Source organism: uncultured Deefgea sp. (assembly GCF_947072475.1).
Lineage (GTDB): Bacteria > Pseudomonadota > Gammaproteobacteria > Burkholderiales > Chitinibacteraceae > Deefgea.
This window is the reverse complement of the sequence record NZ_CAMTIA010000011.1, coordinates 1-57,671: the sequence shown is the minus strand read 5'-3', so window position 1 is coordinate 57,671 and position 57,671 is coordinate 1. Positions and strand designations below refer to the sequence as shown.

56 protein-coding genes (1 of these 56 running past the window's edge) are annotated in these 57,671 nt (G+C 48.8%); 24 read left to right on the top strand and 32 right to left on the bottom strand.

Features of this window, described 5'->3' with window-relative positions; translation table 11 throughout:
* Together dnaQ and rnhA are read right to left on the bottom strand one after the other, a co-directional pair.
* Window positions 1-221: the beginning of a DNA polymerase III subunit epsilon gene (gene dnaQ / locus Q0V82_RS05940; RefSeq protein ID WP_297573533.1), read on the bottom strand. The gene continues 526 nt to the left of window position 1, outside the view; only the first 221 of its 747 coding nucleotides appear in the window; its start codon is at window positions 219-221; its stop codon lies beyond the left edge, outside the window.
* A 435-nt stretch (window positions 222-656) separates the two neighbouring features.
* Window positions 657-1,088 carry a ribonuclease HI gene (rnhA, locus tag Q0V82_RS05935; RefSeq protein ID WP_297573530.1) on the bottom strand — a complete coding sequence of 144 codons (432 nt, stop codon included), beginning with the start codon at window positions 1,086-1,088 and terminating at the stop codon, window positions 657-659.
* A 27-nt stretch (window positions 1,089-1,115) separates the two neighbouring features.
* Here rnhA and Q0V82_RS05930 point away from each other — a divergent pair, with 27 nt between their 5' ends.
* A complete protein-coding gene (locus Q0V82_RS05930) occupies window positions 1,116-1,409 on the top strand; it encodes a hypothetical protein (protein ID WP_297573528.1) in 294 nt (97 codons plus the stop codon).
* Window positions 1,410-1,500: 91 nt separating this feature from the next.
* On the opposite strand, the gene Q0V82_RS05925 is transcribed toward Q0V82_RS05930, so the two are convergent.
* Window positions 1,501-2,235 carry a class I SAM-dependent methyltransferase gene (locus Q0V82_RS05925; protein ID WP_297573526.1) on the bottom strand — a complete coding sequence of 245 codons (735 nt, stop codon included), beginning with the start codon at window positions 2,233-2,235 and terminating at the stop codon, window positions 1,501-1,503.
* A 32-nt stretch (window positions 2,236-2,267) separates the two neighbouring features.
* Between Q0V82_RS05925 and gloB the strand changes: the two genes are divergently transcribed.
* The 9 genes from gloB to Q0V82_RS05880 all read left to right on the top strand — a co-directional run bounded on the left by gloB (window position 2,268) and on the right by Q0V82_RS05880 (window position 12,004).
* Entirely contained in the window at window positions 2,268-3,017 is a 750-nt protein-coding gene (gene gloB, locus Q0V82_RS05920; RefSeq protein WP_297573523.1) for a hydroxyacylglutathione hydrolase, read from the top strand.
* 83 nt (window positions 3,018-3,100) lie between these two features.
* Entirely contained in the window at window positions 3,101-4,672 is a 1,572-nt protein-coding gene (locus Q0V82_RS05915) for a LysM peptidoglycan-binding domain-containing protein (RefSeq protein WP_297573520.1), read from the top strand.
* Between the two features lie 130 nt (window positions 4,673-4,802).
* Window positions 4,803-5,201, top strand: coding sequence for a hypothetical protein (locus tag Q0V82_RS05910; RefSeq protein WP_297573517.1), 399 nt, complete (start codon window positions 4,803-4,805; stop codon window positions 5,199-5,201).
* 116 nt (window positions 5,202-5,317) lie between these two features.
* The gene (locus tag Q0V82_RS05905) at window positions 5,318-6,106 is read left to right on the top strand and encodes a molybdopterin-synthase adenylyltransferase MoeB (RefSeq protein WP_297573514.1); all 789 of its coding nucleotides are present in this window, start codon (window positions 5,318-5,320) and stop codon (window positions 6,104-6,106) included.
* Window positions 6,103-7,128: a substrate-binding domain-containing protein gene (locus Q0V82_RS05900; protein ID WP_297573511.1), complete on the top strand. Its 1,026-nt coding sequence runs from the start codon at window positions 6,103-6,105 to the stop codon at window positions 7,126-7,128. Before Q0V82_RS05905 ends, Q0V82_RS05900 begins: the two co-directional genes overlap by 4 nt.
* Before the next feature lie 224 nt (window positions 7,129-7,352).
* Complete coding sequence (gene gntK / locus Q0V82_RS05895) at window positions 7,353-7,868, top strand: gluconokinase (RefSeq protein ID WP_297573508.1); 516 nt, start codon at window positions 7,353-7,355, stop codon at window positions 7,866-7,868.
* Between the two features lie 2 nt (window positions 7,869-7,870).
* Window positions 7,871-9,214, top strand: a complete 1,344-nt coding sequence (gene gntU, locus Q0V82_RS05890; protein ID WP_297573506.1) for a gluconate transporter — start codon at window positions 7,871-7,873, stop codon at window positions 9,212-9,214.
* 180 nt (window positions 9,215-9,394) lie between these two features.
* Window positions 9,395-9,868, top strand: coding sequence for a molybdopterin-dependent oxidoreductase (locus Q0V82_RS05885; RefSeq protein ID WP_297573504.1), 474 nt, complete (start codon window positions 9,395-9,397; stop codon window positions 9,866-9,868).
* A gap of 3 nt (window positions 9,869-9,871) precedes the next feature.
* Complete coding sequence (locus Q0V82_RS05880) at window positions 9,872-12,004, top strand: ATP-binding protein (protein WP_297573501.1); 2,133 nt, start codon at window positions 9,872-9,874, stop codon at window positions 12,002-12,004.
* On the opposite strand, the gene Q0V82_RS05875 is transcribed toward Q0V82_RS05880, so the two are convergent.
* The 5 genes from Q0V82_RS05875 to Q0V82_RS05855 form a co-directional block, all read right to left on the bottom strand.
* A complete protein-coding gene (locus tag Q0V82_RS05875) occupies window positions 11,994-12,494 on the bottom strand; it encodes a GNAT family N-acetyltransferase (RefSeq protein ID WP_297573498.1) in 501 nt (166 codons plus the stop codon). The genes Q0V82_RS05880 and Q0V82_RS05875 overlap by 11 nt on opposite strands.
* A 138-nt stretch (window positions 12,495-12,632) precedes the next feature.
* Window positions 12,633-13,109, bottom strand: coding sequence for a YHS domain-containing (seleno)protein (locus tag Q0V82_RS05870; protein ID WP_297573495.1), 477 nt, complete (start codon window positions 13,107-13,109; stop codon window positions 12,633-12,635).
* Between the two features lie 139 nt (window positions 13,110-13,248).
* Window positions 13,249-14,040 carry an ABC-2 family transporter protein gene (locus Q0V82_RS05865; protein ID WP_297573493.1) on the bottom strand — a complete coding sequence of 264 codons (792 nt, stop codon included), beginning with the start codon at window positions 14,038-14,040 and terminating at the stop codon, window positions 13,249-13,251.
* A 228-nt stretch (window positions 14,041-14,268) separates the two neighbouring features.
* Complete coding sequence (locus Q0V82_RS05860) at window positions 14,269-15,057, bottom strand: ABC-2 family transporter protein (protein WP_297573491.1); 789 nt, start codon at window positions 15,055-15,057, stop codon at window positions 14,269-14,271.
* Complete coding sequence (locus Q0V82_RS05855; protein ID WP_297573489.1) at window positions 15,051-16,055, bottom strand: ATP-binding cassette domain-containing protein; 1,005 nt, start codon at window positions 16,053-16,055, stop codon at window positions 15,051-15,053. Before Q0V82_RS05855 ends, Q0V82_RS05860 begins: the two co-directional genes overlap by 7 nt.
* A gap of 401 nt (window positions 16,056-16,456) precedes the next feature.
* On the opposite strand from Q0V82_RS05855, the gene Q0V82_RS05850 reads away from it, so the two are divergent.
* Window positions 16,457-17,356, top strand: coding sequence for an AraC family transcriptional regulator (locus tag Q0V82_RS05850; RefSeq protein WP_297573486.1), 900 nt, complete (start codon window positions 16,457-16,459; stop codon window positions 17,354-17,356).
* A gap of 344 nt (window positions 17,357-17,700) precedes the next feature.
* Here Q0V82_RS05850 and Q0V82_RS05845 read toward each other — a convergent pair whose 3' ends face one another.
* On the bottom strand, window positions 17,701-18,474 hold the full coding sequence (locus Q0V82_RS05845) for a TatD family hydrolase (protein WP_297573484.1): 774 nt from the start codon (window positions 18,472-18,474) through the stop codon (window positions 17,701-17,703).
* A 280-nt stretch (window positions 18,475-18,754) separates the two neighbouring features.
* On the opposite strand from Q0V82_RS05845, the gene Q0V82_RS05840 reads away from it, so the two are divergent.
* The 4 genes from Q0V82_RS05840 (at window position 18,755) to Q0V82_RS05825 (ending at window position 24,246) form a co-directional block, all read left to right on the top strand.
* Window positions 18,755-20,371 carry a methyl-accepting chemotaxis protein gene (locus tag Q0V82_RS05840; protein ID WP_297573481.1) on the top strand — a complete coding sequence of 539 codons (1,617 nt, stop codon included), beginning with the start codon at window positions 18,755-18,757 and terminating at the stop codon, window positions 20,369-20,371.
* Between the two features lie 368 nt (window positions 20,372-20,739).
* Window positions 20,740-22,353 (top strand): methyl-accepting chemotaxis protein, encoded by a 1,614-nt coding sequence (locus Q0V82_RS05835; RefSeq protein ID WP_297573477.1) that lies wholly within the window; start codon window positions 20,740-20,742, stop codon window positions 22,351-22,353.
* Window positions 22,354-22,724: 371 nt separating this feature from the next.
* Window positions 22,725-23,705, top strand: a complete 981-nt coding sequence (locus Q0V82_RS05830) for a TerC family protein (protein ID WP_297573474.1) — start codon at window positions 22,725-22,727, stop codon at window positions 23,703-23,705.
* A 130-nt stretch (window positions 23,706-23,835) separates the two neighbouring features.
* Entirely contained in the window at window positions 23,836-24,246 is a 411-nt protein-coding gene (locus Q0V82_RS05825) for a globin family protein (protein ID WP_297573471.1), read from the top strand.
* Here the strand turns inward: Q0V82_RS05825 and Q0V82_RS05820 are convergent.
* A complete protein-coding gene (locus Q0V82_RS05820; protein WP_297573468.1) occupies window positions 24,243-25,301 on the bottom strand; it encodes a DUF475 domain-containing protein in 1,059 nt (352 codons plus the stop codon). The two genes, Q0V82_RS05825 and Q0V82_RS05820, sit on opposite strands and share 4 nt — an antisense overlap.
* Before the next feature lie 219 nt (window positions 25,302-25,520).
* On the opposite strand from Q0V82_RS05820, the gene Q0V82_RS05815 reads away from it, so the two are divergent.
* From Q0V82_RS05815 to Q0V82_RS05805, 3 genes are all read left to right on the top strand, one after another.
* On the top strand, window positions 25,521-26,381 hold the full coding sequence (locus Q0V82_RS05815; protein WP_297573465.1) for a PIG-L deacetylase family protein: 861 nt from the start codon (window positions 25,521-25,523) through the stop codon (window positions 26,379-26,381).
* A gap of 68 nt (window positions 26,382-26,449) precedes the next feature.
* Window positions 26,450-26,788 carry a DUF1622 domain-containing protein gene (locus tag Q0V82_RS05810; protein ID WP_297573461.1) on the top strand — a complete coding sequence of 113 codons (339 nt, stop codon included), beginning with the start codon at window positions 26,450-26,452 and terminating at the stop codon, window positions 26,786-26,788.
* Between the two features lie 214 nt (window positions 26,789-27,002).
* Entirely contained in the window at window positions 27,003-27,170 is a 168-nt protein-coding gene (locus tag Q0V82_RS05805; RefSeq protein WP_297573458.1) for a hypothetical protein, read from the top strand.
* Window positions 27,171-27,174: 4 nt separating this feature from the next.
* Here Q0V82_RS05805 and Q0V82_RS05800 read toward each other — a convergent pair whose 3' ends face one another.
* From Q0V82_RS05800 to coaD, 3 genes are all read right to left on the bottom strand, one after another.
* Window positions 27,175-28,614: an exonuclease domain-containing protein gene (locus Q0V82_RS05800; protein ID WP_297573455.1), complete on the bottom strand. Its 1,440-nt coding sequence runs from the start codon at window positions 28,612-28,614 to the stop codon at window positions 27,175-27,177.
* Between the two features lie 144 nt (window positions 28,615-28,758).
* The gene (locus Q0V82_RS05795; protein ID WP_297573452.1) at window positions 28,759-29,697 is read right to left on the bottom strand and encodes a class I SAM-dependent methyltransferase; all 939 of its coding nucleotides are present in this window, start codon (window positions 29,695-29,697) and stop codon (window positions 28,759-28,761) included.
* A gap of 87 nt (window positions 29,698-29,784) precedes the next feature.
* Entirely contained in the window at window positions 29,785-30,270 is a 486-nt protein-coding gene (coaD, locus tag Q0V82_RS05790) for a pantetheine-phosphate adenylyltransferase (protein ID WP_226764825.1), read from the bottom strand.
* Window positions 30,271-30,514: 244 nt separating this feature from the next.
* Between coaD and Q0V82_RS05785 the strand changes: the two genes are divergently transcribed.
* Complete coding sequence (locus Q0V82_RS05785) at window positions 30,515-31,669, top strand: ABC transporter substrate-binding protein (RefSeq protein ID WP_297573448.1); 1,155 nt, start codon at window positions 30,515-30,517, stop codon at window positions 31,667-31,669.
* A 65-nt stretch (window positions 31,670-31,734) separates the two neighbouring features.
* On the opposite strand, the gene dnaJ is transcribed toward Q0V82_RS05785, so the two are convergent.
* The 3 genes from dnaJ to grpE all read right to left on the bottom strand — a co-directional run bounded on the left by dnaJ (window position 31,735) and on the right by grpE (window position 35,523).
* Window positions 31,735-32,859, bottom strand: a complete 1,125-nt coding sequence (gene dnaJ / locus Q0V82_RS05780) for a molecular chaperone DnaJ (protein ID WP_297573445.1) — start codon at window positions 32,857-32,859, stop codon at window positions 31,735-31,737.
* 72 nt (window positions 32,860-32,931) lie between these two features.
* Window positions 32,932-34,845 (bottom strand): molecular chaperone DnaK, encoded by a 1,914-nt coding sequence (dnaK, locus tag Q0V82_RS05775; RefSeq protein ID WP_297573442.1) that lies wholly within the window; start codon window positions 34,843-34,845, stop codon window positions 32,932-32,934.
* Window positions 34,846-34,971: 126 nt separating this feature from the next.
* The gene (gene grpE / locus Q0V82_RS05770) at window positions 34,972-35,523 is read right to left on the bottom strand and encodes a nucleotide exchange factor GrpE (protein WP_297573440.1); all 552 of its coding nucleotides are present in this window, start codon (window positions 35,521-35,523) and stop codon (window positions 34,972-34,974) included.
* A 370-nt stretch (window positions 35,524-35,893) separates the two neighbouring features.
* Between grpE and aceA the strand changes: the two genes are divergently transcribed.
* From aceA to Q0V82_RS05755, 3 genes are all read left to right on the top strand, one after another.
* A complete protein-coding gene (gene aceA / locus Q0V82_RS05765; protein WP_297573437.1) occupies window positions 35,894-37,174 on the top strand; it encodes an isocitrate lyase in 1,281 nt (426 codons plus the stop codon).
* A gap of 99 nt (window positions 37,175-37,273) precedes the next feature.
* Entirely contained in the window at window positions 37,274-38,845 is a 1,572-nt protein-coding gene (gene aceB, locus Q0V82_RS05760) for a malate synthase A (RefSeq protein ID WP_297573435.1), read from the top strand.
* Between the two features lie 129 nt (window positions 38,846-38,974).
* Window positions 38,975-39,598, top strand: coding sequence for a glutathione S-transferase N-terminal domain-containing protein (locus tag Q0V82_RS05755; RefSeq protein ID WP_297573432.1), 624 nt, complete (start codon window positions 38,975-38,977; stop codon window positions 39,596-39,598).
* Between the two features lie 133 nt (window positions 39,599-39,731).
* Here the strand turns inward: Q0V82_RS05755 and Q0V82_RS05750 are convergent, their stop codons facing one another.
* From Q0V82_RS05750 to Q0V82_RS05720, 7 genes are all read right to left on the bottom strand, one after another.
* The gene (locus Q0V82_RS05750) at window positions 39,732-40,820 is read right to left on the bottom strand and encodes an ABC transporter ATP-binding protein (RefSeq protein WP_297573429.1); all 1,089 of its coding nucleotides are present in this window, start codon (window positions 40,818-40,820) and stop codon (window positions 39,732-39,734) included.
* A 43-nt stretch (window positions 40,821-40,863) separates the two neighbouring features.
* Window positions 40,864-41,718: a carbohydrate ABC transporter permease gene (locus Q0V82_RS05745; RefSeq protein WP_221021368.1), complete on the bottom strand. Its 855-nt coding sequence runs from the start codon at window positions 41,716-41,718 to the stop codon at window positions 40,864-40,866.
* A 162-nt stretch (window positions 41,719-41,880) separates the two neighbouring features.
* Window positions 41,881-42,780 (bottom strand): carbohydrate ABC transporter permease, encoded by a 900-nt coding sequence (locus tag Q0V82_RS05740; protein WP_297573424.1) that lies wholly within the window; start codon window positions 42,778-42,780, stop codon window positions 41,881-41,883.
* A 92-nt stretch (window positions 42,781-42,872) separates the two neighbouring features.
* Window positions 42,873-44,117, bottom strand: a complete 1,245-nt coding sequence (locus tag Q0V82_RS05735; protein WP_297573422.1) for an ABC transporter substrate-binding protein — start codon at window positions 44,115-44,117, stop codon at window positions 42,873-42,875.
* Between the two features lie 199 nt (window positions 44,118-44,316).
* Window positions 44,317-44,967 carry a response regulator transcription factor gene (locus Q0V82_RS05730; protein ID WP_297573419.1) on the bottom strand — a complete coding sequence of 217 codons (651 nt, stop codon included), beginning with the start codon at window positions 44,965-44,967 and terminating at the stop codon, window positions 44,317-44,319.
* Complete coding sequence (locus tag Q0V82_RS05725; RefSeq protein WP_297573417.1) at window positions 44,964-47,261, bottom strand: PAS domain S-box protein; 2,298 nt, start codon at window positions 47,259-47,261, stop codon at window positions 44,964-44,966. The genes Q0V82_RS05730 and Q0V82_RS05725 overlap by 4 nt, the downstream gene beginning before the upstream one ends.
* A gap of 115 nt (window positions 47,262-47,376) precedes the next feature.
* Window positions 47,377-48,831 (bottom strand): aminoacyl-histidine dipeptidase, encoded by a 1,455-nt coding sequence (locus tag Q0V82_RS05720; RefSeq protein WP_297573415.1) that lies wholly within the window; start codon window positions 48,829-48,831, stop codon window positions 47,377-47,379.
* Between the two features lie 381 nt (window positions 48,832-49,212).
* Between Q0V82_RS05720 and rquA the strand changes: the two genes are divergently transcribed.
* A complete protein-coding gene (rquA, locus tag Q0V82_RS05715; RefSeq protein ID WP_297573414.1) occupies window positions 49,213-49,920 on the top strand; it encodes a rhodoquinone biosynthesis methyltransferase RquA in 708 nt (235 codons plus the stop codon).
* Window positions 49,921-50,277: 357 nt separating this feature from the next.
* Here rquA and Q0V82_RS05710 read toward each other — a convergent pair whose 3' ends face one another.
* On the bottom strand, window positions 50,278-51,594 hold the full coding sequence (locus tag Q0V82_RS05710) for a hemolysin family protein (protein WP_297573413.1): 1,317 nt from the start codon (window positions 51,592-51,594) through the stop codon (window positions 50,278-50,280).
* Between the two features lie 275 nt (window positions 51,595-51,869).
* Here Q0V82_RS05710 and Q0V82_RS05705 point away from each other — a divergent pair, with 275 nt between their 5' ends.
* Entirely contained in the window at window positions 51,870-52,673 is an 804-nt protein-coding gene (locus tag Q0V82_RS05705) for a pseudouridine synthase (protein WP_297573412.1), read from the top strand.
* Between the two features lie 52 nt (window positions 52,674-52,725).
* Here Q0V82_RS05705 and Q0V82_RS05700 read toward each other — a convergent pair whose 3' ends face one another.
* The 8 genes from Q0V82_RS05700 to tmk all read right to left on the bottom strand — a co-directional run bounded on the left by Q0V82_RS05700 (window position 52,726) and on the right by tmk (window position 57,451).
* Window positions 52,726-52,959 carry a TIGR02450 family Trp-rich protein gene (locus tag Q0V82_RS05700; RefSeq protein ID WP_297573410.1) on the bottom strand — a complete coding sequence of 78 codons (234 nt, stop codon included), beginning with the start codon at window positions 52,957-52,959 and terminating at the stop codon, window positions 52,726-52,728.
* A gap of 31 nt (window positions 52,960-52,990) precedes the next feature.
* A complete protein-coding gene (locus Q0V82_RS05695; RefSeq protein ID WP_297573408.1) occupies window positions 52,991-53,407 on the bottom strand; it encodes an HIT family protein in 417 nt (138 codons plus the stop codon).
* Window positions 53,407-53,781: a DUF2237 family protein gene (locus Q0V82_RS05690; protein WP_297573406.1), complete on the bottom strand. Its 375-nt coding sequence runs from the start codon at window positions 53,779-53,781 to the stop codon at window positions 53,407-53,409. Before Q0V82_RS05690 ends, Q0V82_RS05695 begins: the two co-directional genes overlap by 1 nt.
* Window positions 53,782-53,800: 19 nt before the next feature.
* Window positions 53,801-54,577, bottom strand: a complete 777-nt coding sequence (locus tag Q0V82_RS05685; RefSeq protein WP_297573404.1) for an MBL fold metallo-hydrolase — start codon at window positions 54,575-54,577, stop codon at window positions 53,801-53,803.
* Window positions 54,574-55,353, bottom strand: a complete 780-nt coding sequence (locus tag Q0V82_RS05680) for a TatD family hydrolase (protein WP_297573600.1) — start codon at window positions 55,351-55,353, stop codon at window positions 54,574-54,576. The genes Q0V82_RS05685 and Q0V82_RS05680 overlap by 4 nt, the downstream gene beginning before the upstream one ends.
* A 64-nt stretch (window positions 55,354-55,417) precedes the next feature.
* Window positions 55,418-55,786, bottom strand: coding sequence for a PilZ domain-containing protein (locus Q0V82_RS05675; protein ID WP_221021382.1), 369 nt, complete (start codon window positions 55,784-55,786; stop codon window positions 55,418-55,420).
* Window positions 55,783-56,820: a DNA polymerase III subunit delta' gene (holB, locus tag Q0V82_RS05670; RefSeq protein ID WP_297573598.1), complete on the bottom strand. Its 1,038-nt coding sequence runs from the start codon at window positions 56,818-56,820 to the stop codon at window positions 55,783-55,785. Before holB ends, Q0V82_RS05675 begins: the two co-directional genes overlap by 4 nt.
* Window positions 56,813-57,451, bottom strand: a complete 639-nt coding sequence (gene tmk, locus Q0V82_RS05665) for a dTMP kinase (RefSeq protein ID WP_297573401.1) — start codon at window positions 57,449-57,451, stop codon at window positions 56,813-56,815. Before tmk ends, holB begins: the two co-directional genes overlap by 8 nt.
* Between the last annotated feature and the right edge of the window lie 220 nt (window positions 57,452-57,671).

The window sequence follows — 57,671 nt, the reverse complement described above, 5'->3', positions numbered from 1 at the left end:
TGCCCGAACTTGGCTTTATCCGACAAAAATTGTGTGGTTAAACCATGGACATTCAAAGCGCCCTCTTCAGAGTCGCGGCCCGGATTGATGTAGCGATGAAAATGGCAGTCGGCTTTGGATAATTTACGATCGATCATTTCAACCGCAGCGATTTCCAAAATTCGGTTGCCGTCTTCAACGCGCAGACCTGTCGTCTCGGTATCGAGGAAAATTTGACGCATGATGATTCCCAACAAAACAATGGCGCTATTGTAACTGATGTTGATCACCGGCAAAAAACCGTCCACCGCGTGAAAAACCACGCGTTCTGCTTTTATGTCGACAACATCAAAACCTCACAACGCAGAGACACAGAGGCGCAGAGAACACCCATTCGGAACTAAAACCATCACCAACACGCTGATTAATACTGCGATTGGCTGATATTTTGCGCTGCGCCGATGCGTTGGACTTTCGATATTGAATGCCCAAGTTAACCACATATACTTGGCTTCGCTTTTTCTCACCAATTCGTTCAAATCATTTCGCCGCAGCGCCTGCGGCCAACTCGTCAGATAGAAAAAAAGCGCCAGCAGCGCGGGCGTCAAGCCGACGGGCTGGCGCTGTATCAAAGTATCACTTGAGGTACTGAGGGAGGGGCTTTACACCAGTGCGAGTTATTCAGCTAGCGACTCAACGCCGCGATTGGCCAATTGATCGGCGCGCTCATTGCCCGGATTACCGGCATGGCCTTTCACCCAACGCCACGCCACAGTATGCCGCGCCACTTGCGCGTCGAGCTGCTGCCACAAGTCTTCATTTTTAACAGCTTGTTTGGCGGCGGTTTTCCAGCCGTTTTTTTTCCAGCCATGAATCCACGTTTCAATGCCATTTTTAACGTATTGTGAGTCGGTATGGATGGTGACTTCACAGGTGCGGGTTAACGCCGCTAAAGCGCTAATCACCGCCAGTAACTCCATGCGGTTATTGGTGGTATGCGCTTCACCACCGAATAATTCTTTTTCATGCTCGCCAAAGCGCAAAAAAGCCCCCCAGCCGCCAGGACCGGGATTGCCTTTACAAGCGCCGTCGGTATAAATTTCTACCATGATGTTCTTCACTTTTGAGGTGACGCAATGCGTGTATCTGCACTGGTTTTAAGTTGGATATTGCCGCTCAGTTTAACCGCTGTTCCGCTGTATGCCGCGACTTTTTGTCCGTGGAAAATTCCCAGCGACAGCAAAACCGAGCGCTTAATCAATCTCACCGTGGTGCAATTTATTGATGTGAATGATGAAGAAGTCAAAATCGCTTTTGGCGGCGGCAACCTCGGCAGCGGCCATGATATTCGTTTAGCGACTAAAAATCGTGATGATGGCAATCAATTGATTAAATCGATGCAAAATGCGGCAAAACAGTGTGACAAATAAACCCGCCAATCAGAATTAAGCAGGTATACACTTGTAGACCATTAAATTAAAAGCCTACCAGCATATACCTTTAATAAGCGTTGGATTTTCTCTACTTACAACGATCTTTGCGGGCTTGCTGGCGGAGTTTTTCGATGGCCATTGCTGAGTTCGCGGTGGCGGTGGCAGTCCGCCATTGTGGTTCAATCAAATGCATGCCGCGAATCCGCTTGACTGCAGCAACACAATACACGCCACCGCCAGCTGGCCATAGTCGATCACCCGCTTGGTCGAGAAAACGGCTTTTTTCTAACCAACCAGCACGTTGCACCGGTGGCCGATAGCATAAATGCTCGTCTTGCAGCGTTTGAAAATCCAGCACGCTTAACCAATCTTTTAATTTGGGTAGCGCCACAAAATTGCCTTTCCACGGGATTTCTGAATTAGGTTTTAAGCGACGTAAACCCCACAAACTCCATGGATTAAACCCGGTAATCAATAAACGCCCCTCGGGGCGCAAGGCACGCTGACATTCGCGCAGCACGGCATGCGGATCCTGACAAAAATCCAGCACATGCGGTAAAGCAATCAAATCCAAGCTTTGCTCATCAAATGGCAAGGCTTGAACCGAGCATTTTAACTGCGTGCCAGCCGCTTCACCGGCTTGCAAACGCCAAGGCATGCGATTACTGCGTAAACAATCAATTTGTGGCAATTCAAGCTGCACCGCTTTGTAGCCAAAAATATCCACCACCGCGCGTTCAAACCAAGCCAGCTCGCTCATGGCGACATAACGCCCTAGCGGAGTGGCGAGCCAAGTAGCAAAATGATCAAACTCAGCATTCATTTTTTGATGCCCACAGGATTTAAATAAATAAAATGCTCAAACTACACTGCCTACCGATTCTGGATGACAACTATATCTGGCTGATCGAGCATCAACACCAAGTCATTGCCGTTGATCCAGGTCTTGCCGCCCCCTTGCAAGCATGGCTGGCCGCCCATCAAGCGCAATTAGCCGGCATACTGGTGACGCACCACCATCATGATCATACCGGAGGGTTGAGCGCATTCGCGGGCAGCGAGCTGCCCATTTACGGCCCAGTAGGCATCACTGGGGTGAATCATCCTTGCCACGATGGCGACACCCTCACTTTACTAGGCGAGCCGTTTCAAGTGATCGCTACGCCCGGCCACACCTTAGATCACTTAGCTTACTTTGGCGCTGGCCTCTTGTTTTGTGGCGATACTTTGTTTGCCGCTGGCTGTGGCCGACTGTTTGAAGGCCAACCGGCGCAATTATTTAATAGTCTACAACGACTAGCCCAGCTCCCTTTGCAAACGCAGGTTTGCTGTACCCACGAGTACACGCTCAGCAATCTACGCTTTGCACTGCATGTGCAAGCGCATAACAGCGCCTTGATACAGCGTCAGGCCATAGAAAGCGAAAAACGTTCCCAGCAACAAGCCACGTTACCCAGCACGATTGCGCTTGAATTGGCGACCAATCCTTATCTACGCTGCGCAGATGCTGATTTATTTGCGCAAGTTAAAGCCCATCAGCCAGAGATCACCACACCATTAGATTGCTTTACCGCACTGCGCCGCTGGAAAGATTCTTTCCGTTAATCCAATTTAAGCCGTTAACTCGTTGACACAGCAGGAAAGCCGACATTAGTATCGGCTCATTCATTTACTTTGGGGCTCAGCTTATGCTGCTGCGACTACCTGCGCTCATCCTGAGCGCTTTTTTAGCCACGCCGCTGCTTGCAGCCGATCCCAATACTCGCTTTGATTACACGCTCAACCAGCCAACAGCACCGATCAGCGCCGATACACAACGCGTGATGCAGGCTTTATTTAATAATCAGGTCATTCCAGCTGAAACCGATATTTGGGTCCGCGTTCGTAAAGGTTTTGCCATCCCCGATATTGACAGCCCCTTAGTCACAAAGTGGGAAAACTACTACGCCAGCCGACCTGACTACCTCAATCGCATTATTAGCCGCAGTACCCCGTATTTACACTTTGTGGTCGAAGAAGTCGAAAAGCGCGGCATGCCGATGGAAATGGCGCTCTTACCCATGATCGAATCGGCCTACAACCCTAAAGCGCTGTCTTCGGCGCAAGCGGCTGGCATGTGGCAATTTATTCCTGCCACGGGTAAGCGTTATGGTCTTGAGCGCACTTGGTGGTATGACGGCCGTCGTGACGTGGTAGCGGCAACTGGCGCGGCACTTTCTTATTTACAAGAAATTCACGGCCTATTTGATGATTGGCAACTGGCACTGGCATCGTATAACTGGGGTGAAAATGCCGTTCGCCGCGCAGTCGATCGCAATCAAGCTGCGGGCCTGAGCGCGGGCTATAGCGATTTAAGAATGCCCGACGAAACCCGTAACTACGTGCCCAAATTACTCGCCATCCGCAATATTATTGCCGACCCAGCCGCTTATGGCGTTGAACTCAAGCCGATGGCCAATCAAGCCTATTTCACCACTTTGCAACCGGGCAAGCACATGGATGTGTCCATTGCTGCGCAATTGGCCGAAATTAGCGTGGATGAATTGCTGCGCCTCAATCCTGGGTTTATCCGCCCAGTGATTGCCCACAAAGACGACCGACAATTAGTTTTACCGATTGCCAATAAAGCCATCTTTGAGCGCAACTTAGCGCAATACACCGAGCCACTGCTCAATTGGCAGCCTTACGTCACCAAAACCGGTGAACGCTTTGAAGATTTGGCCACCACCTTTGGCATTGCCGCCGCCGAATTACGCGATATGAATGACATTGCCAGCAAAGAAAACATGGCGCGGGGTCAAACGATTTTAGTGCCACGTCTTGCAGGGCTGGATATTTCCGAGCGACAAACCTTGGCGGCGCTACATAAAAATCGCGAATCCGACGCGATTGATACCGGCGCCAATGACCAGCCCAAAGCGCAACCGGTGTTAGCCAAAAACAGTAAAACCACCGAACATAAAGTCGCCAAAGGCGATACTTTATTTAATATCGCCAACCGCTATGGCTTAAGTTTGGCGCAATTAAAATCGCTCAATGGACAAAAAACCAACCATATTGCCATCGGCGATGCCTTGCTGGTGCAACGCCAGCAAACTACGCTGGCGGCCAAATCACCGAGCAAATACGTCGCTCAGCGCGGTGATACCTATAGCTCGATTGCGCGTAAATTTGACGTTGAGCTAGCGGATCTCAAAAAATGGAATCGGCAAAATTTAGTCCCCGGCATGAAAGTCGTGCTATCGCAAGCCAGCCGCTAAACCCCAAAGAAACGCAAAACACCTTCTGCGATGGATCCAGAAGGTGTTTTTTTTTGCACATAAATCAGTGCAATCGCGCCAAGAAAAGCTTAATCTATTTGGGTGATATCTCTTATTAAGAGGCTAGATCATGCCCAAGCTACTCGAAGATTGCATTCAACACGATATTGTTTTTAATCCCAGCGCAATCGAGCAAGCCAGCGCTGCAGCGCGCTTTTTGGCGCAACTCAATGGCATTCAAGCGCAAGCGTTCCCGGCAGAACACAAAATCACCATTCGCTACTCGCTGCGCGACTATGCCCTGCTGGATATTGAGCAACAACTGCAAAATGCCGGATTTGAGCTAGACACGCACTTTTGGCAAAAAATTAAACGCGAATTGGTGCATTACAGCGAAACCGTTCAACGCGATAATCTGGCCATGCCAGAGCACAATTTAAAATCGCCACAAATTTATATCCATGTTTGGGAAAAACACCCACATGGCGATCATGACGATACACCCGAAGAGCTACGGCGTTACCTTTAAAGATATCTCCGCGCTGACAGCCAGCTGAAACTACGTTACACAAACTATTACCGCAATAATCCCGAATAGAACGTGACGCGCTATAATCGGCGCTTACTCCTCTATCCGCTGCTGCCATGACTTTTTGCCCGACTCGTAGCGCCCAAATCGATCTCGACGACAACGCCCTACTGCGCTATAGCCGCCATATTTTGCTCGATGAGATCGGCATTGAAGGACAAACCGCGCTCAGCCAAGCGCATGTCTTAGTGATTGGCGCTGGCGGCTTAGGCTCGCCAGTGACACTGTATTTGGCCAGCGCCGGCATAGGCACACTCACCATTGTCGACGACGATCACATCGATTTGAGCAATTTGCAACGGCAAATCGTCCATAGCGAAGATCGTGTTGGCCAAAATAAAGCCCTCTCGGCCAAGCAAACCCTCGAAGCCCTCAATAGCCAAATTCGCATTATTGCGCTCAACGAGCGCGCCAGTAGCCAGCGCTTACTTGAATTAGTCTCTGCCGCAGATATTGTCGTGGATTGCTGCGATAATTTTGCCACCCGCCACGCGATTAATCGCGCCTGTGTCGCCAGCAAAACGCCCTTGGTGTCGGGTGCGGCGGTGCGTTTTGATGGGCAACTCACGGTATTTGATGCGCGAATCGATGGCGCGCCGTGTTATCACTGTTTGTTTGGTGAAGAAGGCGAAGCCAATGATGGCCCTTGCGCCACCTTTGGCGTCTTTGCCCCGCTGGTGGGGATTATCGGTGCCGCACAAGCCGCCGAAACGCTTAAAGTCTTAATGGGGCTAGGTGAAACCTTGATTGGCCGTTTGCAACTGTATGATGCCCGCACCGCTCGCTGGCGCGAAATGAAATACAAACAAGATCCGCTCTGCCCAGTGTGCGGTACTCAAGCATGAACGACAAGCCACGCCGCCCTTCACTGCAAGACGTTGCCGATTTAGTCAACACCTCCAAAATGACCATTAGCCGCTACTTGCGCTCTCCTGAGCAAGTCGCCCCACTCACGGCTGCACGAATCGCGCAAGCCATGCAAACGTTAGGCTATATTCCGAGTCGCGTTCCGGCGATGCTGTCGAACTCGCGCAGCCGAGCGATTGGCGTGCTATTGCCTTCGATGTCCAATCAGGTGTTTTCTGCCGTTGCCCATGGCATTGAACAAGTCAGCACACCGGCGGGCTATCACACTTTATACGGCCATTATGGTTACGAGCCCGAGCGTGAAGAACAACAAATCGAGCAATTACTGTCGTTTCATATTGATGGCTTAATTTTATCGGAATCCAATCACACGGCGCGAACCCGCAAAATGCTGGAAGTGGCTGCGATTCCAGTGGTGGAAATCATGGATTTACCCGCTCAGCCCATTGATTTAGCCGTTGGCCTAGATCACGCGGTGGCCGCCAAAGCCATGACCGAGGCAATGCTGGCGCACGGTTACCGGCGTATCGTGTATTTAGCTGCACGTATGGATACCCGCACTCAGCAGCGTAATGCCGGTTATGGCCAAGCCATGACCGCGCAGCAATTACAGCCACACACCATCCAAACCAGCGAATCATCAAGCTTTACTTTAGGCGCCCGCTTAATTCGCCAAGCCTTACTCGAAGTGCCTGATCTGGATGGCGTTTTTTGTACCAATGATGACATTGCCGCCGGTGCACTACTGGAATTGCAAAGCATGGGCCGGCGTATTCCAGAAGAGATTGGCATTGCTGGTGTAAACCAGCTGGATATTGGCTTGGCACTCAAACCCCAGCTGGCCAGCATCGTGACCCCACGCGAAGCCATTGGTCGACATGCCGCCGAGCGCCTCATTGGCCGCATCAACGGTCAGCATTATCCTGAACGTACTCTGGATCTTGGTTTTGATCTTTTTCTGGGTGCCAGTATTTTAAAACACGCCAAATCAAACGTATAGCTCAGATACCCACCTAACGTATTGACTTGTAAGCCTTTAGCTTACTAGCGCCGATGCACATACATTGCGTAGTAAATATTCACTCGACTACGTAAGTGTAATCCCTAGGTCAAAACAGCCCTTAAAGCCCCGTCAACACTTGAGCGAAGATAAAAATAAAGGCAAGATGTTACCGAAAACATGTTACCAGTAACATCTTCAAATATTTCGATTGGAGTCGAAAAATGACAAGTACAAAAGTTTACGTTTTGATGGGTGTTTCAGGCTGTGGTAAAACGGCGGTCGCCAATCAACTCGCAAAAGATCTTAACGCCGCATTTTTAGACGGTGATTTTTTGCACCCACGCGCCAATATCGAAAAAATGGCTTCTGGCCAGCCGCTCAATGACGACGATCGTGCACCTTGGTTGGGTGCTGTCAATGATGCCGCTTTTGCCATGCAACGCACCAATCCAGTGTCGTTGATTGTTTGCTCGGCACTCAAAAAGTCTTACCGTGATCGTTTGCGCCAAGGTAATCCCAATCTCTCTTTCATCTTTTTAAAAGGTGATTACGAATTGATCGAACAACGTTTGATTGCGCGTCAAGGTCACTTCCAAAAGAGCGGCATGTTAGCCTCGCAATTTGCCACGCTAGAAGTACCCAGCGCCGACGAAAGCGATGTCATCGTGATTGATATCACACCGCCACTCGAAGCCGTAATTGCTGCGGCTCATCAAGCCATCGTGGCACAGGAGTAATCATGGATACGTTTACACTCATATTTACCTCGCTGGGCTCAGTGCTACTTTTGCTGTTCTTAGTGATGAAAGCCCGGATGCACGCCTTTGTTGCCTTGATGATTGTTTCCATCGGTGCCGGTATTTTCTCTGGCATGCCGGTCGATCAAATCGCCGATACCATGCAAAAAGGGATGGGCGGAACGCTCGGGTTCTTAGCGATTGTGGTCGCCTTGGGCGCGATGTTCGGCAAGATCTTGCATGAAACCGGTGCTTTGGACCAAATCGCGGTTAAATTACTCGACAAGTTTGGCCATAGCCGTGCCAACTATGCCCTGGGTATTGCCGGTTTGATTTGTACTTTGCCGCTGTTTTTTGACGTAGCGATTGTGTTATTGATTGGCGTGGTGTTTGCTGTGGCGCGCCGTACTGGCGGCAATGTGGTTCGTTTGGCGATTCCACTGTTTGCTGGGGTTGCCGGTTCTGCAGCCTTCTTATTGCCAGGCCCAACGGCAATGCTTTTAGCATCGCAAATGAAAGCTGATTTTGGCTGGATGATTTTGCTCGGTTTAGCTGCCGCCATTCCTGGCATGCTGCTCGCCGGTCCCCTATTTGGTAACTTTATTAGCAAGCACGTGCATTTGCCATTGCCCGATGACGTCAGTGAGCCAACCTTGGGCAAAAACCAAATGCCCTCATTTGGCTTTAGCTTGGCGCTGATTTTATTCCCGCTATTGTTGGTGGGTCTAAAAACCATCGTTGCGCGCTTTATTGATACCAGCGGCACTTTGCATCAATGGCTGCAATTAATTGGTCACCCATTCACTGCCATTTTATTGGCTTGTTTACTGGCGATCTACGGCTTGGCATTACGTCGAGGCATGAGCAAAGAAAAAGTCATGGAAGTGTGCAGTGCCGCCTTGCAACCAGCCGGTATCATTTTGCTGGTGACTGGCGCCGGCGGTGTGTTTAAACAAGTCTTGGTTGATTCGGGTGTGGGCCCAGCTTTGGGCGACGCCTTAATTGGCGCGGGTTTGCCGATTGCGATTGCTTGCTTTGTGCTCTCTGCAGCGGTACGTGTAATTCAAGGCTCGGCCACTGTGGCGTGTTTAACCACGGTTGGTTTGGTGTTACCAGTGATTGAAGCGTCGCAATTGGCTTATTCAGGCGCTCAATTGGCCGCCTTGTCGATCTGTATTGCAGGTGGTTCAATTGTCTTGAGCCATGTGAACGATTCAGGCTTTTGGCTCTATGGTAAGTTTACTGGCGCCAATGAAATGCAAACACTGAAAACTTGGTCTGTGATGGAAACCATCTTGGGGACCACCGGTGCCGTTGTCGGTATGATTGCGTTCTCAATGATGTAAGCCAGCGACTCACATCGCGCATTCATGCCCAACCCAGCGCTAATGCGGGGTTGGGCATGATGCTATTGGGCGAGGAATCGATACCGATCATCATAAAGCCCAATGGCCACGACGGCAAAAAACGACATCCGCAACGTATTCACGTTACAATTCGCGCAAATCAAATCAACGAGATGCCCAATGCGATGGACACTGTTTTTTGGCTTATTTCTGAGCAGTACTTTAGCCTTTGCCCAAACAATCAATGCGAATATCATTCTGACCATCACCGGAAAATCCACACAATCCGAGGTGCAGCTCACTGAAGCGATGCTGGCGGCGATGACGCAACAAATCTTCACTATGCCAACAGCATGGTATCCCACAGAGCAAACTTTTGAAGGTCCTTTACTCAGAGACGTTTTAAAACTCGCCGGCATCCAATCTGGCAATATCAAACTCAGATCACTCAATGATTACACCATTTCGATCCCCGTGAGCGATGCACTGCAATATGATGTGATTATCGCCAGAAAGCGCAATGGACAAAAAATGTCGATTCGAGATAAAGGTCCACTGTTTATTATTTATCCATTTCATCAACATGAAAATCTGCGCCGAACTGAATATTATCGACGCTGTAGCTGGCAATTACGCAGCATTGTTGCAGAGTAATCAATGACCCGATTTCGCATTATCTTAAGTTTAATTTGTCTCGTCTTACTGGCTAATTTTAGCTTGATGGTGCACTTTGAATTAAAACAAAAGCAAGAACTGAGTCGTACCAATCAATTGGGTTTAGACAATCAGCTTAGGCAGTTTTTTCAACTCAATAATGAATACCAACGTTTACGCGAAGCCGTAGAGCATGGCAACAAAGCGCAATTAGATGATATTCGGCTACGTTTTGATATTTACTACAGCCGAATTGATAGCATCGACAAAAATGAAGTTGAAAACTCCGCTTTTTTTAGCAACGCCCCTTTACAGCATCGCTATATCAACCCGCTAAAAACCTATATTGATAACGGCGCGAAACTACTCGAGCAAGACACCATCAGTCCGAGCGCATGGAAAGCATTTCAAGCGCAAACCTTGGCCCAACATACTGCCGTGAACGATTTGATTCAAGAAGCGCGCACGCAAGATACGCGGGCCATGGCGAAATATCAGCAAAATATTGCGCACTGGAGCGAATTGCGCATTATTTTGGCGGCGATTCAAGTGTTATTGCTGATTATTAGCGCTTCACTGGGCGTTTATGCGCTATGGCGCTCTGAGCAAAGCCGTAAACAACTAGCCGAAACAGCGCACTCTTTACAAGAGGCGCGGCAACAAGCCGATGTGGCCAATGCCGCTAAAAGCCAATTCTTAGCACACATTAGCCATGAAATTCGCACCCCACTCACTTCGATTCTTGGCTATACCGACCGCCTCTCACGCAAAAAAAATATTGCCGCAGAGGATCTAAAAGAAATCGGCTATATCGCCAATAGTGGCGCGCATTTATTAAGCCTATTAAATAATGTGCTGGATTTTTCTAAATCAGAACAAAATAAACTCTGTCTGCTCAATGAAGCGCTCAACTTAAAGCAGCTCAAACAAGAGCTAGAAACGATGTTTGAAATGATGGCGAATGCCAAATCAATTCAATTTAGCATCACCTTGGCCGATGATTTAGCCAATAACCTCAGTCTAGATGCGGGTAAATTTCGGCAAATTTTAATTAATTTAATTGGTAACTCACTTAAATTTACCGACTCAGGATCAATTACAGTTCATTTTTATGGGCAACAATTGCCGCAAGGCTATCAACTGAGTGCCGCAGTCAAAGACACCGGCTGTGGCATTAAAACCGCCGATCAAACGCGGATTTTCTTACCCTTTGAGCAAAGTGAATCTGGGCAGCTGGCGGGCGGAACAGGCCTCGGTCTGGCACTTAGCCATGATTTTGCCAGTTTGATGCAAGGCAATATTCGCTTTACCAGCCGAATTGGCCAAGGTAGTGAGTTTATTGTTAGCGTGAAAGCGCAAATGATTGCCGCACTTTTAGCGCCGACCCCCGAGCCAGTCCCCAGCAAAATCAGGCTAGATGGGCGCTCACTGGCCAATCGACTGATCTTAGTCGTTGAAGACCAAGCGGTTAATCGTGAAATGATCTGTGAAATCTTGCATGACTTTGGTGCTCGTACAGTGGAAGCGGCCAACGGCAAAGCCGGATTACAGCAGGTCGCGCTGCACCCTGACATTGACGACATCATCATGGACTACCAAATGCCAGAAATGAATGGCATGACCGCCGCCCGCCTTTTACGCGAACAGGGTTGGCTCAAGCCGATTTATCTGGTGTCTGCCAGTCCATTAAGTGAGCTGCAACAATCGCCAGACTTTGCCGCTTTTAGTGGCCATCTCAGAAAACCATTCAAAATCGACGACATCATTGGCTTACTCAATGGCCATTTTATTGACGATCAAGCCAAAGCCAGCGACTTATGCCTACTTGATGCGCCCACTGCGATGCTGCGGCTTGGTTTTTCTGCGCAACGATTTTGGAGCCTGTGTCACAAAGGTCTACTGCGACTCAAAGCACTTGAAACCGAATACCAAACGGCGATCGAGCAACACGCCAAACACGATGCAATACGCCACGCCCACAGCGCCAAGGGCATTGCCCAGCAAATTGGTGCCAATTTACTCGGGCAATATTGGGCGCAATTGGAAATCGAGCCAGACGCACACTCAATCCACACGCTGATTGAATTACGTCTTCGCACCGAACAAGCCGCACAAGAGCAAGCCACTAAGATTTGATTTTTAAACCCATAATCAGCAAATCACGCGCGATACCATCCAGCTCGGCCACGCCCGGCAAATGCCCCCACAGTATAAAACCCTGAGTTTCAAATAGGCGAATACTCGGGGTATTGTGCCCAAAGATAAATCCAAGCAGGGTATGTAGACCAATACCTGCTGAATATTCAATTGCGGCCTGCAATAAAAATCGCCCCAAGCCTTGCCCACGGGCCGACTCGGCTAAATAAATACTCACCTCAGCCGTACCGTGGTAAGCGGGTCGCCCATAAAAGCTAGAGAACGACAGCCACGCAATAATCTGCCCTGCTTGCTCGACCACCCATAGCGGACGATCGGCTTGCTGATGTGCCGCAAACCATGCTTGTCGACTCGCCACTGTGACCGGCTCGGTATCGGCAGTCACTTGCCGCGAGGCAATGGTGGAATTATAGATGGCGACAATCTGCGCCAAATCATCCGCCACCGCTAAGCGATAATCCCAAATCAAAATAATGCTCCTATAAAAACGCTGCCGTGCGCTGCAAACCGCCCGACAAAACCAAACATTGACACTAACCCATCACTGGAGCATACCAGACAAGGAGCCCCGCTTTGGCGCGGTAACGTTTGGTTTTTTGCAGCCTATTTATAAGCCTTTAGGGGCAATATTCTTAATCGTCGCCCATTCTCCGGTGGCAACTTTTAAATTGGATGACACATCCACTAGCCAGCTTTTTTGTACTTCTTTCGTTTGCAGTACAAATAAATAGCCATCAACAATCCGCCATGCCATTGGATCGCTATCGAGCTTTTTACTTTTTGCCACGCCCATCGCGCAAAATCCGCCAAATTTAGGCGCAAATTGGCTGGCATTGGCTTTGAATTTGGCCATATTTTCTTTGCTAGCAAAGTAATAAGTGCCACCTTCATAGCTCACGCTATAGTCTTTATTACCCAGCATCGGCCGGCCGCTAAAATAAGACACCGGATCGTAGCCATCTAAGACCAAGCCTTTGTCATTCAAATTCACAGGGCGATTGGAACTGGCATCAAAAGCAGCCACAGAAAGCGATAAGCCCATCAAAATAGCCAAGGCAGTAGAACGGATTAAGACTGAAGCCATATAGAATCCTTACGAATTACGGGTACATGAAACTGACGGCGGCAATTAGGCCAGAGTCATGTAGTTAGCGTCAATCCGAATACAAAACACGGCGTAGAAACCACACACTTCTTACTATATTCCTCTGTAGTTCAAGCAATTAGCCACCCGCACCGGCATAACGACGCATTCCCCGTTGCCACATGCCATTTAATAAGCCGACACATATCACCGCTAAAGCAGCCATGCCCAGCACGGTGAGTGGCAAACTCGCGCCGCGTAGTAAAGCTTGGCACGGCCACCACACCGTACCGGCCAGCGGCAAGGCCATAAAAATCATCGTTGCTAATTTAGGAAATAAATCCAGCGGATAGCGCGACATATCGGTAAGTTTGCCCGACATTGAAAACACCGGATCAGACTCTCCAATCCAAAAACAAGTTGAAATTGCCGCCAAATTAATCACCCACAGCACCAACGCCGATAGCGGCAATAGCAACACAAATCCAAGGTAAAACAGCGGCTCAGACAATAAAGGACTACCCCACAGACCAAATAGGCAATACGCCAAACCAATCGCCAGCACCACAAAGCCTTGCGGATGAAAACGTTCGAGCGCCAGCAGCAAGAGTGGATTGGCAGGACGAGTATAAAAACGCAGAAACGCCCCCGTTTTAAGCCAATGCTCCAACCAAAACATGCCGTTGTAACACGCACTTTGCGGCGCAAAAATGCAGAACATAAACCCCTGCATAAAGATCAATTCACCGCGATGCCAACCGGCAATCGTGCCCGTCGCGCCAAGCATAAAATACAGCGTTGCTGCCGTTGATAAAGACGTCGCCGCCACCCCCAAGATCATCAGCGCAAAATCGGCCCGATGTTCTAACCGCGCCCGCGCCTCAGAACCAACCATGCGCCGATAGGCACGCCAAAATGGACTCAGTTGCATTTTATTTCCTTTAATCAAAGTAGGTCGGATGAGCCGAAGGCGTTATCCGACTAAGGATCTGGTTCGTATTAACTTCCTTATTTTTACCTGTGCAGGTCGACTAAAGTCGACCCTACGTAGGGTCGGCTTCAGCCGACTGATTTCAAATCGGGAAGTTATTTCGAGCCATATCCTAAGCAGGTGTCGGATAACGCTACGCTCATCCGACCTACGACTTCCTCATACCAATTAAGCGCCAAACACAATCAATTTGCGCAGCACCACCCGCCCCGCCCACGCTGCAGCCAAAACAAAACCCAGCGCCCAAGCCGCTTGGATCAATAGCGGTTGCACGCTCACGATCTCGCCATTGATGTAGCCGACAGGCGTATTAAAAAAGTGCCCAAAAGGCAGGTAGGCCAAAACTTCACGCATGCCAGCGGGGAAAAACGCCATCGGAATCAATGCCCCGCCCAAAAACATCACCAAAGCGTCTTTACTGGCGGTGATGCCCCATAAATCGGTGGCAATAAATCCCGCCAAAGCAACGACAAAATCAATGCAAAACAGCAATACAAACGATAAAGCAATCGAGGCTAACGCCAAAGGAATCGTCTTCGGCGTCAGGCTTAAATCGAAATACCATAAAAACAGCGCAAACGCCGGCAAGATATACGTCGCTTTGGCCAGAGCGCGCCCCAAGGAAATAGCAAACTGCCTCAGCGGTAATGACATCGGCAAAATCAATTGCGTGGCGATTTCGCCCGAGCGAATTTCACGCGCCAGCCGCCAATCGGTACCAACGGGCAAAAAAGCCAATAGCGTTTGCGCCACCAACACATGCAGCACCGCGCTATTAAAAGTCATCCCCGCCCGCGTTGGCGTATCGGCATACAGCGCTGCCCATAGGTAATACAGCAACCACATCGCAATCAAATAACCAATGGTCACCAACCAGCGCCCTTTGCGATCAGTCGCAACCAGGCGCGCACTGCCCCATGCCAGCGCGGCACAGCCTTTAAATGGAATGCCTAACATACCGCCTCCGCTTGATTGGCCAAATAAAAACCATGCAGCAATTCTTCAAACTCTTGCTCCACCGGTTTAAGCTCGCTCACTGAATACGGCGCGAGTAATTGCATCAACTCGGCAAAGGGCAAGGTATCGTGGCGGGCGATTTCTAGCCATTCACCGCGCTGGCGTACTGGCAAAGCCGAATGATGCGCGCGCAGTTGTATTTCAGCAGCGGCGACCAAATCAGGCTGCAAACGCGCCGCCCACCAGCGGCCATCACCCGCGTGCGAACGAAAATCCGCCAAGCTGCCGTCAAAGCGGAGTGTGCCTTTGTCGATCAATAACAATCGCTGCGTCAGCCGCTCAATATCGCCCACATCGTGCGAAGTAATCAGCACCGTAGTGCCCGATTCTTGATTCAGTTTACGAATCAAACCGCGCATTCTGGCTTTCATGTCCAGATCAAGCCCAATGGTTGGCTCATCCAAAAACACCACGTCGGGGCTGTGTAAAAAAGCGGCGGCGATTTCGCATAACATCCGCTGCCCGAGTGACAAAGTACGTACCGGGCGCTGATAAAATTCATCCAGATTGGCTTCACGGCGAAATAAATCTAGCCGGGCCTTAAACGCCGCCTGCGGCACGTCGAACAAAGCCTGCAAAATTTCAAATGAATCTTTCACCGGCAAATCCCACCACAATTGGCTGCGCTGACCAAACACCACGCCAATTTTCTTGACGTATTTCACCCTATCCCTTTGTGGATGGTAGCCTGCGACCAATACCCTTCCTGAGCTGGGTTCTAAAATCCCGGTTAACATTTTAATCGTCGTGGATTTTCCCGCCCCATTGGGGCCAACCAAACCCACGCACTCGCCAGCGGCGATATTAAAATTCACCGCGCTCACCGAGAGTTTGTCCTCATAGTTGGCACGCAGCAGATGCTTTAAACGCTCGCCCCAATTTTTGGGTGCAATCGGCGTGCGATACACGCGGCTTAGGTTTTCAACTTGAATCAGCATGTATTGCTCCTGTAAGTCGGGTTAACGCAGCGTTACCCAACATGTTCGTACTAGGCCTGCGATGAGGACTTCACCCGCCGCCAAAGTTCGCGCTCAATCCAAAACCCAAGACCAAGCCTCGTTGCGCAATGAATAACAGGTGAGTTTCAGACAAACTGTGAATGCGCCAAATAACCCAACTGGGGATTAAGCCTGCTCACCATTGCAACCATCGCGGCCATCGCCCGTCAGCAAAGTAGCTAACGCCAACACTAGCGTGGCAAGGTCGATTTATTCGGTATTGAGATTGCAAGACTTCAGCCATGACCTGCCAAAAGTTTTCACATAGATTACGGGCTTGTTTGTTTGGTGAAAATGTTGCAATATGACATTTGATTTGTCAAAAACTCACATCGCAACTTATGGCGCTCATTTACCGCGAACGACTCGACATCGGCCCTGAATCGCCGCAGATCATGGTCGGCACACACGTGTTTCACAAAGAGCCGTATCCACCGCTACGCGACCGAGGCATTTTGATTTGCGGCATTAGCGAAGGACGTGATTTTTTTGAAGTCGAGCGCGTGGATACGCCATGGCATGTGCTGGCTTTTTGTCTCACCGGCCGCGGTGAAGTATTTACGCCCGACGGTGTTACGCGTGGTTTTGGCGCTGGACAATTGGCGCTGATGCCGCAAGGCGTGCACAGCGGCTATCGGCGCATCGGTGAAGCGCAGATGCTGCACGTGTGGTTTTTGCTGTATCGCCACTCGCGTTGGGATGATCTCAACGGCAAACAGCCGGCGATTTTGGCCAGCGCAGAGGGCGAAGCGCTATTTGATGCGATGCGACAATTTCACCGTGAAACGCAGCGTTTTAACGCGGGCGAACCGGGTAATTTGGCGGTGCAATCACTGGATTTTTTATGCTTGGCGCTCGATCGCGCGCTGCTGCCGCTACGCAGCACGCTGGGCTGGCTGGAGCAATTGCAGCAAATGTTCACGCACGTACAAAAAAACCTCGACCAAGTTTGGGATAACGCAGCGCTCGCCAAGCAACTGCACATCACCATCACGCATTTACACCGCTTGTGCACACAGCATTTGGGCGAAACACCGAATAAAATTGTTTTTCGAATGAAAATGAATCAGGCCAAAGAACTGCTGATGCATGGCATCAGCGTCGGTGAGGTGGCACGTATTACGGGCTATCAAGAAATCGCTAGTTTTTCTCGGCGTTTTCGCCAACATTTTGGCTACAACCCTAGCCAAGTACTCAGCAAACACCTCGCCAGCGCGGGGCATCAGCAGATTTGGGAATGAATTTTTATGTGCCTGCGGCACTTTGTTTTACAGTCGCAGTCCGCGACGGGGACTCACTTTTAGCTGCGCAGAAACTTCGTTTTCTTGCTTCGCCAAGAAAAGTAAGCAAAAGAAGGCGACCCGAGGCGAAGTCGGCTCCGCCGTTCAGCCTTGCACCCCGCGTCGCTAAGCGGCAAAGCCGCTAAGCTTTGGCGTCGCCTCTCTCGTCGCGAGCCTAGGGTCTCGCTCCTCGCTCGGCCTTCGCTTTAACGGGGGGCTTAAGCCCCAGCTCAATCAGCAAGGCACAGCATCAACGTAAATATCAACATTTAATTCAATAGGTATATTAGTACAGAGCACACCCATCAAACCCCAAGCAGCAATACCCTCTCGATATTTTGGGTACAGGCCACCGCCAAATCGGCGACGTCCATCCCGCGCAGTGCGGCGAGTTCATTGGCGATTTGCGGCAACTGCGCTGGCTCGTTGCGCTGTGGTGGATGGCCAGCTAACCAGCTGGGCGGCATGTCGGGGGCATCGGTTTCCAGCACCAGCGACTCCAGCGGTAATTGAGCTGCCAAACGCCGAATCCGTTGCGAGCCACTGTAAGTGAGTGCGCCGCCAAAGCCCAAACAAAACCCCAGCTTGATAAATTCAGCGGCTTGCTGCTCGCTGCCATTAAACGCGTGCGCAATCCCGCCTTTGACTCGCCATTTGCGTAAGTATTTGAGCACCTGATCTTGGCTACGGCGAATATGCACAATCACCGGCAAATCATAATCTCGGGCAATTTTGAGTTGCGCCTCAAAAAAATAAATTTGCCGTTCACGATTGAGATCGGGCAAATAAAAATCTAAGCCAATTTCCCCTACGGCAATCACCCTGCCTTGATCAAGCTCAGACCGTAGCAGCGGCAAGTGGTCCTCACGATGCTCTGCCTCATAAATGGGATGTAAACCCAAGGCAATATGCGCGCCATATTGCTGATCCATTGCGCGGGTTTTTGCCATCGTCGCCGCAGTAATCCCCGGCACAAGCCAAGCGGTAACGCCAGCGGCGAGTGATCGCGCCAGCACCGCGTCTCGATCAAGATCAAACTCAATGGCGTCTAAATGGCAATGGCTATCAATGAATTTCATTGTGCGCGCTTCTCGAAAAATAATGGATTGCAGCAAGAGATCGGACAGCACTGACTTGTCGCATTTTACCCAAAGTCAACTCCCCCTGCGCACCGCTACAAGCCGTGATTGCGCTGGCGGCGCTCCTCAGCAGAATGTCATTGACAACAGCCACCTAGGCAATTGAAAACAAAGCGTCAACAAAAAAATGGTTTCATCTATTTTAACAATGCAAATAACTTGCTACAACTTGACTAATGACTATCTTATAAGCAGAAATTTCTCTTTGTGAGGCTTAATAATGAAAATCATCCATAAATTGATCCTACTGACCCTCATTCCAGTCGTGGCGCTGCTACTGATCACTGGGATAAATTATCAGCAGCTCAATAAAATCAATACCGCCAGCCATGAAGTGACCGATAACATCGTACCGTCGATCACGCTATTGGCCCATGTCACGGACCAATACTCTAACTTACGTCGTGCTTTCTTATTGCATATTCTGGAAGCAGATAGCGAAAAGAAAAATGAAATAGAGCGGGATTTCAAAGCACAAGCGAGCGAAATTCAAGATGCCCTACAAAAGTATGAAGCGATGCTTTACGACGACACCGATCGGGCAAACTTGGCGAGTATCAAAAGCGAGCTCAATGCTTGGCTACCCATTACTGGGCAAGTTTTTAAACTCTCTCATGAAAATAACACCAGCGAAGCGATGCAACTGATTACTCAAACCGCAGCGCCGCAAGCCAAAAAGGTCGTTGCCGCATTGCAAAAAGCCGAAGATTACAATGCTGAGCTGACGCAAAAAATGCGCGCCGACGTTAACAATGCCATTAGTAGCTCTGTCAGTATGGGCGTGACTTTAGGTCTACTGGCGATTGCTTTACTTTGCGTGGTGAGTTTGATTATTGCTCGCAGCATTACTGGGCCTTTAAATAAAATGCAAAATTTTATGGTTGACCTTGGTACCCACTTTGATTTTACCAAACGGATTGATGTGCATAACAAGGATGAGATTGGGGTGTCTTTAGTAGCGCTCAATAGCTTACTTGATACCTTGCAAGCGAGTTTAAAAAAGCTGGCTCACGTTGGCAGTCAAGTCGGGGTCTGTGTGAATGGCTTATCTAATTCAAGCGCCGAGCTATCGAGTGCCTCACGCGGGGTGAGTGAGTCGGCGTCAAGCATGGCCGCTGGCGTTGAGCAAGTCACGGTGAGTGTGACGCATGTGGCCGATCGGGCGCAGCAATGCGATATGACCGCCCGTGAAGCCGGTCGTTTAGCCGGAACGGGCGGCGAAGTCATTGACAATACCATCAACAGCATTAATCAAATCGCCGATCAAGTGCGCCAATCGGCAGGACAAGTCGAGAATCTGAAAGACCGTACCAACAGCATTACCTCGGTAGTGAATGTCATCAAAGACATTGCCGATCAAACTAATTTGCTGGCGCTCAATGCCGCAATCGAAGCGGCGCGTGCTGGCGAACTGGGGCGTGGTTTTGCGGTGGTGGCCGATGAAGTGCGTAAACTGGCCGAACGCACCTCAAGTTCAACGCAAGAAATCACCAGCATGGTGAGCGAGATTCAAAACGAGGCCAATCACACCGTGCAAACCATGCAGCAAACCGTACGCCAAGTGGATAATGGCGTCAGCATGGCGCATGAGGCTAGTACGGCGATTAGTAATATTCGCAAAAGCGCCGATGACGTTGTCGCACAAGTGAGTGAAATCTCTAGCTCGATGCGTGAGCAAAGCACCGCCAGCGCGATGATGGCGCAGCAAGTTGAGCGCGTGGCACAAATGAGTGAAGAAAGTAGCAGTGTGGCCGAACAAACGGCGTCAGAAGGTGGCCGTTTGAAAAGCCTTGGCAACGAGCTGGATGAGGCGATTGCACGCTATAAAGTACAGTAAGTCATATGGGCCGAGTTTGCACTAGCCGACTCAGCCCCATCGTCTGACTCACGAAAAGCCGCGACTAGCGGCTTTTTCATTGTCCCGAATCAAAATATCTGCACTGACGATGCCTGCTCGATCTGCGTCAAATTCAGCTATATCAAGATGACAATGGCGGTCAAAAAAACATCATTTTTTCATTCATTATAAAAAACACCGATATTCATCAAAAATTCATGACATCGGTCAAAATGCCCCCCCCACACACAAAACCTTTCATGCAGTGGAATTATAGCAAAACACAAACGAAAGACAAAAACGCCTTGCCCTTACAAAACAAACAACTATCGTAACAGAATCGTGTTTGCTAATTGGGATGAACCACCATGAAAATCGTACACAAACTAATCATATTGATCTTAGTTGCCTCACTAGGTTTGCTAGTGATTTCTGGCCTTAGCTATAAACATTTTAGTGAAATCAAAACCGCCAGTTATGACGTAACCGATAATATCATTCCGTCGATTGTGGTTTTAGGCAGTGCGCGTACTGATTTTGGCGACATGCGCCGCTATCTGGTGGTGCATGTGGCGCACACCGATCAAGCTAAAATGCGCGCTACCGAAGAAAAGTACAATAAATTGCATACCGAATTAGATGACAATCTGAAAAAATACGCGGGCATGCTGTACGACGATACCGACAAAGCCAATCTGGCGGCCATCCGCGATCTGTTGCCAAGCTATCTCGCCGCGAGCAAAGAAACCATGGCGCTATCGTATGCCGACAAATCAGCTGAAGCGCTGCAGAATTACGAAGAAACAGTGCTGCCCATCGGCAATCAACTCAACGAAGCTTTTAATAAAACCGAAAAATATAATGAAGAACTGACCGATCAGCTGAAAAAAACCGTTAACGACACGATTGCAAACTCGATGTCGCAAAGCATCATTATCGCCATAGTGTCGTTGATTGTATTTGTTATGCTTGGCTTATATATTTCACGCAGCATTACCCTGCCACTGAATGAAATGCGCCAATTTATCGTCGATTTAGGTACGCGTTTTGACTTTACCCAACGTATGCCAATCAAAAACCAAGATGAAATCGGCGTATCAGCCGTTGCACTCAATGGTCTGCTCGACACTTTACAAGCGAGTTTACAAAAGCTGGCTCACGTTGGTAGCCAAGTCGGTGTTTGCGTGAATGGACTATCTAATTCCAGCTCTGAGCTTTCCAGTGCCTCACGCGGCGTGAGTGAATCAGCATCGAGCATGGCCGCTGGTGTTGAGCAAGTGACGGTGAGTGTGACGCATGTGGCCGACCGGGCGCAGCAATGCGATACGACCGCACGCGAAGCGGGTCGTTTAGCCGGAACGGGCGGCGAAGTGATCGACAATACCATCAACAGCATCAACCAAATCGCCGATCAAGTGCGCCAATCGGCTGGGCAAATTGAAAACCTAAAAGATCGTACCAACAGCATTACCTCGGTGGTGAATGTCATCAAAGACATTGCCGATCAAACCAATTTATTGGCACTCAACGCCGCGATTGAAGCGGCACGTGCTGGCGAACTGGGGCGTGGTTTTGCGGTGGTGGCCGATGAAGTGCGTAAGCTGGCTGAACGCACTTCCAGCTCAACGCAAGAAATCACCAGCATGGTGGCCGAGATTCAAAACGAGGCCAATCACACGGTGCAAACCATGCAGCAAACCGTACGCCAAGTCGATAATGGCGTCAGCATGGCGCACGAGGCTAGCACGGCGATTAGTAATATTCGCAAAAGCGCAGATGATGTTGTCGCACAAGTGAGTGAAATCTCGAGTTCGATGCGCGAGCAAAGCACCGCTAGCGCCATGATGGCGCAGCAAGTTGAGCGGGTCGCACAAATGAGTGAGGAAAGTAGTAGCGTTGCCGAGCAGACGGCTTCTGAAGGTGGTCGTTTAAAACAGCTAGGTAACGAGCTCGATGAGGCGATTGCACGCTATAAAGTGTAATCAGCACTAGCAATCGCTTAAAACGGCTGAGTTTGCATTGGCAGACTCAGCCGTTTTCACATTCTATTTTGGCGATTGTTGATTGCTACGCAATCGCACAAAAATGCGCTCAAGCCGCAGACAGCTCGGCGAGCACATCGAGCACATCGAGCACGGCGAGGCGAGCAGCCTTTTGCCGAATGACAGAAAGTAATCCATTCATTTTAAAATGCCGCTATTGGCTGCATTTGGGTCGCGCAATGCTGTTTGTTCCCCATTTAGATTTATTTTTGCGATCTATGCAAATGATGCAACTTATTTTGGGAGCTTTAATCCAATACCCATTAGAATTCACCGATTAAATAACGACAGGTGCAGTGATGGATATTTTGATGAGTCTTTGGGTCGGCTACCCGGTGTGGGTTTGGCTGATGTTTTTTGTAGTGGTGCTGTCTTTATTAGCATTTGACTTAGGCGTATTGCAAAAAGACGACCACGAAATTAGCGTTAAAGAAAGTTTAAAACTTTCAGCAATGTATATTGCCATGGGTTTATTGTTTGGCGCTTGGTTATGGTGGTATCGCGGCGCAACATCTGGCATGGAATACATTACCGGCTATTTGATTGAAAAATCACTGTCAATGGACAATGTCTTTGTCATTGCTTTGATTTTTACTAGTCTGGGCGTGCCACGAATTTACCAACATCGCGTGTTGTTCTGGGGGATTCTGGGCGCCATCGTGATGCGCGGGATTATGATTAGCGTCGGCGCGGTCTTGGTGTCTGAATACCAATGGATCTTAATGATCTTTGGGGCATTCTTGATTGTGACCGGGATTAAAATGCTGCTGGCCGATGATGAACACGGCAAATTAGAAGACAATGGTTTTTATAAATGGCTACGTAAGCACATGCGCTTTACGACAGCGATTCATGGCAACCTGTTTTGGGTGCGTGGCGAGCAGCATGGTTTGGCCAAAGGTTGGTGGGCAACGCCGTTATTCTTGTGTTTGATCTTGGTAGAAACCGCTGATTTGGTGTTTGCTGTCGATAGTATCCCAGCGATTTTCGCCATCACACAAGATCCGTTTATTGTGTATACCTCGAACATCTTTGCTATTTTAGGTTTGCGTGCTTTGTATTTTGCTTTGGCCGCAATGGTGCATCGCTTCCATTATCTAAAATATGCCTTGGCCGTGGTTTTGGTGTTTATCGGGATCAAGGTCGGTTTGGTGTATCTGAACGACATCCAATTGGTGGCGTTTAAGATTCCAACCTTGGTGTCTTTGGTGGTTACTTTTGGCTTATTGCTCTCTGGGGTCTTGTACTCGTTGTGGAAAACTCGCGACGAGCCGAATGATCCACAGAAATAATTAACGCAGCACTTTGTATTCAACCCCGCTGATGCGGGGTTTTTTATTACCCTGACAAAAACCATCGATCAGCTTTCTAATCAATACAAGCATCAAGCGGCTAAAGTAAATAATCCAACCGGAGTACGCCATGTCATTGACCCCTAAGCAGATTCATTTGGTACAAGACAGCTTTGCCAAAGTTGAGCCGATCGCCGATCAAGCGGCGGTGATTTTCTATCAGCAGTTGTTTGCCATTGATCCTACTTTGCAAAACATGTTTAAACACGACATGAAAGCACAAGGAAAAATGCTCATGAGCACACTCAAGCTGGCGGTGGGCAGCCTGAATGATTTACCTAAGCTGGTGCCGGTATTAGAAAAACTGGCTGTACGCCATCTTGACTATGGCGTGAAAGATGCGCATTACACCTTGGTTGGCAATGCCTTGTTAAGAACGCTCAAGATTGGTTTGGGCGATGGTTTTAATGATGAAACGCGTGAAGCATGGTCGGCAACCTACCGTTTAATGGCTAAAGTCATGAAAACCGCCACGGTTTAATCTGGTTTCGCTGCGGTTTGCAAGGCCGGGCGAATCAACCAAGAGTGAATCGCCGCCAATACAATCAAACACGCCGCCACGCCGCCCGTCACAACCTCTGGAATATGAAACCGAGCCGCCAAGAGCATGACCGCAGCCAAAGCACCAATGGCCCAAAATGCGCCATGCTCCAGATATTTAAACGCATTGAGCGTGCCCTTCTCCACCAATAGCAAAGTAAAACTGCGCACAAACATGGCACCAATGCCCAGCCCGATCGCAATCAAAAAGATATTGCTGGTTAATGCAAATGCACCTAAAACGCCATCAAATGAGAAAGAAGCGTCGAGCACTTCCAGATAAATAAATCCGGCTAGCCCGGTTTTTGCTGCCGCGCCCTCATCACCGATCAGCGCTCCCAAACCATCGACCAGCATAAAAACAATCATGCCCCAAATACCGGCGACTAAAAACCGATAGGCTTCTGCCACGGGCAAGGATCCAGCCAATACAATCAGTAATAACAAGCACAACAACAATGCGGCCAAATCTAATTTGCCCAATTTGGCGAGCAGGCGCTCAACAGGGCGTAACCAATGAATGTCTTTTTCTGCATCAATAAAAAAATTCAAAAATACCAGTAGTAAAAAAGTCCCGCCAAAAGCTGAGACCTCAATATGCGCTGAAGTTAAAATTTCGGCGTAGCGATGCGGTGCCGCAATGGCCATCGACAACACATCATTGGCCGGCCACAGCCCCGAGCTCAGATAATGCCACAGCGCCATTGGCCCCGGTAATGGTGGCATTTGGGCAATCACCGCCACAATCAGCAAGGGAAACAGCACCCTCATCCCAAACACCGCGATGAGCATACCCCACAGCAAAAAGCGTTTTCGCCACTTTTCGTCCCAATGCTTGAGTACCGAGGCATTCACCACCGCATTATCAAAACTTAAGCTGGTTTCTAATAGGGCCAAATTAAAAGCAATCCACAAGCCCCCCCAGCCCGCGATGAACCATGCGCCAATTAAGCCAATCAGGGTCACGACCAATGAACTGTGGAAATAGCGAATCATAAAATGCCTCGATTAGATGTGTCTTATTATGCCGCACTTTAGCCCGCGCAATAAAATTGCGGCTACGGCCATAAAATTTCTGCTTATTTTCCACGAAAAAACTGTGAATTATCAATTCAGCGGCCACTAGATGGCGACTGACTCTTGGTCTCAAGAGTGTGAAAGCCTATACTCTTACCTATTGATTTTGTCTTTGGCTCACTGCCCCGGAGTTTCTTAATGAGCAATCCTTACCTCGCGCTGGTTGAAGCGCACAATGCTTTATTACAAAAAACAGATGCCCCCTTATTCGCCAATTTAGATACCTTGGGACATAGCCCAAAACCGGTATTGGCTGCCGATGCTCCGGTGGTGATGATTTTTGCGCCGCACCCTGACGACGAATGCATTATCGGCGCGCTGCCGCTCCGCCTTGGTCGCGAAGCGGGCTTTCGCGTAATGAACGTAGCTGTTTCGCAAGGCTCAAGTCTAAAACGTCAACCAGAGCGCTGGGTTGAAGTTAAAAATGCCTGTGATTACCTTGGTTGGGACTTGCTTGAGACCATTCCTGGTGGTTTGATGGATGTGAACTGCAAAACCCGCGACAACAACCCAAGTGCTTGGGCAGAAAAAGTCGCCGTCATTCGCCAATTGATCGAGCAATACCAGCCACAGGTGGTGGTGTTCCCGCACAATAATGACTACCACTCAGCGCACATTGGTACGCATTACTTGCTGATGGATGCACTTAAAGCCGCTCAGCACGCTTGCACCGTGGTGCAAAGTGAGTTTTGGCGTCAGATGGAAGCGCCAAATGCACTCATCGCGACCAGCCAACAAGACACCGCCGATCTGATCGCCGCGCTCGCTTGCCACGTGGAAGAAGTACGTCGTAATCCGTATCATTTACGTTTGACTGGCTGGATGGCCGATAACGTTCGCCGTGGTGCGGAGGTGTGCGGTGGTCAAGGTGCTGCAGCACCGACGTTCTCATTTGGAACGATTTATCACATTAGCCGTTTTGATGGGCAGCAATTGCTGGCAACCGACAAAAAATTCACCCTGAGTGAAAGCGATGAGATCCAAGCGATTTTCGCTTAATGCTCTAAAAAAACCGCAGTTCAAAACTGCGGTTTTTTTACGCACTCAATATGGCAAAAGGGATAGTCATGACACTGACTTTACACACGCTCGCCACTGGCGTTGAATACTTGGGCATCGCGATTTTAATACTCTCCACCTTGCTGGGTTTATGTCTTTTTGTGCGTGATGTTTACCGTAGTCAGACCATTGATGCAGCTTACAATGCCCTGCGAGAACAACTCGGGAGGGGGATTTTATTAAGCCTTGAGTTTTTGATTATCAGCGACATTATTTACACCATCGCCATTGAGCTCACGGTAGATAACCTACTCAAGCTAGGCTTGGTGGTGATCATCCGCACCTTTTTGAGCTTTACCATGGAGCTTGAACTCACCGGCCGCTGGCCGTGGCAAAAAAAGAATTAAACGTCGTTTGCTCCCATACGCCGCCCATTGCCAATCGCAGCGGCTAAATCAAAGCTCTCCAGCCCCTAGTTCATGACGATTTCATCGACGTGGATTCAATCATTGCCCAGTTACGCCTGTTAACTAAGTCACTTGAGCGATTGATAGTCATTGCTCATACCGACGTTTCTTTCTATAAAAGAAAGATTAAAAAGTGTTTTAAACAGGAATTAACATGAAATCAGTACTGGTTTTGATCCTTTGCTTGGCTGCCACCATCGGCAGTGCGACGCTATTAACGCCGCGTACCCTAGCGAGCAAACCCAGTGCTTCGCAGGCTTTATGCCAAGCGGGCGATTCGGCCAAATGCTGCTGGCAGCATTTAGAATATCGCAGCTATTAGCCGATCAAGCCGCCAGAGCAGCGCAATCAAGGACATCGGTTTTGGTTTTTTTAAGCTCAGTCCGAATCAATTTAGCCATATCGACATCAAATGCAGGACGTTCTGCCGCCAACAATGCCGGCAATTGATCAAGATGGCCAATGGTCCCGAGATAGCACCAATGATCCAATACATGCCAAACTGGCGACCACTCTGGCCCTTCGCTGATGGCGACTGCGCCAGCATAAGGCCACGGCGCTAATTGATGCTTGGCGAGTGCGGCCAGTAGGCGGCCATTGTGTAAGCCCATGGGCTCGTGGCCAATACAAGCACCGCGACAATCGCCTTGCAAATGCGCCTGACAGGGTGAACCGTCTTTTTTAGCGGCTTCCAATCCTAAAGCTTGTCGGCATAAGCCTTGGGATTTAATGATTCGATTCATCAGATTTTGTGCTTCGCGTGCGCCCCGAAATGGGCCGAACAATTCTCCGCTAGCTTGGCTTAATGCCGTCAAAGCGATCAATTGCGGTTGCAGCGGCAATATCGCTGCACCACGCACTACTTTAGGTAATTCGATCTGCCATAGCGACTGAGTTTGATCTACTTTGTGCCGTATTGATGAATTCATTCTTGGCCGAAAAGTTTGAATCAGTTGCCGCTCAAGCAAGGTATTACCGAGCTCACCAGCGGTTTCGACCCAAGTAATTCGACGCAGATCACGCGCCAGATACGCCGCAGGGCCTTCATTGGCTTTTTTACCAAAATGCTGCAAGACCCGACGGCGAATATTCAGACTGCTCCCCACCCACAAGGCTTCGCCCTGCTCACCATAAAATACATAGACGCCTGCCGTATCGGGTAAATCATCAATCACGCTGTCTGAGATTTGGCTCGGCAATGCCGGCGGACGTATCAGCTCATCAATCGCAGCACTGACACGCTCACGACCTAAATCATTGATCGCGGCTTGAAGAAATTGATAAATCAATTGCGCATCGGTCAAAGCACGATGCCGCTCGCCGCTATATTGCAAATCATGGCGGGCAATTAAAGCGTCCAAGCTGTGCTTGAATTCTTCGGGATACAGTTTACGAGAGAGCTGCACGGTACATAGCACTTTGCCACGAAATACCCGCCCTAAACGCTTAAATTCATTGCGCAAAAAGGTGTAATCAAACCGGGCATTGTGCGCGACAAAAATTCGATGATGCAGCTTATCGAGCACCTCATCGGCTAAGTCTGCAAATACCGGCGCATCGGCAACCATCGCGTCATCAATGCCCGTTAAATTCTGAATAAATGGGGGTATTGCTTGGCAAGGATTAACCAACGAGGACCAGGAGCTTATACCTGATGAATCCACTTGAATTAAACCGATTTCAGTAATTCGATCACTCGAAGGGTTAGCACCCGTTGTTTCCAAATCAAGCAACACCAGCGGCGCGGGATAAAACGGATGCGTCATACGTCAGCTCAATAAATAAATTAAATATCAATCAATGCCCGCAGCAATACATTGCGCGAGCCATAAAACCAAAAAGCTTGGAGTGCCTTAGCCCAATAGGCCAAAGTCAATCCAAGCTCGGGGCAATTTTAGACGCGTTTGCGACTATTTCTTTACCAGTCGGAAGCACTGATGAATGCGCTTATTGCGAAAATCTTCAGGGATCGATTCTGCCGTTAGGTTTTCGCTACGATCAACAAACATCGGGTCTAATTCAAAACTGCGTAAATTGTTCGAAAAATACAATACGCCGCCCGGTGCCAGCATGGCCATGCAAGATTCAATTAAATAAGCATGGTCACGTTGCACATCAAGCACACCGAGCATTTTTTTTGAATTCGAGAAACTCGGTGGATCCATCACGATCAAATCATATTTTTGTGGGCTACACGTCGCTTCACGCAAGAACTCAAACACATCAGCACGCACTCGCTGATGATTGATTTCATTCATGCCGTTCAGTGCAAAATTGCGCCCCGCCCAATCCAGATAGGTATTGGACAAATCCACCGTTAAGGTCGACGCCGCGCCACCTGCAGCGGCGTACACACTAAACGCGCCGGTATAGCTAAATAAATTAAGGAATCGTTTGCCCTTCGCTTCCATCATCACCCGCTTACGCGTATTGCGATGGTCTAAAAACAAACCAGTATCAAGGTAAGCTTCCAGATTGACTTCAAAATTGAGGCCATTTTCTTGCACCACAAAAAATTCGCCCGCGCCTTCGGCTTTCTCGTATTGAGTCAGCCCTTTCATCCGCTTGCGAATTTTGAGCGCCACTTGCTCAAGCGGAATGCCAAACACCTCGGCCGTTGCCGCATGGACTTCATCCACCCAGGCTGAATACGCCTCGTCCGTTTCCATCCAGCCGGTATCGTATTCTTGTAAATGAACACGGTCGCCATACACATCAACAATCATTGGAAATTCAGGCACGTCACGGTCATAAATGCGATAGCAAGTCAGCCCCTGACGGCGCGCCCATTTACCCCAATGGCGCATATTTTTAGTGAGACGATTTTTATAACTGGAGAGATCAGACATGGCAGCAACTGAAAAGCAAAAGCGTAGTTTAACAGCTCAGACCGATTTCGATGAGCTTAGTGGTATTTATTTCCACAAAATCAAGGTTTAACGGCCGGCCAGCAAACGCAAAAAGACCGGATCAGGCACATATTGCTTCACGACATTTTCCCAACCGGTGGGGCCAACTAAGCCCTTCACCATCGTCGAGCTGATTTCGGCGATCTCGCGCGGCGGCATTAAAAAGACCGTATCAATGTGTGGCGCTAGATCAGCATTCACATAGCGCATTTTGCGTTCAAATTCATAATCCGCTGCTTCACGAATCCCCCGCAAAATAAATTGCGCACCTTGCTCACGCGCATAATCCACTAAGAAACGATTTTCAAAGGTTTCAACGCGTAAATTAGGCCATTGATTGGTGGTTTCGCGCAGCATCGCCACACGATCTTCAACGCTAAACGTGTAACGTTTATCGGGATTTTCACCAATGGCGACAATCATTTCGTCAAATAATTTAACGCCATGCTCGATCATCCATAAATGCCCCTTTGTTACAGGGTCAAAACTACCTGCGTAAACGGCACGCCGCATGACAACACTCCAAAACAACGGGACGCTTAAGGAATGGCGCAACCCCAAAGAAATAAAAGATTCAAACTATCTGCGCACGGTGCACTGCACCATTAACGTTATTCTAACTCAGTCACCGTCCCTAAAATGCTCAAATTGACGGTACTTCGTCGCATTACAACGCCGTATTCGCTGAATACTATACCATCAGCAAACAATAATTTAAGATGCTCGATAAAGAATGACACTTGGAGGGGAATAGGACGTGTTAAAAAAACTCATTATTAGCGCCAGTTTATCCATCGCGACTTTTGCAAATGCAGAAATTGTCATTGGGCAATCCGTACCCACCACGGGTATTGCCGCCGAAACCGGCAAAGCGATTGCGCTTGGCGCTTCGCTCTATTTTAATAGTATTAATGGCCGAGGCGGTATCAACGGCGAATTAATCAATCACATTGTGCGTGATGATGCTTACGACGCACAAAAAACACTAAAAAACACCCAAGACTTTATTGAAAAAGAAAATGCAGTGGCATTAATTTCTTATTTTGGCACCTCAGGTATTTCTGAGCTCATCAAAACCAAAACATTAGATCATTCAGGCATTCCTTTAGTTGGTGTTCATAGTGGTGCCGAATCCATTCGCAATGCCGGTAATTTATTTATTTTTAATACCCGCAGTAGTTACAATCAAGAAACTGATCGCATAATCAAATTACTCGTCGGTAATTTAGGGGTTACTAAAGTTGCGGTCGTTGCCGAAAAAGGCGAATTAGGCGAGGCTGGCGTGGCAGCATTAAAAGCTTCGTTGGCCAAACATCAGCTTAAATTAGTCGGTGAAGCTTGGTATGACAACAAATCCGGCGACACCAATAAAGCCGCACAAGAGCTCGCTAAAATAAATCCAGAAGCCATTATTGTCGTTGCGCTCTCTAAACCCGCCGCTTCATTTGTGCAGCAATATAAAGAGAAAGGCGGTACATCACAGCTTTACTCTCTTTCGCCAGTCCAGTTTGAAGAGGTCGCCAAAACAATTGGTAAGAAAGGGGCGCATGGTTTAGGAATTAGCCAAGCCTATCCTTATCCATATAATAGCCGCAGCAAGTTGATTCAAGAATTTCAAGCTGCCGTTTTTAATGAAATGGGAACGGGTTCAGGCAAAGAAGAATCTTTGTCAGCCATTGCCAATTACCCAAGTTATGCCATGCTCGAAGGTTATATTTCTGCTCGGCTCATTGTTGAGGCCATTAAAAGAGCAGGAAAAACCCCGACTCGTTCAAGTATTTACAACGCCTTAACCACAATGAAAAAATATGATTTAGGCGGATTTACCATTGATTACAGTGACAAAAATCGCAATGGTTCCAACTTTGGCGAAATCACTATGATGTCACCAACAGGGGCGTTATCCCGATAGTTGCGCTATTCAATAAAAAAGAGCCGAATCGGCTCTTTTTTATTGTTAACACCAATTCAAACGCATTAAGTTGCGAAAAAATCTTTCACTTTATCCATAAATGATTTAGCACGCGGATTGTGCTTATCTGAATCACCTTGGCTGATTTCTTCGAACTCTTTTAGCAATTCTTTTTGACGCGCAGTGAGCTTCACTGGCGTTTCCACCACAACATGGCACATTAAATCGCCAGTCATTGCGCTACGCACGCCCTTAATCCCCTTGCTACGTAAACGAAATACCTGTCCGGTTTGCGTTTCTGCTGGAATCGTAATTCGCGCCTTACCCGATAAAGTAGGAATTTCGATTTCACCGCCCAATGCCGCACAGCTAAAACTAATTGGCATCTCACAATGCAAATCATTGCCTTCGCGATTAAATACGGCGTGCTCTTTAACATGAATCACAACGTATAAATCACCTGGAGGCCCACCATTCACACCGGCTTCGCCCTCTCCACTCAAGCGAATACGATCACCTTCATCCACACCAGCAGGAATTTTTACCGCCAATGTTTTGTGCGTTTGCACGCGACCAGTGCCTTTACAATTACGACATGGGTCAGGAATGTATTTCCCCGAACCATGACATGTCGGGCAGGTCTGCTGAACGCTAAAGAAACCTTGCGACACACGAACTTGACCATGACCGCCACAGGTATGGCAGGTTGTTGCTTCGGTACCGGGCTTAGCACCAGAACCATGGCAAACGTCACATTCATCATGCGATGGAATTTTAATCTGCTTTTCTACGCCACGTGCCGCGTCTTCCAGCGTGATTTCCATGTTGTAGCGTAAATCAGCACCGCGATAAACATTACTCCGTCCGCCACGGCTACTACCGCCGCCACCGCCAAAAATATCACCAAAAATATCAGCAAAATCACCAAAACCGCCGCCACCGCCGCCACCCATACCGGCTTGCTGGTCAACACCGGCATGCCCGTATTGATCGTAGGCTGCGCGTTTTTGATCGTCCGATAAAATTTCGTAGGCTTCTTTACCTTCTTTAAATTTGTCTTCAGCTTCTTTGCTGTCCGGGTTACGGTCCGGATGGTATTTCATCGCCAGTTTGCGATACGCTTTTTTAATTTCTTCGTCTGAAGCGTCGCGATTAACGCCCAAAATGTCATAAAAATCTTTTTTTGCCATGATGCTTATCCCTGAGACAAAAAAGCACAGCCGCCTGCATTGCAAGCGCTGTGCCTATCTGCTTATGCCAAATTACTTGTCTTTTACTTCGGTAAATTCAGCATCAACCACGTTGCCATCGTCTTTTGCATCACCAGCCGGTGCTGCACCAGCTTCTGGTGCGGCTTGCTCAGCGTACATTTTCTCAGCAACTTTGTGGCTCGCTTGCATCAATGCTTCAGTCTTAGCTTCGATCACTTCTTTGTCGTCGCCTTTAACTACTTCTTCAAGCTCTTTCACTGCGGCTTCAATCACGGTTTTTTCGTCAGCAGTCACTTTATCGCCAGCATCCGCCAACATTTTAGTCACTTGATGAATCATGCCTTCGCCCGCATTGCGCGCTTGCACTAATTCGACTAATTTTTTGTCTTCTTCCGCATTCAACTCAGCGTCTTTTACCATCGCTTCGATTTCGGCTTCTGACAAACCCGATGACGCTTGAATCGTGATTTTAGCTTCTTTACCTGATGCTTTGTCTTTCGCACCAACGTGCAAGATACCATTAGCATCGATATCAAAAGTCACTTCAATTTGTGGTACACCGCGCGCTGCCGCTGGAATATCGCCCAAGTTGAATTGACCCAACGATTTATTCGCCGACGCTTTTTCACGCTCACCTTGCAACACGTGAATCGTTACTGCGTTTTGGTTGTCTTCAGCGGTAGAGAACGTTTGTGATGCCTTAGTTGGAATCGTGGTGTTCTTTTTGATCAGCTTAGTCAACACGCCGCCCAAAGTTTCGATACCGAGTGACAATGGCGTAACGTCCAAGAGCAAGATGTCTTTACGATCGCCACCCAATACCGCGCCTTGCAATGCCGCACCAACTGCAACCGCTTCGTCTGGATTCACGTCACGACGTGGCTCTTTACCGAAGAATTCTTTTACTTTTTCCAGCACCATCGGCATACGCGTTTGACCGCCAACCAAGATCACATCATCGATGTCTGACGCTTTTAGACCGGAATCTTTCAGCGCAATCTTGCATGGCTCGATTGAGCGGGTAATTAAGTCTTCAACCAAAGATTCAAATTTAGCGCGAGTGATTTTCAATACCAAATGCTTAGGACCCGTTGCGTCCATTGTTACGTATGGCAAGTTGATTTCAGTTTGTGCTGCACTCGACAATTCGATTTTGGCTTTTTCTGCCGCTTCTTTTAAGCGTTGCAATGCCATTACGTCGTTTTTCAGGTCAATGCCTTGTTCTTTCTTGAACTCAGCAATGATGTAATCCATCAAACGTTGGTCAAAATCTTCACCGCCCAAGAAGGTATCGCCGTTGGTAGCCAATACTTCAAATGCCGTCGAGCCATCCACATCAGCGATGTCGATGATCGAAATATCAAACGTACCACCACCCAAGTCATACACCGCAACTTTGCGATCGCCTTGGCCCACTTTATCCATACCAAACGCCATTGCCGCAGCAGTTGGCTCATTGATAATGCGTTTTACGTCCAAACCAGCGATACGGCCGGCGTCTTTAGTCGCTTGACGTTGGCTATCGTTAAAGTAAGCCGGAACCGTAATAACGGCTTCAGTGACTTCTTCACCGAGGTAGTCTTCGGCAGTTTTTTTCATTTTGCGCAAGATTTCAGCCGAAATTTGCGGTGGTGCCATTTTTTTGTCGCGAACCGAAACCCAAGCATCGCCGTTGTCCGCAGCCACGATCGAGAATGGCATTGAATCGATGTCTTTTTTTACTTCTTTATCGACGAACTTGCGGCCGATCAAACGCTTCACTGCGTACAAAGTATTTTTTGGGTTTGTTACCGCTTGGCGTTTAGCTGGCGCGCCAACCAAAATTTCGCCGTCTTCTTGATAAGCAATAATCGAAGGTGTCGTGCGCGCACCTTCAGCATTTTCGATCACTTTAGGTTGACCGTTTTCTAAAACAGCCACACAAGAGTTGGTTGTACCTAAATCGATACCAATAATTTTAGCCATGTCGTATTTTCCTTCTTTCTAATTGCGGCTCACGCTAAGCGGAGCACCTTGTTCAATTAACCTTAATAATCAAGTGGGGATTGGTATTTGCATTTCAAGCCCACCGACTTCATTTATGCTAATAAATTATTTTGCTGCCGCAACCACAACCATGGCTGGGCGGATTACGCGGCCAGATAATTCATAGCCTTTTTGCATCACTTGAATCACCGTATTGGCTTCTTCATCACTGGGTGCCATTGAAATTGCTTGATGCTTGTTTGGATCTAATTTTTCACCGATCGGGTTAATTTCCAGTAGATCAAACTTTTCAAACACATTGCTAAGACTTTTCGCGGTTAAATCAACGCCCGTTTTCAGCCCTTCAAAATTGCCCGATTCATCCAGCAAAGCCATATCAATCGCGTCTTTGACGGCAATGACTTCACGCGCAAATTTTTCTAAAGCAAATTTGCGGGTGCGTTCATTTTCTTCTAATGCACGGCGACGGGCATTTTCCGCTTCAGCGCGAATATACAAAATATCTTGGCGTGCTTTATCTAGATCAGCCAAAGCGGCGCTCAATTGCGCCTCAATGCCACTATCAACTTCATCAGCCACGGTTTCTACCGCAGGGGCCACGACGGGCTCTTGTTCAATTGCGTCTTTATTTACGTCTTGAATATTGTCTTGACTCATTGCTGCACTCCAAATTTGTTACGTTCCGATATGAAATGGGGGTAGGCACTTGCTTTTCAAGAGCGGGGTCACCGACAAAATAGAAACCCTCTACAGGCAAGCCCCAATATGTAGTAAGAATAATTCGACTACACTATGGTGCAGCGCAATAAAAACATTGCACTGAATAAAAACCCTGCTTCAATGAAAGCAATAGCGAGTGCACACGATAGACAATTGAAATACCGCGCTTGATCACTGAGGCCAAGGATTTAAAACCACCCTGAGTATTGTATATACCCAATGATTTTAGATTGCTGCCAAAGTGACCACTTAAAAGGTGTTCAAAATAAGTACACTCAAAATTGCCCTAACCAACACGGAGATCAGTATGAGCACGCAAGCAAAACGCATCGCAGCAATCGAAAATGACTGGCAGACCAACCCGCGTTGGACGGGCATAACACGCCCTTATACCGCAGCGGATGTAGATCGTTTGCGAGGTACTTTATTGCAGGAATATACCCTTGCAAGTCATGGCGCAAAAAAACTATGGCAACTCATGCATGAGACGCCTTACGTTCACGCCTTGGGCGCATTGACCGGTAATCAAGCGATGCAACAAGTCAAAGCCGGTCTTAAAGCCATTTATCTTTCTGGCTGGCAAGTGGCGGCGGATGCTAATCAAGCCGGTGAAATGTACCCAGATCAATCACTGTATCCAGCCAATTCAGTACCGCAAGTTGTTCGCCGTATTAATAATACTTTAGCGCGTGCCGACCAAATCAATCACTCAGAAGGTGATGACAGTATTGATTTTTACGCACCGATTGTTGCTGATGCCGAAGCGGGTTTTGGTGGCGTACTGAATGCGTTCGAGTTGATGAAAGCGATGATTGAAGCCGGTGCTGCTGGGGTTCACTTTGAAGACCAACTGGCCTCAGTTAAAAAATGCGGTCATATGGGCGGCAAAGTCTTGGTGCCAACGCGTGAAGCCATCGAAAAACTGGTTGCCGCGCGTTTAGCTGCCGACGTGATGGGCGTACCGACCATTATCGTGGCACGCACTGACGCTGAAGCGGCTGATTTGCTCACCAGCGATGTAGATGACAACGATAAACCATTCTGCACTGGCGAGCGCACGATGGAAGGCTTTTACAAGACGTATCCAGGTCTAGACCAAGCCATCTCTCGCGGTCTAGCGTATGCCCCTTATGCGGATCTGGTTTGGTGTGAAACCGGCAAGCCTGATTTGGAATATGCGCGCAAATTTGCCGATGCTATCCATGCCAAATTCCCTGGTAAATTGCTAGCTTATAACTGCTCGCCATCGTTTAACTGGAAGAAAAACCTTGATGACGCCACGATTGCCAAGTTCCAAAAAGAACTCGGTGCCATGGGGTATAAATTCCAATTTATCACCTTGGCAGGCTTCCATGCCTTGAACTACGGCATGTTTAATTTGGCGCATGGCTATGCACGCGAAGGCATGAGCGCTTTTGTTGAATTGCAAGAAGCTGAATTTGCTGCTGCATCACGCGGCTTTACCGCAGTAAAACACCAGCGGGAAGTTGGCACCGGTTACTTCGATCAAGTGACTCAAGTGATTCAACAAGGCAAATCATCCACCACCGCCTTGCAAGGTTCTACCGAAGAAGAACAATTTCATTAATCGGGTATTAGCATATAGAGCATGCTAAATAAGGTGTAGCGACAAATACCCTGTGACGGCACCTTGTGTCGTCACAGTCTCTTGCAAGGGAGCATCACAATGAATATGCGAATTAAAGGTCAAACGAGTCCAGAAGTCAGCAGCATCCTAACGCCAGCGGCACTTGATTTTTTGGCGCAACTACACCGTCAATTTGAACCCCGCCGCCGTGAATTAATGACCGCTCGCCAAACTCGCCAAGCGCAATTGGATGCGGGCATCAAACCTGATTTTCTTGCCGAAACGGCAAACATTCGCGCCAGCGACTGGCAAATCAGCCCATTACCGGCTGATTTATTAGATCGACGCGTCGAAATTACCGGTCCAGTCGAAAGAAAAATGATGATCAATGCCCTTAATTCTGGGGCAAAATCATTTATGGCCGATTTCGAAGATTCCAATACCCCCACTTGGAATAACCAAATCGAAGGCCAAATCAATGTGCGTGATGCTTATCGCCGCACAATCCACTTTACTAGCCCAGAAGGCAAGGTTTACGCGCTCAACGCTGAAATTGCCACCCTCGTCATTCGGCCACGTGGCTGGCATTTAATGGAAAAACATTTCGAAGTCGATGGCGAAATCATGTCCGGTTCGCTATTTGATTTCGGTTTAGTGGTGTTTCACAATCTGCAATATCGCCTCAGCCAAGGCAGCTCTTGTTATTTCTACTTGCCCAAAATGGAATCCCATCTTGAAGCACGCTTATGGAATGACGTGTTTACTTGGGCCGAACGTCAGCTTGAGGCGCCCCATGGCTGTATTAAGGGCACGGTTCTGATCGAAACGATTTTGGCCGCTTTTGAAATGGATGAAATTTTATATGAATTGCGTGAGCATTCATCAGGTCTAAATGCCGGGCGTTGGGATTATATTTTTAGCTGCATCAAAAAATTCCGCATGGATCGCGACTTTTGCCTAGCCGATCGCAGCCAAATCACCATGACCGTGCCGTTTATGCGCGCGTACTCCTTATTACTACTCAAAACCTGTCATCAGCGTGGCGCACCAGCAATGGGCGGCATGTCGGCGTATATTCCGGTTAAATCCGATCCAGTGGCCAACGAAAAAGCCATGAGCCAAGTGCGTGCCGATAAAGAGCGCGATGCCGGTGATGGCTACGATGGTGGCTGGGTGGCGCATCCGGGCTTAGTTCCTGTCGCGATGGCCGCTTGGGATGTGATCTTGGGCGATCAGCCCAATCAAATTAGCAAACAGCGTGCTGATATTGCCTGCTCGGCAGCAGATTTACTCAACTTCCAACCCGAAAGCCCAATTACTGAGGCCGGTTTACGCGGCAATATCTCGGTCGGTGTGCAGTATTTGGCATCGTGGTTAGCCGGTATGGGTTGCGTACCGATTCATAACTTGATGGAAGACGCCGCCACGGCTGAAATTAGTCGCTCGCAAATTTGGCAATGGCTACGCTCAGACAAGGGCGTACTCGATGATGGCCGCAAAGTCACCGTGGCGATGTTTCATCAATGGTTGCCTGAAGAAGTGGCTAAAATCCAAGCGCAAGGCCGTTTTAGCGCCACCTTGACTGAGGCGGCCAAGCTCTTTGACCAAATCACCACTGCCGATGAGTTTATTGAGTTTCTGACTTTGCCGGGCTACGCCAGAATTGCTTAACCGGACTCGATGTAGTCATTAATCTGCCTCGGGAAACCGAGGCATTTTTGTTGTATCGGTGTGGATTCACTGGCCTATCTTACCAATGCCTCCTAGAATCTTACTTCGGTCTCAAGAGAAGCCAATAAAATGAAGCTGATTACCGCACTACATAGCCCTTTTGGTCGGAAAATTCGCATTGTCTTGGCGGAAAAAAAGATCGATTTTGAGCTGATCATCGCCAAGCCCGGCGAAGACGACGCCCTGATTCAAAGCTATAACCCACTGGGTAAAGTGCCGGTTTTGGCGCTCGATGATGGTCGGGTTATTTATGATTCAAGCGTTATCGCCGAGCATTTAGACTACTTATCGCCAGTATGTAAGTTATTTCCAAGCGATCAACGTCCGATGATTAGCGCCAAACGCACTGCGGCTTTAGCCGATGGGATTTGTGATGCCGCCGTTGCCATCGTGCTGGAGCAGCGCCGTCCTAGCGCCTTGCAAAGCCACGATGCAATCAACCGCCAGCAAGACAAAATCAAACGAGGCCTCAGCGCACTAGCAAGCCAACTGGAAGAAAAGCGCTGGTTTTCTGGCGATGCATATAGCATTGCGGATATCGCGGTGATTTGTATGCTTGAATACTTGGATTTACGCCTACCCCAACTGCAATGGGCCACTCACTACCCCGCCTTACAACAATATCACCTGCGGGTTGGCGAGCGCGCGGCCATGGTTGAAACTCGGCCAGTAGCGATGACTTCTCTCGCTTAAATCTAAGCGCTGTTGACGTTGGTTTACGCTCGCCTAGGTATGATCTGCCAGACCCGCGTTAACAGAATCTAAACCAATAACCAATAAAAAAGCGCAGTTTTTAATCTGCGCTTTTTTATTGGCCGTGCTGCGTTTAAATTCTACTCTCCGTCACCGGATCGAATAACACCACTTTTTTCATATCCAGCACCAGCTTAATACTCTGCCCTGTAGGGGGCACTAGTCGTGGATGCACGCGAGCAATCACTTCAACGCCATTGACTTCGGTATACACCATCGTATCAGGCCCCGTCGGCTCGGTGATTTTCACCTTGCACTCCAGCGCACTCGATTGCGCCTCAGCCACATCCAGTTGTTCTGGCCGGATCCCTAGGGTGATTTTTTCACCCAAACGCGCACGCAAATTAGGCCGTCCCGCCAAGCTAATAAAATATGGGCTCGCCATCCCTTGCAAAGAAACTCCCAACTCGCCGTCATGCTCAATTAAATGGCAGGGAATAAAATTCATTGAGGGTGAACCAATAAAACTCGCCACAAAAAGATTCGCTGGGTTCTCATAAATATCTTGTGGGCGGCCAAATTGTTGAATCACACCGTCTTTCATGACGGCGATTTTGTCGCCCAAAGTCATCGCTTCAATCTGATCGTGCGTCACATACACAATCGTCGTTTTCAGGCGCTGGTGCAATTGCTTGATTTCAACGCGCATTTCAACGCGCAATTTGGCATCCAAATTCGATAGCGGCTCATCAAATAAAAATAGCTTGGGATTACGGGCTAATGCGCGGCCCATCGCCACACGTTGCCGTTGTCCACCCGACAAAGCCGCCGGTTTGCGCTCAAGCAAATGATCCATTTGCAGCATTTTGGCAACGCGAGCAATGATTTCATTTTGCTCCGCCTTCGCAATGCCGCGCGTTTCTAAGCCAAAAGCAATATTTTGTCGAACCGTCATGGTTGGATATAAGGCATAACTTTGAAACACCATCGCGATGTCGCGATCTTTTGGCGCTACATTGGTGACGGCACGATCCGCAATACAAACCTCACCCGTCGTTGGGCTTTCTAGTCCCGCAATAATATTCATCAAGGTCGATTTACCACAACCGGATGGGCCAACCAAAATCAAAAACTCACCGGACTCAATATCAATATTGATGCCTTTTAAAATTTGCGTATCACCAAATGTCTTGGTGACATTTTTAATGGCTAAAGCACCCATTGCATTCTCCAAATTGATTGAGTAAGCCAAGTCATCACTTGACTTAACCTTTGACCGCACCTGCCGACAAACCTTTCACAAAATACTTGCCGCAAAACACATACACCGCAATCGTTGGTAGCGCCGCAATCAGTGCTGCAGCCATATCGACGTTGTATTCCTTCACATTGGTCGAGGTATTGGCCATATTATTCAAACCCACGGTAATCGGCTGACTATCTCCGGCGGAGAAAACCACACCAAATAAGAAATCATTCCAAATATTGGTAAATTGCCAGATCAACGTCACCATAATAATCGGCGTCGACATAGGGATAATAATTCGCCAAAAAATCCGCCAAAACCCAGCGCCATCGAGCCGCGCCGCTTTAATCAGCTCATCGGGAATGCCCACATAGTAATTGCGGAAAAACAGCGTGGTTGAGGCTAAACCACACACCACATGCACAAAGACCAAGCCGGTGGTGGTGCTGGCAATGCCTAGCCAACCTAAGGTTTGCGCCATCGGTAGCAGCAAGACCTGAAATGGCATAAACACCCCAAATAAAATCATCGCAAACACAATATTGGAGCCCGGAAAACGCCATTTCGACAACACATAGCCGTTAATCGCGCCCAACGTCGTTGAAATCAACACCGCAGGAATCACCATTTTGACTGAGTTCAAAAAATAGCCTGATAGACCATCACAAGAAACCCCAGTACACGCCGAACTCCACGCCTTGCCCCATGCGGCAAAGCCAATGTTTTGCGGGAAGGACAATAAGTTGCCTGTGCGAATTTCTTCCATGTCTTTCACCGACGTTGTCAGCATCACATACAGCGGAATCAAGTAATACAGCGCGGCAAACACCAGCGCGGCATACACCAAACCCCGCCAAAAACGTTCTTGGTTCATACCATTCTCCCTGATACGCAAACCCGACGCAGAGGCGCAGAGACGCGGAGAAAAACATCAGATGGCATCGTACAGATTTGAGCTAAGTTCATACTCAAAGTCGTTCCTCTGCGTCTCTGCGTCTCTGCGTTCGCCGTTGTTTTTATATCTTGTGATAGGACATTAACCATTACCGTCTTTCCTCAGCTCTGAATACAAATACGGCACCACAATCGCTGCTACCGCCATCAGCATCATCATCGCGCTGGCCGCACCCACCCCCATTTGTCCGCGTGTAAAGGCCATTGAATACATAAAGGTTGCCGGCAAATCCGATGAATAGCCTGGGCCGCCGCCGGTTAACGCCATAATCAAATCAAAGCTTTTAATCGCAATGTGTGAGAGCACCATCAAGGTGGAAAACACCACCGGGCGCAATGCCGGTAACACGATTTTCCAATAAATTCGTGGCAAGCTCGCGCCATCAATTTGCGCGGCTTTAATAATCGAATCATCCACCCCACGCAAACCGGCTAAAAACAGCGCCATCACAAACCCCGATGATTGCCATAATCCGGCCAGCACCACGGTATAAATCGACATTTCGGAATTAACTAACCAATCAAACGTGAACTGGGTAAAGCCCCAGTCATGCATTAATTTTTCTATCCCTAAGCCGGGATTCAAAATCCATTTCCACGCCGTGCCGGTCACAATGAAAGACAAGGCCATGGGGTAAAGATAAATCGTGCGAATGGCACCTTCAAAACGGATTTTTTGATCCAATAAAATGGCCAATACAACCCCGATGCCCATTGCACCGCCAATAAATAGCACCGCAAAAATCACTAAATTACGCACTGCAACCCACCAGCGCTCATTGTCAAATAAGGTGATGTATTGCGCTAAACCGGCCCATTCATAATTGGGCAGCATGCGCGAGGTGGTGAATGACAAATAGCCATTCCAGACAATAAAGCCATATAAAAAAACTAGGGTCAGAACAAACGACGGGGCTAAAACGAGGCGCGGCAGCCAGCGCTCCGCAAACCCATATTGGGCCGTACGGACAGGCATCGTCATATTGGATTCTCCGCAAAAGCAAAGATAAATAGATGGGTATATGAATGGAGCTATTTTATTTAAATGTCCTCATCCATATACCCTAGAGGAAATTACATGGTTTTCGCTGCTTTAGCGATTTTGACTGCCGCGTCTTTCGCGCTCATTTTGTCGTCATTCCAGAACTGCGTTACCACATCAAACATGGCGCCTTGCGTTGCTGACTTCATCGCCATGCCATGTGCCCACGATGGAATCAAAGTGCCTTTAGTCGATGCCATCTTGAAGTCTTCAGCTGACTTTTGACCACACAGATCAAACTTGCTCATATTCACGCCCAAACGAGCAGGAATTGAGCCTTTGTTTAAGTTAAATAGCTCTTGAAACTCTGGGCTCATCAACGTTGCGGCTAATGCTTGCTGCCCTTTTTCAGCCTCTTTGTTTTTCAATTTAAACATCGCAAAACTATCAATATTAAAGGTGTACGCATTGGCAGTACCCGGTGCGGCTACGCACAGGAAGTCTTTGCCCGGTACTTTACCTGCCGCCATAAACTCGCCCTTGGCCCAGTCGCCCATAAACTGCATACCGGCTTTGCCATTAATCACCATGCTGGTGGCTAAATTCCATTCACGGCCTGAGCTATTTTTGTCGGTAAAAGGTTTGATTTTTTTATACGTTTCCAAGGCCTTAATCATCGTTGGGCCGCTTAAAGTACCTTGATCAAGTTGTACAAAGGCTTTTTTATAAAAATCAGCACCACCCACACCTAAAGCAACGGTTTCAAATACAGTGCTGTCTTGCCAAGGTTGGCCACCATACGCCACTGGCTGAACGCCAATTTTTTGTAATGCCGCAGCGGTTACAAAAAACTCATCCCAAGTTGTTGGCACTTTGGCATTGGCTTTTTTCAATAATTCTGGATTCACCCACAGCCAATTCACCCGATGCACATTCACTGGCGCGGCAACGTATTGACCTTTGTATTTCACGACGCTGGAGACCACCGGTGGCAATAATTTATCCCAGCCACCTTTTTTCGCCACGTCATCAATTGAAGCCAGCACCCCTTCAGCGCCCCACTCTTGAATCGAAGGCCCTTTAATTTGTGCTGCCGCTGGTGGGTTACCAGAAACCACGCGCGTTTTGAGCGCCGTCATGGCGTTTTCACCACCGCCACCGGCCACGGCAAAATCTTTCCAGGTGTAACCTTTGGCTTCCATCATTTTTTTTAATTCAGCCACTGACTTGGCTTCACCGCCTGAAGTCCAATAATGCAAGACCTCGACTTCAGCAGCCTGTGCTGCGAACGCAATGCCCATTCCTGCAACCAGCAAACCCAACTTGGTAAGACGCATTATCGTAATCTCCAGATGATTTTAATTTTGCCGAGTGCAGTCCTGCCTTCGGTTGTAGTCAGAATATAGTAACTACATACTGATAAAAATCAGGTAATCACCGGACAGGTATTCAACCTAGGGTGAATACCTTACATTCAGACGTAAAAAATGCCGTCCACTAAATACATGAACGGCATTGTTTGCTGACAAAAAGCTTTTACAGCTTAGCAAACCAATCACTAGCAGGCACTTCTTTGAGCATGGCGGCCAACTCCATCGCCGAATGCACATGCATTTTGGTGAAAATTCGCGCCCGATGTACTTCAACCGTTTTAGTACTGATATCTAATCGATCAGCGATCTGTTTATTGAGCTTGCCCAATAAGATTTCTTGCAGCACTTCGCGCTCGCGTGGCGTTAAATCGGCCAGCAATTCCACTACTTTTTGTTGGTGCTGTGCATTACCACGGCGCTGCTGATCTTCACTCAAACACGCTTGTACCCGCGTCAACAACAAGTCTTGATCACAGGGTTTTTCCATAAAATCACTGGCACCATCTTTGAGTGCATTCACCGCCATCGGCACATCACCATGCCCGGTTAAAAAAATAACCGGCGGCAAATAACTGCCTTCGCGCAGCTCGGCAAACAGCTCTAGCCCACTCATTCCGTCCATACGCACATCGACAATCAAGCAAGCAAAACGACTCGCATCGCCCTCATCCAAAAAAGCTTCGGCCGACGCATACGTCACCACCGGGCAATCGTGCGTTTCTAGTAATAAAGCCAATGAATCGCGTACCGCTTCATCATCATCAATCACCGCCACGGTTCGAATGGCCGCTTTGCTCGTCAAAACAGGCTTCATGATATTTCCTCACTCACATTAAAAGGTAGGCGAAACCGCATTCGAGTTCCGCCACCGGGATTAGGTTCGGCCCACAAATGGCCGCGATGTTGCTCAATCACTGAGCGGCAAATATTCAAGCCCATGCCCATGCCTTCGGACTTGGTACTATAAAACGGTTGAAATAATTGGGCCGGATCGGCCAAGCCGCTGCCTTGATCGGCGACGGTAACCTTTAAGGTATCGGCGCTAAAGCTCGCACTGACGATAATTTGTCGCTCGCCAATCGGCGTTTCGCTCATTGACTCGATCCCATTTTTAATCAAATTAAGCAGCACTTGCTCCAGCATCACCGGGTCGCCCTGAAAACTGGGTAAGTCACTCGGAATATCGAGCACAATTCTGGCCTTCATTTTTTGCACCATGGGGCCCAATAATTGCACTGGCACGCTGACCAAATCATTCAAAATGCACAACTCTCGGGTTGGTGCACGTTTGACGACAAACTGCCGAATGCCCCGAATAATCTGCCCAGCTCTACGCGCTTGTGCCGTCATTTTGACCAAGGTTTCTTGCACTTTAGCCAATGGGGGATCGGTTTTATACAACATGGTCTCACAGGCCGCGCTATAGCTGGCGATCGCTGCCAATGGCTGATTGAGTTCATGCGCCAAACTCGACGCCAATTCGCCCATATTGACTAGCCGGGCCGTGTGTTGCAATTGATCGTTGCGCGTGCGGGCCGCCTCTTGTGCTTGTTGCCTTGCCGTAATATCGGTACAGATTTCCAAAATGGCGCTGCGATTATTCACCCAGTCGACTTTACGCTGCTCAATTTGATAAGTCCGCCCAGTGTGCATATCAACGCTTTCAAAGACCCCATCGTGGTTTGCTGAATCAGTCAACCAGCGCGTTAAACAATACGCTTCGGCGTCTTTTGGAATTGCAAAAGTCTTGCTATGCAAACGATTGCGATACAGCAATACCCCGGTCTCAATATCGGTCACCGACACGGCCACCTCTAACCCCGCCAACACCGTTCGCAATTGCTGACGCGAGCTCGCCAGCGCTTCACGCTCTTGCTTGAGCTCAGTCACGTCATACATGGACGCCATCCAGCCACGATGAACCCCGTGACTATCGACTAATTTGGACGAATACAAGCGCACATCAAAGCGCTCGCCATCATTACGCATAAAGCGCAATTCAAAACCATTGGCCGGACATTCACCCCGCAAAATCGCCTGATAGGCATTAGCACATGCGTCCAAACATTCCGGTGGCCAAAACACCATCGGCGGCTTAGCGCCAATTAACTCCGCCTCAGACCAACCCACCATATTGGCAAACGCCCGATTCACATAGCTCAGCTTGCCCTCTGTATCCATCGCACGTAAGCCAGTGACTAGCGAGGTTTCCATCGCCGAGCGAAATAAGATCTCATCACGCAGCGCATACTCGGCATATTGCCTTTCACGCATCCGTAAACGCAGCATTTTCAGCGACCATAGCAGTAATAATAACAGCGCTGTAATTAAGCCAATCAACCAAAAATTAGACTGCTTCGCCACCGGATCAACAGACCTAGCCAATAAACGTAAGTTTTGCTGGCTCGCCCCGCCAAATGGCACTTCACGAATATCCTTGCCTGTTAAACGCGAATGATAGCGATTGGGCGCAATCACTTGATTATTACTATCGACTAATTGCAATTGATAGCGCTGCACCATCCACCACGGCACACGCTGCAATAATAAAATCGACAAATCATAAACCGCCAGTACCGCACCTTGATATTCAGTTTGATGAAAAAACGGCACCACATGCACCATTTGCGGTGAATTACGCCAAATCACATTACTCACCATCGGATAACCCAAGGTCGCGGCACCATCAATCACCTCGGTGAGTAATGAATCACTGAGTGAAACTAAGCTATCAGGTCGACGTTCAAAATTGGGAAAGCCATCCCCCCGTTGGCCTTTGGCATTCACCCACTCGATATTGACGATTTCTGGATTGGACTTCATCAGCGCTTCGGCGCGGCGTTGAAAATCCAGCTGCTGCATACTGTCCGATGCCAAGCCATACGCCAGATTTTCTAAAACATTTTGATTGCTTTGCAAGCGGCCGCGGATTTCTTGCTCTTGCCACAGCATGTCTTGCGCCATCGTCGCTTCACGCACAAATAATTCTTGACGATAATCTTGCCAAGCGTAAGCCAAGACGGCGGTCAGCAGCGATGCAATCGCCAAATATGCCAAGGCCCACGGCCAATTACGTTGCCAACTGCTTAAATTAGGCCATTTTTTCATAGGGGAGAGGATACGATGAACCGGGTTCGATTCCCCATACAGTAATACCCATGCCGCAGAAAAACAAAAACCCTGCTTCATTTGCAGGGTTTTGCGTCTCAATCACCACATTCGCTTAGTTTTTGACTGGCACCGCCGCCAAACTGGCCGTCAGTAAAGCCCAAAATTGCGTCACCGAGGCCATCTCAACGCGCTCATCCGGAGAATGCGCGCCGCGTATCGTCGGCCCAAATGACACCATATCTATTGCTGGATACGTTTTACCAATCAAACCGCATTCCAAACCAGCATGAATCACCTTCACTTTGGGCGCTGAGCCATACAACGCTTGATAGGTCTGTTGCAGCACCGTTAAAGCCCGCGATTGCAGATTGGGCGCCCAGCCTGGGTAAGCGCCGCTACTTTCCACCGCAAATCCACCTAAGCGCGCAATCGCCCGAATGGTTTGAACCAATTCAGTCACGCCGGTTTCGGTTAAAGAGCGCACCATTAACACCGCATCAAAACGTCGACCATCAAACTGCACCACCCCCAAATTATTCGAGCTTTCCACCACGCCCGCCACCTCGTTACTCCAGCGACGAATGCCATGCGGCAAGCCCATCAATAAATTTACCACCTTGGCACTATCTGCATGACTAAGCACCTGCTCGGCCTGTCCATCGACCACCTGCAGTGCAATATCGCTTTCAACGGCTTGCAACTCTTGCTGCCATTCGGCCAAGCATTGCGCAGTAAACGCCGCAAAATTCGCCGCATCACACGCCGGAATCGCAATCCGCGCAAACGCTTCACGCGGTAAAGCATTGCGTAATGAACCACCACGCAAACTCACTAAGCGTAAATCAAATAGGGGTATTGCTTGGAACAGCAGACGAGACATGAGCTTGATGGCATTACCCCGCTCAAGATGAATATCAACTCCAGAATGCCCGCCCTTCAGACCGGTTAACGCCAGATCACGCACCACCCAGCCCGCAGGCATCGGCTCGGGATGCAAAGTTTGCCCCACACTGACATCAATGCCACCGGCACAGCCAACGTACAACTCGCCCCAGTCTTCAGTATCTAAATTAAACAGCAACTGCCCTTGCAAGCAATTGGGCTGCAAGCCCTTCGCGCCGCTCATGCCCGACTCTTCGTCGATGGTCAGCAACACCTCAAGCGGGCCATGGACCAGATCTTGGCTTTCCAACACCGCTAACGCCGCCGCCACCCCAATCCCGTTGTCAGCCCCGAGTGTCGTCCCCTCGGCATGCATCCAGCCATCGGCAATATAGGTTTTAATCGGGTCACGCAAAAAATCATGCACTACGGCTTCGTTTTTTAACGCCACCATATCCAAATGGCCTTGCAACACCACGCCCAGACGATTTTCCATCCCCGGCGTAGCCGGCTTGCGAATCAGTAAATTACCAACGGCATCGAGCTCATGACTTAAGCCCAATTGACTGGCCCAAGCTTGAATCTGCGCTCGCAACGCCGCCTCATGATGCGATGGTCGCGGATAAGCACACAACACGGCAAAGTGCTGCCACAACAAGCTCGGTTCAACGTTTTTACAAATCATGCAAAGCCTCAAACAACATTCAACTAGGGCGACAATCTACGGGAATTCGCCAATCTCAGCTGCAGCATTTTAGCGTAATCGGTATTTTTCACACCGCGCAGCAACCCGCACAAACCAAAACATCGCGACATATCAAAATTTTATACCGATGTATTTGAATAAAGACCAACAAATTCAAGATCTAGATTGAGATACCCTATAAATCAATAAAAATAAGTCCTGAACAAATAAAAACAAAACGCCAGTATTACCAACAGCAAAACCAATTATTCTTATCGCTTATTCATAATGAATTTGGTTTAAAGCAAATTCCATCTACCCCTTTTGTCTTAGTCTAGATAGCGTTGATCCAGAAGATCCGTCGCCTAAGGAATTGCCGCCATGACCCAAAATCATCCCAAACTGACCACTGATCCCTATTACGACGGCGTGCCCGAATACATGACCGAAGTGTATGACTGGGCCTATGTTGACCCCAAATGGGTGAAAGTCCTTGATCGCAACATCGTGGTGCGCATTTTGTTGTTTTTAAACGATCAACGACTGATGAAATGCTATCTGGACGAAATCCAACCGGGCATGCGCGTTTGGCAATTGGCCCATGTTTATGGCGATTTAGTCCGCCGCGCCGCGCAACGCGTCGGCCCCGCAGGCGCCTTTCATTTAACCGATGTCACCCCCATCCAAATTGAACACGGCAGCAAAAAATTAAAAGGCATGGATTGGGCCAAAGTCATTCGCAGCGACGCGGCGGGTTTTGCTGGCATCGGTGGCGACTATCAATTAATTTGCAGTTTTTTCTTATTGCACGAAGTGCCCGACGAAAAAAAATACGAAATCGTCAATCATATGCTGGCGAAATTGCCGGTTGGCGGCAAAGCCATTTTTGTCGATTATCACAATCCCAAAAAATGGCAACCGATTCGCTACATCCTCAAACTCGTCAACCACCTGCTCGAACCCTTTGCCAATGCCTTATGGGACAACGAAATTCAGCACTACGCCAGTCATGCCGACCAGTACACATGGAAAAAACGGACGATTTTTGGCGGGGTATATCAGTGCGTCGTGGTGGAACACGCGAAGTAAACCGGGAGTGGGGAATGGGGAATGGGGAATGGCGGAGTATGCTCGCGATTGAGCCGCTGCCGCGTCAATCCAAAAGTCACTGCCTGTCCGCATGTAAAACGTCCCTCAAAACCTCAGCGCAGCCGCCATTAAAAACAACACCGCCGGATGAACAGCCGAGCGGTTTTATATCCATAATACGGCGCACTACGCTGCGCTTTGAGTGCGCCCTACTCGCTCTACAAGACCGGTAGAGATCCACGCTAAGATGAAATTTTGATGTGCCACGATATTGGCGGGTTACGCCTTCGGCTAACCCGCTAGTGTGATGTATTAAGCTACAGCCATTGATTAACAAAGGCTACATGGCAATACCCATCAATGATCGCCAGCACTTCCCTCTTCTTTTGCTGCGGGCATCACTTTCACCAACACAATCCGTGGGCCGTTCATTTTTTTGACGACGACGCTAAAACCATCGAACTCGATGCGCTCGCCTTCGACCGGTAGATTACCGAGTTTCCATTGAATCAAGCCGCCGACGGTTTCGGCTTCGGGGTGATCGATGTCTTTGCCCAGCATTCGACCCAATGAATACAGCGATAAACTGCCTTTGCCCAAGAGCGCGCCGTCGTCTTGCTCTAACCAATCATTGCGCGACTGCCGAAATTCATCACGGATTTCGCCGACCAGAGCGGCCATTAAATTATCCAGCGTGACAAAGCCCATTGGTTGCGCTTCGTCGGCGTAGGTGACGATGGCAAAATGCGGCGCGCCTTCACGAAAGCGGCGAAACAGCTCTAGCACCGGCGTTTCTGGCGTGACTTGTTCAACCGGACGCACGTAATCGCTTAAATCGGACACGTCGGCGTGGCGTAATTCGGCCAAAAATAGATTTTTTAAATGAATAATCCCCAACACTTCGCCGTCTTCATTCACAAACGGATAGCGGCTAAAGCGTTGTGTTGCGATGACTTGTAAATTTTCTGCGAGCGACACATCGCTATGCAGCACCGCGGCTTCATGAAAAGGCCGCATCAAATCGGCGACTTTCAGTCGACCAAAATCCAAAGACTGCTCAACGACATTCCATTCTTCGCGGCGATTGGCATCGCCATTGCCGCGCAAAATCATTTTCAACTCATCGGCAGAATAATGACTTTCATGACCGGAATGCCCGTCCAAACCCAGTCGGCGTAACAAGCCATTGGCGCTGTGATTGAGTAGCCAAATCGCCGGATACATTAACCAATAAAAGAAATACAAAGGCACCGAAGTCCATAGCGCAACGACTTCAGGACGGCGGATGGCCAATGATTTGGGCGCTAATTCGCCAACGACGATATGCAAAAATGAAATTAAGGTGAAAGCAAAAAAGAAGGAGACGCTATGAATCAAAGCCGCCGATTCAACGCCCAACAGCATAAAGACCGGCTCAAGTAAGCGAGAGAATGCCGGTTCACCAATCCAGCCCAAACCGAGCGATGCCAAGGTGATGCCAAGCTGGCAAGCCGATAAATACGCGTCCAGCTGACTATGTACTTTGCCAAGAATTCGCCCGCGCCAGCCATAGATTTTGGCTAAACCCTTAGCGCGAGTTGCTCGTAATTTAACCAAGCCAAATTCGGCGGCGACAAAAAAACCATTGAGCAGCACCAACGCCAAAGCGATGAGGCTTAAAAAGAAATTTTCCATAATGCGGGCTAAGCCCGTCCAGAACGATCAGCTGTTTATTTTAAGCGCTACCTTCCCATTGCTGGGACAAATATTCAGCAAAGCCCCAAAAAGACCACGAATAGGACAAAAAGAGCGCATCCGCGCTGGTTTTAAGTCGTCAAACTCAAAACCAACTACAAACACGGGCTTGGTATTGCCATAACCCTAAAATCCGAGTCTCACCTTCGGCCATACAAACCCCCTCTCAAAGCAGAGTCGAGCTAAAATAGTCGATTGCCTTATAAGCCCACGCCATGACTCTCGCCAAACCAAAACCCAAAGCTAAGACGTATTTATCTGCAGGCTCGAAAAATAAAGCGCCGCAAGGCAATACCCAAGTAGCCAGTCTAGCGAGAGCTTTGTCCAAGCTCGGGTTCTGTTCGCGCAGCGAAGCCGAAGCCTTGGTATTACAAGGCGCGGTGAGTGTGAATGGCAAGGTGTGTGTGGAGATCAATCGCCGCGTCGATTTAGCGCGCGATCAACTACGCGTCAACGGCCAAAGTGTTGCCGCTGAAAAGAAAGTCTATTTGATGCTCAATAAGCCACGCGGCTTAATTACCAGCGCGCAAGACGAGAAAAACCGCGACACGGTGTTTAGTTGCTTCAACAACAGTCAGGGTGCTACGCTGCCACACATCGGCCCGGTTGGGCGACTGGATAAAGCCAGCGAAGGCTTGTTGCTATTCACCAACGACACCCAATGGGCGGCGCGCCTTACTGATCCGGCCAGCCATTTGGACAAAATCTATCACGTGCAAATCGATCGCCTTGCCACACCAGAGCTGATCGCCGCGATGCAAGCGGGCGTGCTGATGGATGACGGCACGCCACTCAAAGCCAAGCGCGTGACCTTGTTACGCAGCGGCGAAAAAAATGCATGGCTGGAAGTCGTGCTCGACGAAGGCAAAAACCGCCACATCCGCCGCCTGCTTGAAGCCAATCAAATCAATACGCTGCGATTGATACGCGTCGCAATTGGTAGCTTGGAATTAGGGGAATTAGCGAAGGGCGAATGGCGGGAATTGAGTAGGGACGAAATTAAGCAATTAACCATGTAGGGTGCCAATCAGCGCTATTTAAGGAATGAAAACTCCAACGAAATTGACTGGGTTACAACCAACCGGCTCGCCATTGCGTTTGATTTTCTAGCTCACTCCAATGCAAAGTGAAATGCCGTTTACTCAGTACCGCTTCTAACGTGACCTGCTCAACCTTTTGTGCGTCTAGCGGATCTATGTCGACTTTGACGACGAGAAAGTGCTTCTCGCGTTGCTGCGGCACAACGGCGGTCCATTTGGTATTTAGCAGCTTTTTTGGGTGCCAACTGCGCGTTGGGTGCGTCATCGGTGAGGCTCCGGTAAATCTTTAATCCAACTTAATTGGCAGTAGCATCTGTATGGTATTTAGCCGACTCATCTGCAGAATAGTTAAAATCAGGCCAAGCATTGATGTCGTCATTAAACCGGCGTGGCAAAAAATGTAAGTGCAAATGAGCTACCGATTGCTGAGCAGCAACTTCATTAGCATTCAAAATATTAAAACCTGTAGCTTCCAGAGCCTCATTAAATTGCTTCGCCAATGATTGGCATGCCTCAATCAGCGCAACGCCAATCTCTGGAGGAGCATCAAGCAAACTAGTGTAATGCTGACGGCTCACAATCAAAGTGTGTCCAATGACTTCTTGCTGCAATGGCGAAATGCAAAAAAACTCTGTATTTTGATAGATAACGTTCGCATCCGCCAAGTCAGCCGCAATTTTGCAAAATGGGCAAGATAGCGTAGATACCGTCATTATTTAAACACCGGCCGATCAATCCCATATTCCACCAGCGTTTCCAGCGAGATTAAATCCAGAATGTTTTCATGCGTGGCGGCGAGGACAATTTGCGGGGCAGCGCCGGCTTTGAGCGCTTCGAGCCAGCGCGTCGCGCAAAGACACCATTGATCACCAGGTTTAAGCCCAGCAAAGCCGTATTCTGGCCGTGGCGTGGATAAATCATTGCCACGCTGTTGAGAAAACCTTAAAAATGGGCTACTGAGCACCACGCAAACAATATGCTCGCCGATATCGGTTTCATGAGTTCGGCAACAACCATCACGGAAAAATCCAGTTAAAGGCACAAAACTACAAGGTTTGAGTGCTTGACCTAATACATTGATATCCATGGGTATTGCTCGCTAAGGTTTAAATGGTAATGCGTTGACCGTCATACCCTACTTCAATACCAGCAGGTAACGTCGCAGTTAAAGCGTGATATTCCAATTCATGCGTCATATGAATGAACACCGTGCGTTTAGCGGCAATTTTAGCGGCGACTTGCAGTGCTTGTTCTACCGATAAATGCGTTGGATGCGCTTTGTGGCGCAAACAATCCAAAAACAATAAATCTAAATTCTGCAGCAAGGCTTCACTCTCAGGCGGGATTTCCGACACATCGGTGAGGTAGGCAACATTGCCAATTCGCCAGCCCAGAATCGGCCATTTGCCGTGAATCAGCGGTATTGGCTGGATAGTCACCGCGCCGACTTGAAACGGCTCAGCATCGACTTCGTGAATGGTGAGCACCGGTTTATCCCAAAATTCATTGGGTTTAAACAGCGTATACGGAAAGCGCTCTCGGATATGGCCGAGCATTAAACGATTGCCATACACCGGCAAAGCCGCTTTTTGTAACCAGCAAAACGCGCGTAAATCGTCGATACCATTCAGGTGATCAGCGTGCGGATGGGTATACAGCACCGCATCAACGTGCAAGATCTGTTCGCGCAATGCTTGGCTGCGCAGGTCTGGCCCAGTGTCGATCAAAAAAGTTTGTCCACCCGCACGAATCACCGCCGAAGCGCGGCTGCGGGTGTTTTTTGGATCGCTTGAGCTACACGTTGGGCAGCTGCACCCCAAGGCGGGTGAGCCACCACTGGAGCCTACGCCCAATAAAATGGTTTCTACGGCAAGGCTGGTCATTGTGGATGGCGCGCACGAGCAAATAGTTTAAAGAAATTTTGCGTGGTCGCCTCGGCCACGTCGCTCAGTGGAATGCCTTTTAATTCAGCAATATGCTCAGCAACATGGCGCACCCAAGCCGGTTGATTTTGTTTGCCGCGATGCGGCATTGGCGCAAGGTAAGGCGAATCGGTTTCGATCAGCAGGCGATCAAGCGGCATTAGCCGTGCCAGTTGTTTTAAATCTTCGGCTTTTTTAAACGTCACAATGCCTGAGAGTGAAATATAAAAACCTAAATCCATCGCTTGTTGCGCCACTTCCCAGCTTTCGGTAAAGCAGTGCATGACACCGCCAACGTCTTGGGCGTTTTCTTCACGCAAAATCCGAATAGTGTCCTCAGATGAGGCACGAGTATGAATAATCAGCGGTAAGCCCGTTTCACGCGCCGCGCGAATATGCGTGCGAAACCGCTCACGCTGCCACTCTAAATCACCGGTTAGCCGGAAATAATCCAAGCCTGTTTCGCCAATGGCGACCACTTTGGGCGATTGCGCCAACTCAACCAATTGCGCGACCGTCGGCTCGGGCGTGTCTTCGTAATCAGGGTGTACGCCCACCGAGGCAAAGATATTGTCATGCTGCTGCGCCAGTGCCAGTACCGATGGCAACTCAGGTAAATTGACTGCGACACAGAGCGCATGGCTCACATCGTAATCTCGCATATTGGCTAATAATTGCGGCATATTGGCCGCAAGATCAGCAAAATTAATATGGCAGTGCGAATCAACAAACTTCATCATTTTTCTTCATTCAATAAAAAAGCCGTACCTGAAGGCACGGCTTGAATCATAACTGAAACAGTTACATCGTGTGCGTTGTCCGCCCTGATTGCAGATAACCGCCGAGTAAATTTTCAATTTTCACCCGTGCTAAATTACCGGCTTCGTTGCTAGAAAATTGCACACCAATGCCTTGCTGATGATTATTATGCGCGCCAGGCGGTGTAAGCCAAACCACATTGCCTGAAACGGCAATCCGCGCCGGATCATCCAATAGCGCCAACAACATAAAGACTTCATCGCCTAAGTTGTAGAGCTTATTGGTGGGGATAAAAATCCCACCGCCTTTAATAAACGGCATGTAGGACGCATATAAAGCGGCTTTTTCTTTAATATTTAGCGACAGCACACCAGGACGAGAGGCGGCTGCGCGTACTGGATCTTCGCTCATATTTTTCCTTGGCGAGACGGCCCACGTAAGGCATCCACATAGGCAAACAGCAGATTTTCAAACACCAGTCGCTGATTCAGTGGATGACGAGATAATTTTTGCGCATCAGTGAGTTGATTCACGTATTGCATCAACTGTGGTGCTCGTGGGGCAAGCCGCGTTAATGCATCTTGCCAATCAGGATAATAACGAATTTTCCCTGCCAAGCCCAAACTAATCAGATCGTAAATCCACTTCTGTAGCCATGTAAGCACTAAATCGGTATCTAATTTGGCTTTATCTAATTCAGTACAGAGTTTTAATACATCTAAAGTCGCGGGTTCTGCAATCTGCGTCAGAAAGTTCTGCCGCACAGCGAGCCATTCTGCTGCTGCATCCTCCATTGCCGCTAATGGCGCACCGCCAGTATGCGCCAAGTGCAGCGCCGGATTAACGACGCCCTGTGCATTGAGCCATTGCATCGCCACCGTTGAATCAGGTAGCGACAAAGGAAAAACACGGCAACGACTGCGTATCGTTGGCAATAACCGTCGCCAGTGATCGGCCACCAAAATAAACACCGCTCCAGCGGGTGGCTCTTCCAACGTTTTTAAAAATGCATTGGCTGCCGCCACATTCATGGTGTCGGCAGGCATCACTAAAGTCACCCGCACACTACGTCGATGCGCCGAGAGATTCACAAAGTCAGCCAAAGCACGTACATCTTCAACCCGAATCACTTCTGATTTTTTCTTGGCCTTTTTACTCTCGGTCTCGTCAGGGCGCTCTTCTTCTGCGTCCTCCGGCTGCAACACGCGATAGTCCGGATGATTGCCAGCCAAAAACCAACGACAGCCATCGCAAACACCGCAAGGTTGCGTTGATTTTTCTGTGTCTTCGCAAAGAAGAAATTGCGCGAGATAAACTGCAAAAGCACGCTTACCAATACCGGGCTCGCCAGTCAGCAATAAAGCATGTGGCCAGCGATCACGCTCGCGCAGCAATTCTTGCCATGCCGTCTGTAGCCACGGGTATAAAGTCGGTGTTTTATTCATAATCAGCAAAAATTTCCGCCAATTCGGCCTGAATCACATCTAACGGCCGATTGGCATCAATGACTCGAATCCGTTGCGGATTTTGCTGGGCACGTTCAAGATAGGCGGTACGAACACGCGCATGAAAATCGTGTTGCTCACGCTCAAATCGATCTAACACTCGGCCATTGGCCATACGCGCTTGACTCACTTCAAGTGGCACATCAAAAATCAATGTCAAATCAGGTTCGATCAAGCCTGCTTCACGCCCTTGCACCCACGCTTCAAGCTGGGCAAATTTGGTCTGATCAAGGCCACGGCCACCACATTGATAGGCAAATGTCGCATCCGAAAAACGATCGCATAACACCCATTCACCGCGCGCTAATGCCGGCTCAATCACCTCAGCCAAATGCTGTGCTCGCGAGGCAAACATCAACAAAGCTTCGGTTTCTAAAGACATCGACTCATTGAGTAACAGCGACCTTAGTTTTTCACCTAAACTCGTCCCGCCGGGCTCTCTTGATTGCTGTAATACGATGCCTTTCTGATGCAACCAAGCAGCAAGCCACGCTAAATGCGTGCTTTTGCCGGCACCATCAATGCCCTCTACCGAAATAAACCGCCCTCGTGCAACGCTTGCGCTCGTCATGAATCAACCAAATACAAAAAGAATGCCTGAATTGTCGCACAAACCATACAAGACAATAAACAAATTCCAGCACTAGCGGGTATATCAAGCTGAGCTTTATCTGGCAAAGGCTGCTATCAAATACAGTATATAAGTATCTGCATTGACTTTCACACGCACAAACGCCGGACAGCAAAAAGCCCGACTCTTTCGAATCGGGCTTTCTGGTATGGGGAGTCTG

Excerpts from the sequence above, each read along its gene's own strand:
- Q0V82_RS05700 (WP_297573410.1), bottom strand. The coding sequence starts at position 52,959 with ATGACGCACCCAACGCGCAGTTGGCACCCAAAAAAGCTGCTAAATACC.
- Q0V82_RS05885 (WP_297573504.1), top strand. The coding sequence starts at position 9,395 with ATGCGATGGACACTGTTTTTTGGCTTATTTCTGAGCAGTACTTTAGCC.
- Q0V82_RS05880 (WP_297573501.1), top strand. The coding sequence starts at position 9,872 with ATGACCCGATTTCGCATTATCTTAAGTTTAATTTGTCTCGTCTTACTG.
- gloB (WP_297573523.1), top strand. The coding sequence starts at position 2,268 with ATGCTCAAACTACACTGCCTACCGATTCTGGATGACAACTATATCTGG.
- Q0V82_RS05675 (WP_221021382.1), bottom strand. The coding sequence starts at position 55,786 with ATGAGCGAAGATCCAGTACGCGCAGCCGCCTCTCGTCCTGGTGTGCTG.
- Q0V82_RS05905 (WP_297573514.1), top strand. The coding sequence starts at position 5,318 with ATGACTTTTTGCCCGACTCGTAGCGCCCAAATCGATCTCGACGACAAC.
- coaD (WP_226764825.1), bottom strand. The coding sequence starts at position 30,270 with ATGCGGCGTGCCGTTTACGCAGGTAGTTTTGACCCTGTAACAAAGGGG.
- rnhA (WP_297573530.1), bottom strand. The coding sequence starts at position 1,088 with ATGGTAGAAATTTATACCGACGGCGCTTGTAAAGGCAATCCCGGTCCT.
- aceA (WP_297573437.1), top strand. The coding sequence starts at position 35,894 with ATGAGCACGCAAGCAAAACGCATCGCAGCAATCGAAAATGACTGGCAG.
- Q0V82_RS05850 (WP_297573486.1), top strand. The coding sequence starts at position 16,457 with ATGGCGCTCATTTACCGCGAACGACTCGACATCGGCCCTGAATCGCCG.
- Q0V82_RS05800 (WP_297573455.1), bottom strand. The coding sequence starts at position 28,614 with ATGACGCATCCGTTTTATCCCGCGCCGCTGGTGTTGCTTGATTTGGAA.
- Q0V82_RS05900 (WP_297573511.1), top strand. The coding sequence starts at position 6,103 with ATGAACGACAAGCCACGCCGCCCTTCACTGCAAGACGTTGCCGATTTA.
- Q0V82_RS05860 (WP_297573491.1), bottom strand. The coding sequence starts at position 15,057 with ATGTTAGGCATTCCATTTAAAGGCTGTGCCGCGCTGGCATGGGGCAGT.
- Q0V82_RS05870 (WP_297573495.1), bottom strand. The coding sequence starts at position 13,109 with ATGGCTTCAGTCTTAATCCGTTCTACTGCCTTGGCTATTTTGATGGGC.
- tmk (WP_297573401.1), bottom strand. The coding sequence starts at position 57,451 with ATGACGAGCGCAAGCGTTGCACGAGGGCGGTTTATTTCGGTAGAGGGC.
- Q0V82_RS05805 (WP_297573458.1), top strand. The coding sequence starts at position 27,003 with ATGAAATCAGTACTGGTTTTGATCCTTTGCTTGGCTGCCACCATCGGC.
- Q0V82_RS05925 (WP_297573526.1), bottom strand. The coding sequence starts at position 2,235 with ATGAATGCTGAGTTTGATCATTTTGCTACTTGGCTCGCCACTCCGCTA.
- Q0V82_RS05680 (WP_297573600.1), bottom strand. The coding sequence starts at position 55,353 with ATGAAGTTTGTTGATTCGCACTGCCATATTAATTTTGCTGATCTTGCG.
- Q0V82_RS05720 (WP_297573415.1), bottom strand. The coding sequence starts at position 48,831 with ATGATTTGTAAAAACGTTGAACCGAGCTTGTTGTGGCAGCACTTTGCC.
- gntU (WP_297573506.1), top strand. The coding sequence starts at position 7,871 with ATGGATACGTTTACACTCATATTTACCTCGCTGGGCTCAGTGCTACTT.
- Q0V82_RS05820 (WP_297573468.1), bottom strand. The coding sequence starts at position 25,301 with ATGATTCGCTATTTCCACAGTTCATTGGTCGTGACCCTGATTGGCTTA.
- rquA (WP_297573414.1), top strand. The coding sequence starts at position 49,213 with ATGACCCAAAATCATCCCAAACTGACCACTGATCCCTATTACGACGGC.
- Q0V82_RS05840 (WP_297573481.1), top strand. The coding sequence starts at position 18,755 with ATGAAAATCATCCATAAATTGATCCTACTGACCCTCATTCCAGTCGTG.
- Q0V82_RS05690 (WP_297573406.1), bottom strand. The coding sequence starts at position 53,781 with ATGGATATCAATGTATTAGGTCAAGCACTCAAACCTTGTAGTTTTGTG.
- Q0V82_RS05865 (WP_297573493.1), bottom strand. The coding sequence starts at position 14,040 with ATGCAACTGAGTCCATTTTGGCGTGCCTATCGGCGCATGGTTGGTTCT.
- Q0V82_RS05835 (WP_297573477.1), top strand. The coding sequence starts at position 20,740 with ATGAAAATCGTACACAAACTAATCATATTGATCTTAGTTGCCTCACTA.
- Q0V82_RS05725 (WP_297573417.1), bottom strand. The coding sequence starts at position 47,261 with ATGAAAAAATGGCCTAATTTAAGCAGTTGGCAACGTAATTGGCCGTGG.
- Q0V82_RS05685 (WP_297573404.1), bottom strand. The coding sequence starts at position 54,577 with ATGACCAGCCTTGCCGTAGAAACCATTTTATTGGGCGTAGGCTCCAGT.
- Q0V82_RS05695 (WP_297573408.1), bottom strand. The coding sequence starts at position 53,407 with ATGACGGTATCTACGCTATCTTGCCCATTTTGCAAAATTGCGGCTGAC.
- Q0V82_RS05735 (WP_297573422.1), bottom strand. The coding sequence starts at position 44,117 with ATGCGTCTTACCAAGTTGGGTTTGCTGGTTGCAGGAATGGGCATTGCG.
- Q0V82_RS05915 (WP_297573520.1), top strand. The coding sequence starts at position 3,101 with ATGCTGCTGCGACTACCTGCGCTCATCCTGAGCGCTTTTTTAGCCACG.
- Q0V82_RS05745 (WP_221021368.1), bottom strand. The coding sequence starts at position 41,718 with ATGAACCAAGAACGTTTTTGGCGGGGTTTGGTGTATGCCGCGCTGGTG.
- Q0V82_RS05740 (WP_297573424.1), bottom strand. The coding sequence starts at position 42,780 with ATGACGATGCCTGTCCGTACGGCCCAATATGGGTTTGCGGAGCGCTGG.
- Q0V82_RS05910 (WP_297573517.1), top strand. The coding sequence starts at position 4,803 with ATGCCCAAGCTACTCGAAGATTGCATTCAACACGATATTGTTTTTAAT.
- holB (WP_297573598.1), bottom strand. The coding sequence starts at position 56,820 with ATGAATAAAACACCGACTTTATACCCGTGGCTACAGACGGCATGGCAA.
- Q0V82_RS05795 (WP_297573452.1), bottom strand. The coding sequence starts at position 29,697 with ATGTCTGATCTCTCCAGTTATAAAAATCGTCTCACTAAAAATATGCGC.
- aceB (WP_297573435.1), top strand. The coding sequence starts at position 37,274 with ATGAATATGCGAATTAAAGGTCAAACGAGTCCAGAAGTCAGCAGCATC.
- Q0V82_RS05730 (WP_297573419.1), bottom strand. The coding sequence starts at position 44,967 with ATGAAGCCTGTTTTGACGAGCAAAGCGGCCATTCGAACCGTGGCGGTG.
- Q0V82_RS05755 (WP_297573432.1), top strand. The coding sequence starts at position 38,975 with ATGAAGCTGATTACCGCACTACATAGCCCTTTTGGTCGGAAAATTCGC.
- Q0V82_RS05815 (WP_297573465.1), top strand. The coding sequence starts at position 25,521 with ATGAGCAATCCTTACCTCGCGCTGGTTGAAGCGCACAATGCTTTATTA.
- grpE (WP_297573440.1), bottom strand. The coding sequence starts at position 35,523 with ATGAGTCAAGACAATATTCAAGACGTAAATAAAGACGCAATTGAACAA.
- dnaJ (WP_297573445.1), bottom strand. The coding sequence starts at position 32,859 with ATGGCAAAAAAAGATTTTTATGACATTTTGGGCGTTAATCGCGACGCT.
- Q0V82_RS05705 (WP_297573412.1), top strand. The coding sequence starts at position 51,870 with ATGACTCTCGCCAAACCAAAACCCAAAGCTAAGACGTATTTATCTGCA.
- Q0V82_RS05825 (WP_297573471.1), top strand. The coding sequence starts at position 23,836 with ATGTCATTGACCCCTAAGCAGATTCATTTGGTACAAGACAGCTTTGCC.
- dnaK (WP_297573442.1), bottom strand. The coding sequence starts at position 34,845 with ATGGCTAAAATTATTGGTATCGATTTAGGTACAACCAACTCTTGTGTG.
- Q0V82_RS05810 (WP_297573461.1), top strand. The coding sequence starts at position 26,450 with ATGACACTGACTTTACACACGCTCGCCACTGGCGTTGAATACTTGGGC.
- Q0V82_RS05750 (WP_297573429.1), bottom strand. The coding sequence starts at position 40,820 with ATGGGTGCTTTAGCCATTAAAAATGTCACCAAGACATTTGGTGATACG.
- Q0V82_RS05830 (WP_297573474.1), top strand. The coding sequence starts at position 22,725 with ATGAGTCTTTGGGTCGGCTACCCGGTGTGGGTTTGGCTGATGTTTTTT.
- Q0V82_RS05930 (WP_297573528.1), top strand. The coding sequence starts at position 1,116 with ATGCGTGTATCTGCACTGGTTTTAAGTTGGATATTGCCGCTCAGTTTA.
- gntK (WP_297573508.1), top strand. The coding sequence starts at position 7,353 with ATGACAAGTACAAAAGTTTACGTTTTGATGGGTGTTTCAGGCTGTGGT.
- Q0V82_RS05855 (WP_297573489.1), bottom strand. The coding sequence starts at position 16,055 with ATGCTGATTCAAGTTGAAAACCTAAGCCGCGTGTATCGCACGCCGATT.
- Q0V82_RS05845 (WP_297573484.1), bottom strand. The coding sequence starts at position 18,474 with ATGAAATTCATTGATAGCCATTGCCATTTAGACGCCATTGAGTTTGAT.
- Q0V82_RS05710 (WP_297573413.1), bottom strand. The coding sequence starts at position 51,594 with ATGGAAAATTTCTTTTTAAGCCTCATCGCTTTGGCGTTGGTGCTGCTC.